36 protein-coding genes (1 of these 36 only partly in view) are annotated in these 47942 nt (G+C 72.4%); 18 read left to right on the top strand and 18 right to left on the bottom strand.

The features are described from left to right. Positions 1–460: 460 nt before the first annotated feature. A complete protein-coding gene (locus CU044_RS35395; protein WP_129772823.1) occupies positions 461–910 on the top strand; it encodes a PTS glucose transporter subunit IIA in 450 nt (149 codons plus the stop codon). 90 nt (positions 911–1000) lie between these two features. Then, positions 1001–2671: a phosphoenolpyruvate--protein phosphotransferase gene (gene ptsP / locus CU044_RS35390; RefSeq protein WP_129772822.1), complete on the top strand. Its 1671-nt coding sequence runs from the start codon at positions 1001–1003 to the stop codon at positions 2669–2671. A gap of 90 nt (positions 2672–2761) precedes the next feature. Here ptsP and CU044_RS35385 read toward each other — a convergent pair whose 3' ends face one another. Together CU044_RS35385 and CU044_RS35380 are read right to left on the bottom strand one after the other, a co-directional pair. Then, entirely contained in the window at positions 2762–3721 is a 960-nt protein-coding gene (locus CU044_RS35385; RefSeq protein ID WP_129772821.1) for a hypothetical protein, read from the bottom strand. Positions 3722–3784: 63 nt separating this feature from the next. After that, positions 3785–5776, bottom strand: a complete 1992-nt coding sequence (locus CU044_RS35380; RefSeq protein WP_129772820.1) for an acetoacetate--CoA ligase — start codon at positions 5774–5776, stop codon at positions 3785–3787. Between the two features lie 248 nt (positions 5777–6024). Here CU044_RS35380 and CU044_RS35375 point away from each other — a divergent pair, with 248 nt between their 5' ends. After that, positions 6025–8382, top strand: coding sequence for a TIM-barrel domain-containing protein (locus CU044_RS35375; RefSeq protein ID WP_129772819.1), 2358 nt, complete (start codon positions 6025–6027; stop codon positions 8380–8382). 159 nt (positions 8383–8541) lie between these two features. Here CU044_RS35375 and CU044_RS35370 read toward each other — a convergent pair whose 3' ends face one another. Beyond that, positions 8542–9093: an NUDIX domain-containing protein gene (locus CU044_RS35370; protein ID WP_240046015.1), complete on the bottom strand. Its 552-nt coding sequence runs from the start codon at positions 9091–9093 to the stop codon at positions 8542–8544. A gap of 61 nt (positions 9094–9154) precedes the next feature. Between CU044_RS35370 and CU044_RS35365 the strand changes: the two genes are divergently transcribed. Both CU044_RS35365 and CU044_RS35360 read left to right on the top strand, forming a co-directional pair. Next, positions 9155–9961: a M15 family metallopeptidase gene (locus tag CU044_RS35365; protein ID WP_129772817.1), complete on the top strand. Its 807-nt coding sequence runs from the start codon at positions 9155–9157 to the stop codon at positions 9959–9961. A gap of 125 nt (positions 9962–10086) precedes the next feature. Next, positions 10087–10482, top strand: coding sequence for a DUF962 domain-containing protein (locus CU044_RS35360; protein ID WP_129772816.1), 396 nt, complete (start codon positions 10087–10089; stop codon positions 10480–10482). 50 nt (positions 10483–10532) lie between these two features. Here CU044_RS35360 and CU044_RS35355 read toward each other — a convergent pair whose 3' ends face one another. From CU044_RS35355 to CU044_RS35340, 4 genes are read right to left on the bottom strand one after another with little or no spacing between them, the layout of a single operon-like run. Continuing rightward, a complete protein-coding gene (locus CU044_RS35355; protein ID WP_129772815.1) occupies positions 10533–11141 on the bottom strand; it encodes an ATP/GTP-binding protein in 609 nt (202 codons plus the stop codon). Then, positions 11122–11517, bottom strand: coding sequence for a DUF742 domain-containing protein (locus CU044_RS35350; RefSeq protein ID WP_129772814.1), 396 nt, complete (start codon positions 11515–11517; stop codon positions 11122–11124). Before CU044_RS35350 ends, CU044_RS35355 begins: the two co-directional genes overlap by 20 nt. 10 nt (positions 11518–11527) lie before the next feature. Beyond that, positions 11528–11968: a roadblock/LC7 domain-containing protein gene (locus CU044_RS35345; RefSeq protein ID WP_129772813.1), complete on the bottom strand. Its 441-nt coding sequence runs from the start codon at positions 11966–11968 to the stop codon at positions 11528–11530. Beyond that, positions 11965–14814, bottom strand: a complete 2850-nt coding sequence (locus CU044_RS35340) for a nitrate- and nitrite sensing domain-containing protein (RefSeq protein ID WP_129772812.1) — start codon at positions 14812–14814, stop codon at positions 11965–11967. The genes CU044_RS35345 and CU044_RS35340 overlap by 4 nt, the downstream gene beginning before the upstream one ends. 511 nt (positions 14815–15325) lie before the next feature. Here CU044_RS35340 and CU044_RS35335 point away from each other — a divergent pair. Then, entirely contained in the window at positions 15326–15781 is a 456-nt protein-coding gene (locus CU044_RS35335; protein WP_240046027.1) for a hypothetical protein, read from the top strand. Here CU044_RS35335 and CU044_RS35330 read toward each other — a convergent pair. The 4 genes from CU044_RS35330 to CU044_RS35310 form a co-directional block, all read right to left on the bottom strand. Further along, positions 15750–20450 carry a hypothetical protein gene (locus CU044_RS35330; RefSeq protein WP_129772811.1) on the bottom strand — a complete coding sequence of 1567 codons (4701 nt, stop codon included), beginning with the start codon at positions 20448–20450 and terminating at the stop codon, positions 15750–15752. The two genes, CU044_RS35335 and CU044_RS35330, sit on opposite strands and share 32 nt — an antisense overlap. Positions 20451–20481: 31 nt before the next feature. Further along, a complete protein-coding gene (locus CU044_RS35325) occupies positions 20482–21411 on the bottom strand; it encodes a hypothetical protein (RefSeq protein ID WP_129772810.1) in 930 nt (309 codons plus the stop codon). A gap of 775 nt (positions 21412–22186) precedes the next feature. Continuing rightward, a complete protein-coding gene (locus CU044_RS35315) occupies positions 22187–23716 on the bottom strand; it encodes a hypothetical protein (RefSeq protein ID WP_129772808.1) in 1530 nt (509 codons plus the stop codon). A gap of 61 nt (positions 23717–23777) precedes the next feature. Beyond that, positions 23778–24488: a GntR family transcriptional regulator gene (locus CU044_RS35310; RefSeq protein WP_129772807.1), complete on the bottom strand. Its 711-nt coding sequence runs from the start codon at positions 24486–24488 to the stop codon at positions 23778–23780. Positions 24489–24632: 144 nt separating this feature from the next. Here CU044_RS35310 and CU044_RS35305 point away from each other — a divergent pair, with 144 nt between their 5' ends. The 6 genes from CU044_RS35305 to CU044_RS35280 all read left to right on the top strand — a co-directional run bounded on the left by CU044_RS35305 (position 24633) and on the right by CU044_RS35280 (position 31884). After that, positions 24633–25931 carry an MFS transporter gene (locus CU044_RS35305; RefSeq protein WP_129772806.1) on the top strand — a complete coding sequence of 433 codons (1299 nt, stop codon included), beginning with the start codon at positions 24633–24635 and terminating at the stop codon, positions 25929–25931. A 4-nt stretch (positions 25932–25935) separates the two neighbouring features. Beyond that, a complete protein-coding gene (locus tag CU044_RS35300; RefSeq protein ID WP_129772805.1) occupies positions 25936–26700 on the top strand; it encodes a 5-oxoprolinase subunit PxpA in 765 nt (254 codons plus the stop codon). Beyond that, positions 26697–27320: an allophanate hydrolase subunit 1 gene (locus CU044_RS35295; protein ID WP_129772804.1), complete on the top strand. Its 624-nt coding sequence runs from the start codon at positions 26697–26699 to the stop codon at positions 27318–27320. The genes CU044_RS35300 and CU044_RS35295 overlap by 4 nt, the downstream gene beginning before the upstream one ends. Then, complete coding sequence (locus tag CU044_RS35290; RefSeq protein ID WP_129772803.1) at positions 27317–28195, top strand: biotin-dependent carboxyltransferase family protein; 879 nt, start codon at positions 27317–27319, stop codon at positions 28193–28195. The genes CU044_RS35295 and CU044_RS35290 overlap by 4 nt, the downstream gene beginning before the upstream one ends. Before the next feature lie 234 nt (positions 28196–28429). Continuing rightward, a complete protein-coding gene (locus tag CU044_RS35285; RefSeq protein WP_240046014.1) occupies positions 28430–30391 on the top strand; it encodes a hypothetical protein in 1962 nt (653 codons plus the stop codon). Between the two features lie 5 nt (positions 30392–30396). Next, entirely contained in the window at positions 30397–31884 is a 1488-nt protein-coding gene (locus tag CU044_RS35280) for a branched-chain amino acid ABC transporter substrate-binding protein (RefSeq protein WP_129772801.1), read from the top strand. 6 nt (positions 31885–31890) lie between these two features. Here the strand turns inward: CU044_RS35280 and CU044_RS35275 are convergent, their stop codons facing one another. The 6 genes from CU044_RS35275 to CU044_RS35250 all read right to left on the bottom strand — a co-directional run bounded on the left by CU044_RS35275 (position 31891) and on the right by CU044_RS35250 (position 41018). Beyond that, the gene (locus CU044_RS35275; RefSeq protein ID WP_129772800.1) at positions 31891–35496 is read right to left on the bottom strand and encodes a hydantoinase B/oxoprolinase family protein; all 3606 of its coding nucleotides are present in this window, start codon (positions 35494–35496) and stop codon (positions 31891–31893) included. Next, positions 35493–36488 (bottom strand): SGNH/GDSL hydrolase family protein, encoded by a 996-nt coding sequence (locus tag CU044_RS35270; RefSeq protein ID WP_129772799.1) that lies wholly within the window; start codon positions 36486–36488, stop codon positions 35493–35495. The genes CU044_RS35275 and CU044_RS35270 overlap by 4 nt, the downstream gene beginning before the upstream one ends. Next, a complete protein-coding gene (locus tag CU044_RS35265) occupies positions 36485–37678 on the bottom strand; it encodes a glycosyltransferase (protein WP_193564146.1) in 1194 nt (397 codons plus the stop codon). Before CU044_RS35265 ends, CU044_RS35270 begins: the two co-directional genes overlap by 4 nt. Next, on the bottom strand, positions 37675–38793 hold the full coding sequence (locus tag CU044_RS35260) for a glycosyltransferase family 1 protein (protein WP_129772797.1): 1119 nt from the start codon (positions 38791–38793) through the stop codon (positions 37675–37677). The genes CU044_RS35265 and CU044_RS35260 overlap by 4 nt, the downstream gene beginning before the upstream one ends. Positions 38794–38978: 185 nt before the next feature. After that, a complete protein-coding gene (locus CU044_RS35255; protein ID WP_129772796.1) occupies positions 38979–40397 on the bottom strand; it encodes a HEAT repeat domain-containing protein in 1419 nt (472 codons plus the stop codon). A gap of 228 nt (positions 40398–40625) precedes the next feature. Beyond that, positions 40626–41018, bottom strand: a complete 393-nt coding sequence (locus CU044_RS35250) for an ankyrin repeat domain-containing protein (RefSeq protein ID WP_129772795.1) — start codon at positions 41016–41018, stop codon at positions 40626–40628. 252 nt (positions 41019–41270) lie between these two features. Here CU044_RS35250 and CU044_RS35245 point away from each other — a divergent pair, with 252 nt between their 5' ends. Next, the gene (locus CU044_RS35245) at positions 41271–41465 is read left to right on the top strand and encodes a hypothetical protein (RefSeq protein ID WP_030355560.1); all 195 of its coding nucleotides are present in this window, start codon (positions 41271–41273) and stop codon (positions 41463–41465) included. A gap of 38 nt (positions 41466–41503) precedes the next feature. Then, complete coding sequence (locus CU044_RS35240) at positions 41504–43156, top strand: ATP-binding protein (protein WP_240046013.1); 1653 nt, start codon at positions 41504–41506, stop codon at positions 43154–43156. Positions 43157–43180: 24 nt separating this feature from the next. Here CU044_RS35240 and CU044_RS35235 read toward each other — a convergent pair whose 3' ends face one another. Further along, on the bottom strand, positions 43181–44680 hold the full coding sequence (locus CU044_RS35235) for a PLP-dependent aminotransferase family protein (RefSeq protein ID WP_129772794.1): 1500 nt from the start codon (positions 44678–44680) through the stop codon (positions 43181–43183). A 100-nt stretch (positions 44681–44780) separates the two neighbouring features. Here CU044_RS35235 and CU044_RS35230 point away from each other — a divergent pair, with 100 nt between their 5' ends. From CU044_RS35230 to CU044_RS35215, 4 genes are all read left to right on the top strand, one after another. After that, positions 44781–45449 carry a hypothetical protein gene (locus tag CU044_RS35230; RefSeq protein ID WP_129772793.1) on the top strand — a complete coding sequence of 223 codons (669 nt, stop codon included), beginning with the start codon at positions 44781–44783 and terminating at the stop codon, positions 45447–45449. Next, entirely contained in the window at positions 45446–46210 is a 765-nt protein-coding gene (locus CU044_RS35225) for a glycerophosphodiester phosphodiesterase (protein WP_129772792.1), read from the top strand. Before CU044_RS35230 ends, CU044_RS35225 begins: the two co-directional genes overlap by 4 nt. 61 nt (positions 46211–46271) lie before the next feature. Continuing rightward, positions 46272–47630 (top strand): MFS transporter, encoded by a 1359-nt coding sequence (locus tag CU044_RS35220; RefSeq protein ID WP_129772791.1) that lies wholly within the window; start codon positions 46272–46274, stop codon positions 47628–47630. A gap of 266 nt (positions 47631–47896) precedes the next feature. Next, positions 47897–47942: the start of an RNA polymerase-binding protein RbpA gene (locus tag CU044_RS35215; RefSeq protein ID WP_003959706.1), read on the top strand. Its footprint extends 329 nt past the window's final position; the window shows 46 of its 375 coding nt (coding positions 1–46); the start codon lies at positions 47897–47899; the stop codon falls past the right edge of the window.

Below are 47942 nucleotides of genomic sequence, written 5' to 3'. Positions count from 1 at the left end.
CTCAACCCACCAGATCATCTGGCAGGTCGGGGTATCAACATATCTGGCGTTGACTTTTGGCACGCTGTTGAGTTCTCAAGGAACGGACGCTTCCTTTGGTCCCGTTTCCGGTCCCTCCGGGCTTTTCCCTTCGGCATTTCGTGTTTCAAACTCTATCAGGCCTTTTCGCTCTTCCTGACCACCGTTTCGCGGGCATGCCGAAGCGAAGATCAGGAGGGGATCGAGACTTGATAGGTGCCGCCGACCCCCGACTCAAAGTCGCGTTGGGGTCAGGCAGGAGTACGACAGTACATGCGGTCGGTCGGCGCAGGCAAATCGGTTTCGGTGCCCTCATGGTCCGTCAACCCGCCGCACTCACGCGGAACCGTCACTTCCTATGACTTACCCTTCTGAACAGCACGTCGCCCCCTCACGGACGGTGACGACAGCCCCGTACTTCTCCGCCTCTGGAGGCTCCCCCATGACCATCGTGACGGCCCCGCTCGCCGGACGCGCCATTGGTTTGCCCGCTGTACCCGACCCGGTGTTCGCCGGGGCGATGGTGGGGCCCGGCACGGCCATCGATCCCGTGCGGGAGCCCGGTGAGGCGGTGTCCCCGGTGGACGGCGTGGTGGTCTCCCTCCATCCGCACGCCTTCGTCGTGGTCGACGCGGAGGGGCACGGAGTGCTGACGCATCTCGGTATCGACACCGTGCAACTCAATGGCGAGGGTTTCGAGTTGCTGGTCAACAAGGGGGACACCGTCACGCGCGGACAGGCCGTGGTGCGCTGGAACCCCGCCGCCGTCGAAGAGGCCGGCAAGTCGCCCATCTGCCCCGTCGTGGCACTTGAGGCCGCCGCCGACTCCCTCTCCGATCTCCGTGAGGACGGCGATGTGAAGACCGGCGAGACACTTTTCGGCTGGCAGTGACGCCGTCGACGTATGTCAGGGACGGGCGCGGTGCGCTCGTCGTACATCCCTCGCGGCGACCGGGTCGCCGCATAACCGGAGACGGGTGAAATGGAGACAACGCTGCGAGGCGTCGGGGTCAGCCACGGAGTGGCGATCGGCGAGGTCAGGCATATGGGGACCGCGATGCTGGAGCCCCCGGCCAAGTCGATCCCGGCGGAGGAGGCGGAGCGCGAACAGGGGCGTGCTCACCAGGCCGTCGAGGCGGTGTCGGCCGATCTGATCGCCCGCGGCAATCTGGCCGGCGGCGAGGCGCAGGCGGTGCTCGAGGCGCAGGCGCTGATGGCGCAGGACCCGGAGCTGATGGCCGATGTGGAGCGGCGGATCGCCGTCGGGAGCACGGCCGAGCGCGGGGTGTACGACGCGTTCGCCTCGTATCGCGCGCTGCTCGCCGGTGCCGGGGAGTATCTGGCCGGGCGGGTCGCGGATCTGGACGATGTGCGGAATCGCATCGTCGCCCGGCTGCTGGGCGTTCCGATGCCGGGTGTGCCGGACAGTGACGAGCCGTACGTACTGATCGCGCGTGATCTCGCGCCCGCCGATACGGCGCTGCTCGACCCCACGCTGGTGCTCGGCTTTGTGACCGAGGAGGGCGGGCCGACGAGTCACAGCGCGATTCTGGCGCGCGCGCTCGGGGTGCCGGCCGTTGTCGCGCTGCCGGGCGCCGGTGAACTGGCCGAGGGCACCGTGATCGCGGTGGACGGCAGCACCGGTGAGATCTTCGTCCAGCCGAGTGCCGAGAAGCGTGCCGAGTTGGAGGCGGCCGCCGCCGCGCGGAAGGCGGCGCTGTCCGCCTCCACCGGGCCGGGGGCGACGTCGGACGGTCACAAGGTGCCGCTGCTCGCGAATGTCGGCGGTCCCGCGGACGTCCCCGCGGCCGTCGAGGCGGGCGCGGAGGGCGTGGGGCTGTTCCGTACGGAGTTCCTGTTCCTGGACGACAGCAAGCAGGCGCCATCGGAGGAGAAGCAGATCGCCGCGTATCGCGCGGTGCTCGAGGCGTTTCCCGAGGGCCGGGTGGTCGTGCGGGTGCTGGACGCCGGCGCGGACAAGCCGCTCGACTTCCTGACGCCCGCCGACGAGCCGAATCCGGCGCTGGGTGTGCGTGGTCTGCGGAGTCTGCTGGACCACCCGGATGTGCTGCGGACGCAGCTGACCGCGCTGTCGAAGGCGGCCGAGGGTCTTCCGGTGTATCTGGAGGTCATGGCGCCGATGGTGGCCGACCGCACGGACGCCAAGGCGTTCGCGGACGCCTGTCGTGAGGCGGGGCTGCACGCGAAGTTCGGGGCCATGGTGGAGATTCCGTCGGCCGCTCTGCGGGCGCGGTCGATTCTCCAGGAGGTCGAGTTCCTTTCGCTGGGGACCAATGACCTGGCGCAGTACACCTTCGCCGCCGACCGGCAGGTGGGTGCGGTGTCGCGGCTCCAGGACCCGTGGCAGCCGGCGCTGCTGGACCTGGTGGCGCTGTCGGCCGAGGGCGCCAAGGCCGAGGGAAAGAGCTGTGGCGTGTGTGGTGAGGCCGCAGCCGATCCGCTGCTCGCTTGTGTGCTGACCGGGCTGGGTGTGACGTCGCTGTCCATGGGCGCTGCGTCGATTCCGTATGTGCGGTCGGCGCTGGCGAAGCACACGCTGGCGCAGTGTGAGCGTGCCGCCGCCGCCGCGCGTGCCGCGGACACCGCCGAGGGTGCGCGGAAGGCCGCGCAGGCGGTGCTGTCCGGCGAGTGAGCTGAGAGGGCCGGATTCCGGTCCGGGTTCTGGAGGGGCTTCCCGTCGCACAGGGCGGGAAGCCCCTCTGTCGTCTGTCGTCGGCTCCGTTCAGTGGTGGGTCCCGGTGTCGTCCGGGCCGAGGTCGAATCCGGCGCAGTACTCCACACCGGATTCGGGAGAGACCGGCTCTCCCGTGTCCGCATCGGTGCAGTAGGCGCTGAAGACCTCGCCGACGGTGAGCGGAACGAGGCTGCCGCGCTGGAGGCGCCAGCCGTGCAGCCGGTCGGGGTCGTCGGCCCGTGTCGTACGGAGCACCACTCCCCCGGCGCTCTCCCACGCGATACCGACGGCCAGCACACTCACGAATTCGGTGGCCTGTGACGCGTCGAAGCGTGCGGGCGTGCCACCACGGCCACCGGGTCCGGCGGGCCCGCCGGGGCCGGAAGAGCCTTCCTGTCCGTTGCCGGGGCCCTCGGTGCGCAGGACGGCGAGGAGTTGCTCGTCGGCGGCGGGGACGCTGCAGACCAGGTGGTGTGTGCCGGAGCCGGCTCCTTCGAGCAGCCGGAGCAGCAGATGGGAGGCGCGGTCGAAGGCCGCGCGCCCGATGTCCTGTCCGCAGTCGGCGCACTCTCCGACATCGGCGAGGAGCGTGGTCGCGTACTCCCAGGTGGCCCTGCGGACGGCGGTGCTGATGAGTTGTGGGACGAGGCTGTCGATGGGCTGGCCGGTATAGGCGATGGCGGCGCCGCTTCCGGGGATACGCGCCGTGAAGCGGCCGCGGCTCTCCGCGGTGTCGGGGTCGAGGCCGGACTCCGCGCAGTACTCGGCGTACTCCTCCGGGTCGAAGAGGGCGACGGTGGTGTGGACACCCTGGGATGCCAGGGATTTCAGCAGTCCCTCGATCTGCCGTAGATAGGCGGTGTGGTCGTTGAAGGTGAAGGTGCGGTAGCGCCGCATCGCGGTGAAGTCCCGCTCGTCGGCCAGCAGGCCGACGGTGCTGGGGACTTCGCGGCGCAGGCTGCGCCGCGACGTCCTGGTTTTCTGTGCGCTGTGGTCGGTGTGCGCCATGGCTCCCCCTGAGCACGGTCGATCATTGCTCACTCAGAGTAACCAGGGGGTCTGACAACGCGGTCAGCGGCGCTCGCGGGCGAGGTTCTCGTAGAAGCGGAGGAGTTCGAGGTTGTCCACGGACCCCGCGTTGACCGCCTTGTCCAGCGCCGCGCCCTGGAGGAGACGCTTGACCGGGACTTCGATGCGCTTGCCGGTCAGGGTGTGCGGAATTCCGGGGACTTCGATGATCTCGTCCGGCACATGGCGCGGCGAGAGCTGTTCGCGGATGGTCGCCTTGACGCGGTCGCGGAGTCTGTCGTCGAGGACGGCGCCCGGGGCGAGATGGACGAAGAGCGGCATCCAGTAGCCGCCGTCCGGTTCCTCCAGGCCGATGACGAGGGATTCGCGGATCTCGGGGAGCCGTTCGACGGCTTCGTAGATGTCGGCGGAGCCCATGCGGACGCCCTGCCGGTTCAGGGTGGAGTCGGAGCGGCCGTGGATGACGACCGAGCCCCGGTCGGTGAGGGTGATCCAGTCTCCGTGGCGCCAGACGCCGGGGAACAGCTCGAAGTAGCTGTCGCGGTAGCGGCTGCCGTCGGGGTCGTTCCAGAAGCGGATCGGCATGGACGGCATGGGGTTGGTGACGACCAGTTCGCCGACCTCCCCGATGACGGGTTCGCCGTGCGGGTCCCAGGCCTGGAGGTCCGTCCCCAGACAGGCAGCCTGGAGTTCGCCGATATGGACGGGGAGGGTGGGTACGGCGCCCGCGAAGCAGCTGCACACGTCGGTGCCGCCGCTGACGGAGGCGATCCACAGGTCGTCGGCCACCTCGTCGTGGAGCCAGCGGAATCCGTCGGGCGGCAGGGGTGAACCGGTGGTGGCGACGCACTTCACGCGGGAGAGGTCGTGGTCGCGGCCCGGGTGCGCCTCGGCCTTGCGGCATGCCATGACGTAGGCGGCCGAGGTGCCGAAGAAGGTGGCGCCGGTCCGTTCGGCGATGCCCCACTGGGCGTCCACGGCGGGGAAGCCGGGACTTCCGTCGTACAGCACGATCGTGGTGCCGGTGAGCAGGCCGGAGACGAGGAAGTTCCACATCATCCAGCCGGTGGAGGTGTACCAGAAGAACCGGTCCTCGGGACCGAGGTCGCAGTGCAGGCCGAGCTGTTTGAAGTGCTCCAGGAGGATGCCGCCCTGGGACTGGACGATCGCCTTGGGCAGGCCGGTGGTGCCGGAGGAGTAGAGGACCCACAGGGGGTGGTCGAAGGGGACCGGTTCGAAGACGGGCCGGGTGGTTTCGGCCGCGGCGGTGCCCGCGGTGAGGTCCGCCCATTCCAGGGCGCCTTCGGGAGCCGGGGTGCCGAGGAGCGGGACATGCACCACGGCCCGCAGGGTGGGCAGTTCGCGCCGCAGCTCGGCGACGGTCTCCCTGCGGTCGTGCTCCTTGCCGCCGTAGCGGTAGCCGTCGACGGCGAACAGGACGACGGGTTCGACCTGCTGGAAGCGGTCCAGCACACCGCGGGCGCCGAAGTCGGGGGCGCAGGAGGTCCAGACTCCGCCGACGGCCGCGGTGGCGAGCAGTGCGGTGACGGCCTGCGGGACGTTGGGGAGATAGCCGCTGACGCGGTCTCCGGGGCGTACGCCGAGGGCGCGCAGCTCGGCGGCGAGTGCTACCACCTGCCGGCGCAGCTCGGTCCAGCTGACCGGGGTCACGTCATATGTCTCGTCAACATGGAGGAGCGCCGGGTCATGGGCGCGCGCCGGATCCTCAGCGGTACGCAGTGCGTGTTCCGCGTAGTTCAGGGTGGCGCCGGGGAACCACTGGGCGCCGGGCATGGTGCGGTCGCCCAGGACTTGTTCGTAGGGGGTGGTGAACCGTACGTCGAACCAGTCGGCGACGGCGGCCCAGAAGGTGTCGAGCTCATCGACGGACCAGCGGTGCAGCGCCGCGTAGCCGCCCTCGGCCGGAGCTCCGTAGCGTTCGGCGGCCCAGTCCTGGAAGCGGGTGATCCGGGCGGCGGCGATTCGGTCGGGGCCCGGCTGCCAGAGAGGGGCGGGGCTTGCTGCTGCGGTCATGGGGCGGCTCCCGGGCTGACTCGGCGCTGAGATGATCGACGCTGGTGCACTCGACGCGGGTGTGCGCCGGCCGCGCGCACGTGCGGGGTGTGCGCGTGTACGCGACTGAGACGGACGATGCCACGTGATCGTCTTTCGCACCAGGGTGGCTTCTCCATGGTCGGCCAGGCAGATATGTGCCCCGACCACAGGTGAACGGGAGTTGAACGGAGCGTCCGACGCTCCGGACGAATGGCAGGCTGAGCAGCATGGACGGTCGTGAACTGGTGCGTTCGATGAAAGTGGTCGGTTCGGTGCAGGGGCTGCGCGCGGTGCGGTCCGCCTGGCGCCAACGGCGGACGGACGCCAGAGAGCTGGCGCCGCGCGGCCCCGAGCGGGCCCGGGTGCCGGGGCCGGTCACGGGCGCCGAGCCGCTGCCCGGCGGTGGCACCGTACGTTTCGCGCGCGCGGAGCTGCATGTGTGCGTCATGGTGGGCGGCGCCGTCTTCTGGGGATGGGACGGTGCGGAGCCGCTGCCCTCGTACGCGCTCGCCGACGTTCCGCCGGAGCCCGATCCGCGGGCCGGGCTCGAACCCGACAAGGACGGCGGCTGGCGGGTGGTGTCGGAGCGGGTGACGGTCGCGATCTCGCGCAACGGCGGGGTGGAGGTCCGTACGCCGGGGGGCGTCGTGCTGCGCCGGGAGCTGCCGCCGCGCTGGTGGGAGCCGGTCGCGGGCGGACCCGCGCGCTGGGTGCAGCGCACCGAGGTCCCCGCCGACGCGCGCTTCTTCGGCCTGGGCGGGCGCGGTTCCGGGCCCCGGCTGCGGGACGGTACGTACCGGCTGTGGAACACCGATCCGGGCGGTGGTTTCGGCCCAGGCGACGATCCGCTGTACGTGACGATGCCCGTGCAGCTGGTGGTGGCGGACGCCGGGACGCATCTGGCGTTCCACGACAACTCCTGGGACGGCCGGGTCACGCTCCGGGAGGGCGAGGAGGGCGCGGGCTCGGGGCACGACCGGCCGGGCACGAGCGAGCTGCGGATGGACGGCGGGCCGCTGCGCTGCTGGGTGGTGACCGGTACGCCCGCGCGGGTGCTGCACAGCTGGACGGCGCTGAGCGGAGCGCCCGTACCGCCGCCGTCCTGGGCGCTGGGTCCGCAGCACGCGCGCTGGGGGTTCGGCAGCGCGCGGGAGGTGCGGCGGATCGTCGCGGGGTACCGGGAGCGGGGGCTGCCGCTGTCCGCGCTCCATCTCGACATCGATCACTACGACGCGCATCAGGTCTTCACCGTGGACCGTGAGCGCTTCCCCGATCTGCCGGGGCTCGCCGAGGAGTTGCGCGCGGACGGGATCCGGCTGGTCTCGATCGTCGATCCGGCGGTGAAGGCGGAGCGGGGGAACGCGGTGTACGAGAGCGGGCGCGCGGTCGGTCCGGCCGGCGCGTTCGTACGGGACGGGCGGGGGCGTGAGGTGCTCGGTGTCGTCTGGCCCGGCGAGTGCGTGTATCCGGACTTCACGGATCCGGCGGTGCGCGCATGGTGGGGCGGGCTCTACGAGGAGCGGCTGGCGCAGGGGTTCGCCGGGGTGTGGCACGACATGAACGAGCCGGTGTCCTTCGCGCCGTTCGGGGACACGACCCTGCCGCGCTCGGCCAGGCATCAGCTGGAGGGCAGGGGCGGTGACCACCGCGAGGCCCACAATGTGTACGGGCTCACCATGGCGCGGGCCGGCTACGAGGGGCTGCGGCGACTGCGGCCGGCCGAGCGGCCCTTCCTCTTCTCGCGCTCCGGCTGGGCCGGGATGCAGCGGTACGGCGGCACCTGGTCCGGCGATGTGTCGACCGGCTGGCCGGGGCTGCGGGCGTCGCTCTCGCTGGTGCTGGGTCTCGGGCTGTGCGGTGTGCCGTACTCGGGCCCCGACGTGGGTGGTTTCGACGGGAATCCGACGCCCGAGCTGTATCTGCGCTGGTTCCAGCTGGGGGCGTATCTGCCGCTGTTCCGTACGCACGCGGCGATCGACGCGGGGCGCAGGGAGCCGTGGGAGTTCGGTCCCGAGGTGCTGGAACACGCACGGGCCGCGCTCAGCGGGCGGGAGCGGCTGCGGCCGTACTTCGTGACGCTGGCCCAACTGGCCCGGCTGACCGGGGCGCCGTATGTGCGTCCGGTGTGGTGGGGCGCGCCGGAGGACCGGGCGCTGCGCGACTGCGAGGACGAGTTCCTGCTCGGCGACGCGCTGCTGGTGGCGCCCGTGCTGGAGCGCGGTACGGACCGGCGGGCGGTGCGGCTGCCGCGCGGCCGGTGGTACGACACGGCCACGGAGAAGGCGTACGAGGGCCCCGGCCAGGTGCTGCTGGACGCGCCCCCGTCACGTATCCCGGTGCTGGCGCGGGCGGGTGCGGTGATTCCGATACGCGGCGAGGACGGCCGGCCCGAACTGGAGGTGTGGGCTCCGGCCGCGGGGCGCTCGGGGGGCGGCCTGGTGGTACGGGACCCGGGCGACACGTCGCCGGAGGCGGAGGTGGAGCGCTACACCTCGCGGCTGGTGAACGGCGAGGTCCGGGTGGAGCGGGTGACGGACGAGGGCGCGGTGGAGGCGGAGTGGCCGGTCCGGGTGCGGGGTCGCTGAGCAGGAACCGGTACGGGGCGCAGGGGCGTTGGGCGTTGGGCGTTGGCGCGCTGGGGCGCCGGGCCGGAGTGACCGGCCCGGGGCGTTGAGTCTTCGTGACCGGCCCCCGGGCGGGGTGAGTCCGGCGCGGGGGTGTGAGTCCGTCGTGGCGCTCCGCGCTCAGGGACGTCCCCTCGTGCCCTCCGTCCCGTAGCGGCCCGCGAACCAGGCCCGTACGGCCTCCGTGTGCAGCGGGAACGCCAGCTCGGCGGGGCCGCGCAGCAGTTGCCTGCCCGCGGTCTCCTCGGTCGGGACCGAGGGCGGCAGCAGGGCCGCCGGGCGCTCCGGGAGCAGCCCGAAGAGCAGCAGATGACCGTCAGGGGAGCTGAGCGCGTCGGCGAGCCGTACGTCGTGCGCCGGTGCCTCGATGCCGGTCTCCTCCCGCAGCTCCCTCACGACGGCGTGCCGCCAGTCCTCGGTGCGCTCGATGAAACCGCCGGGGAGGGCGAGACCGCCGTACGCGGGCTCGATGGTGCGGGTGATGACGACCAGCGCGGTGCCCTCGTCGTCGGTCACCGGTACCAGCGCGACGGCGACGGGCAGCGGGTTGAGGTAGGCGGTGGCACCGCAGGCCACGCACGTACGGGGCCAGCCGGCTCCTGGCGGGTACGGCGTTCCGCAGCTGCCGCAGTGCGAATGCGCCGCCGCGGGCTTCTTCTGGGACTCGGACACGCGCGGACTGTATCCGATCCCTCTTCCCCGGGGTCCCCGGAGCTGATAGACGAAGGTGCTCATGACACGTCTGATATCCGCACTGCGCGCGCTGGCCGCCTCCGCCGCCGCGCTGCTGACCGTCGCCGCCACCGCACCGACCGCGCGGGCCACGCCGGAACCGGTGGCGCCGAAGGAGTTCGTGGCCCTGCGCGCGGTCGCGCCGACGATCATCCAGGAGATGCGCTACCTCACCCCGCACAACTTCGTGGGCGAGCCCGTCGACGGCTACCGGCAGCCCGTCTGTCTCGTCACCCGCCCCACCGCCGAGGCGCTGCGCACCGCACAGCGGAAGCTGCTGCGGCAGGGGTACTCGCTGAAGGTGTACGACTGTTACCGGCCGCAGCGGGCCGTCGACCACTTCGTACGGTGGGCCGAGGATCTCCAGGACGAGCGCATGAAGCCGGAGTTCTATCCGCGCGTCGACAAGTCGCGGCTGTTCGCGGACGGTTACATCGCGGAGAAGTCCGGGCACAGCCGGGGCAGCACCGTCGATCTGACGCTCGTCAGGCTGCCTGCCCTGCCGACGCGGCCGTACCGGCCGGGTGAGAAGCTCGCGCCCTGCTACGGGCCGAAGGCCGAGCGGTTCCCCGACAACTCCGTCGACATGGGCACGGGCTTCGACTGTTTCGACACGCTCGCGCACACCGACGATCCACGCGTCCAGGGCGGGCAGCGCGCGAACCGGCAGCTCCTGAAGTCGACGCTGGCCGGTGTCGGGTTCACCAATCTGCCCGAGGAGTGGTGGCACTTCACGCACAAGCCGGAGACCTTCCCGGACAGCTACTTCGACTTCCCGGTGGCGTGGCGTTCGGTCCTGGGGAGCTGAGAGCGGCAGCGGGACGGAAGCACGACGGCCGGCCGGGGCCACCCCCGTGGACTCCGGCCGGCCGTCTTCCGGTGGGACGCGCGGAACCCGTTCCCGGTTCACCGAAAAGCAATTACGGTGCCCGTATGGCGCAAAGAACAGATGAGCGGCGGACGAGCGAGCGGCAGCCGGCCGGGCCGCGGACGTTCGACTCGTACGAGGAGTTCTGGCCCTACTACGTCGCCATGCACTCCAAGGCGGCGACGCGCTGGCTCCATCTCACCGGCACGCTCACCGGCCTCGCGATCAGCGCCTACGGGCTGGCGCGCGGACGGAAGCGGTACGTGGCGGCCCTGCCGCTGATCGGGTACGGGACGGCCTGGCCCGCCCACTTCCTCATCGAGAAGAACAATCCCGCCACGTTCGGCCATCCGGCCTGGTCGCTGCGCGGTGACGCGCAGATGATCCGGATGATGCTCGCGGGTCGCGACAGTGAGCTGGCGGAGACCGCCGCCAAGTGGCTCGCCGCGAACCGTCCCTGACCCGCTGGGATCAGGGGCGGCGCAGCGCACGGCGGGGCGGTCCGTACAGGTCAGGTCGTGGCGGCGTGCTCGCGCTGCCGCGCCGCCAACGTCATCGCGTGCTCGACGACCGCCACCAGCACTTCCTTGACGGACTCGCGTTCGCGCGCGTCACACATCACCAGGGGGACCTCGGGGTCGAGGTCGAGTGCCGACCGTACGGTCTCGCTCGGGAAGCGGTCCGCGCCCTCGAAGCAGTTGACGGCGACGGTGAACGGGATCCCGCGCCGTTCGAAGTAGTCGACGGCGGCGAAGGAGTCCGCGAGACGGCGTGTGTCGGCCAGCACGACCGCGCCGAGGGCGCCCTGGGCCAGTTCGTCCCAGAGGAACCAGAAGCGGTCCTGGCCCGGGGTGCCGAAGACGTACAGCACCAGGTCCTCGCGGAGCGTGATCCGGCCGAAGTCCATGGCGACCGTGGTGGTCGTCTTGCCCTCGACCCCGTCGACGTCGTCGACGGGCCGGCCGGCCTCGCTCAGCACCTCTTCGGTACGGAGCGGTCTGATCTCGCTGACCGCGCCCACGAGAGTGGTCTTGCCCACCCCGAAGCCCCCGGCGACCAGGATCTTCAGCGTCACCGGATCGGCCGGACGCTGCCTGCGGCTAGAGCGCCCGAAGACCATTGATCACCTCGCGGAGAATGTTCACGTCCGGCAGTTCGGCCGGCGGAACAGGACGGGTTACGTGCACGATTTCGTCCTCCACCAGATCGCCGACGAGGACCCTGACCACCCCGACGGGGAGGTCGAGGCCCGCGGCCAGCTCGGCGATCGACTGGGGGCTGGTGAAGCAGCGTTCGACGATCTCCACGTGCTCGGGGGAGAGCGTCTGGTCCCGGCCGGGGTCACCGGCCGCGGGTTCGCAGACGACGAGCGCGATCAGGTCGAGCCGGTGGCGCGTCGCGCTGCTGGTGCGGCCACGCGTCATCGCGTACGGACGTACTACCGGTCCGGCTTCGCCGTCGAACCAGTGCTGCTGATCCTGATCGCCTTCGCTCATCGCAGCCCGCTCACCCTCCGGCGGGCAGGCCGGTACGTGGGGCGGTACCCAGGTGGACGCCGACCCGCTTGACCATGAGCGTCATCTCGTAGGCGACCTGTCCGACGTCGGAGTCCGCGTCGGACAGGACGGCCAGACAGCTGCCGTCGCCCGCCGCGGTGACGAAGAGGAACGCGTCGTCCAGCTCCACGACGGTCTGGCGGACCTTGCCCGCCTCGAAGTGCCGTCCCACGCCCTTGGCGAGGCTGTGGAATCCGGAGGCGACGGCCGCGAGGTGCTCGCCGTCCTCACGCGTGAGGTCCTTGGACGTGCCGGTGGCGAGCCCGTCACCGGAGAGCACCACCGCTTTACGGATGCTGGCGACCCGGTCCACGAGCTCGTCGAGGAGCCAGTTGAGCTCTCCGACGACATTGGGGTCTATGGAGCGTGCTGCGGCGTTCGGTGCGGTCATCGACCGTCCCCCTCCGATGTGGTTCCTTGTATCTCGCCGGGGCCGGTGGGGTCCTCGGCATCGTTCTGCTGACGACCACGCTGCCAGCCCCGCTGGAGCGAAGCCATACGGCTGCGCACTTCGTCCGCGTCCCGCTCCGCTTCCTGGCCCGTGGCGGGCGTGGAGCCGGTGCCGGGGTCCTGAGCGGTGTCCCTCAGCTGGGGGGCCAGACTGGCCTGCCGGATCCGGCGGGGCAGTCCGTCGATCATGGGCGGGGCTCCGTCGGACGGCTGCCCGCCCGGTGCCGAGGAGCGTGAGGGCTGCGCCGGTACGCCGGACCAGGTGCGGCCCGTGCCGCCGGCCGCCGGATCCGGCGCCGCCTCGGGCAGGGCGCGGCCCGGCTCGTCCACCCGCCGGCCGCGGTCCACGACCAGGATCGGGGGCTTGCGGCGGGGCAGTCCGGCCGGGGGCTCGGACGCGGTGGCGTCCACGGGGCGCTGTGGCTGTCCGCGCCGGTCGCGCGGCGGCGGGACGGGCCGGCCGTCGCGCCGGTCGCGGAAGTCCCGGGCGTCGTCCCGTACGCCGCGCGAGTCGTCGCGGCCCAGCAGTCCGTCACGGGCGTCGCCGGTGTCCCGGCCGCCGTACGGGTCGCGTCCGTCGTCGCCGGTGTACGGGACCTCGATGCTGGAGTCGCGGAGATGTTCCCGCGCGCGGAACAGTCCGCCGCGTTCGCTCTCCGTGTCCTCGATATCTGTGATGCCGTCACCTCCGCCGAGCAGCGGCCCGCTCTCCCTGTCGAGAGCGCGGACCGGAGGTTCGAGTTCGACCGGGCCGTCGAGCACGGACGGGTCGCCGCCGAGTCCGGCGGGGACTTTCGCGAGCGCGGTGCGCCGGCCACCGCCACCGCCGTCGGCGCGATGGCGGCCGCGCTCCGTGGCGGTCTTGCGGTCGAGCCGGAAGCCGGTGCCCTCGGTCTCGGGCGCGTCGGTGAGCAGCGCGACCGGCAGGAACACGATCGCGGTGGTCCCGCCGTACGGCGAGGGCTGGAGCGAGACGCGTACGTTCTGCCGCTGGGCGAGCCGGCTGACCACGAACAGCCCGAGGCGGTCGGTGTCGGACAGCTCGAACTCGGGGGTCTCCGCGAGCCGCAGGTTCGCGTCGAGGAGCACCTCGGGCGCCATCCCGAGACCTCGGTCGTGGATCTCCAGGGTGAATCCGTTGGCGACCCGCTCGCCGTGCACCTGCACCGCGGTGTGCGGGGGCGAGAACACCGTGGCGTTCTCCAGGAGTTCGGCGATGAGGTGGGTGAGGTCGGCGACCGCGGGGCCGCCGACGCCGATGCGCGGCAGCCTGCGGACCTCGATGCGCTCGTAGTCCTCCACCTCGGCGACCGCCGCGCGCACCACGTCCATGAGCTGGACGGGCTTGCGCCACTGCCGGGAGGGAGCGGCTCCGGAGAGGATCACCAGACCCTCGGCGTGCCGTCGCATACGGGTGGTGAGGTGGTCGAGCCGGAAGAGGTCGGCCAGCTCCTCGGTGTCCTCCGTACGGCGCTCCATGGTGTCCAGGAGCGTGAGCTGACGGTGGAGCAGGACCTGGTTGCGGCGGGCGAGGTTGACGAACACCTCGGAGACGCCGCGCCGGAGGTCGGCCTGTTTCACGGCGGCCTCGACGGCGGCGCGCTGGAGCGTGTTGAGGGCCTGTCCCACCTGGCCGACCTCGTCCCGCTCGTAGTCGAGCCGCGGCGCCTCGGTCTCCACGTCGACCGGTTCGCCCGCCGCGAGCCGGCGCATGACGCTGGGCAGGCGTACGCCGGAGACCTCATGGGCCTCCTTGCGGAGCCGGGAGAGGTCGCGGATCAGATCACGGCCCACGCGTACGGACACGATGATGGAGACGAGGAGGGCGACGAGGCCGAGCGCGGCGGCGAAGCCGACCCGTACGAAGATGTCGGTGCGTACGGGCTCGATGTGGCCCCGGTACAGCTCGGTGGCCGCGTCGCTCTCGCGGGTCAGGTCCTCCAGGACCGAGGCGGTCATCTGCTGCCAGCCCACGGCGTCGACCGTCTTCGGACTCCCGGTGGCGCCCGCCGAGATGAGACGGTTCTCCGCCTCGCGCAGCGCGAGGGTGGCGGGGGTGCGCCAGTACTGTTCGAGCGTCGCGCGGTCCGAGAGCGGCAGGTCGGCCAGGTTGGTCTCGTAGAGCAGCGTGCGGTTGGCGACGAGGTCGGAGGTGGCGCGGACGTCCTCGGGGGTCATTCTGCGCGCGATCAGCGCGGAGGCGACGAGCGCGTCCTCGCGGGAGAGCATCTCCCGTGCGCGGTCGAATCCGATCAGCGCCCGGCCCCAGTTGTCGCCGTCGACGTCCTCGTGTCCGTACAGGGAGGCCAGGAAGTTGTGACTGGGGTCGACGAGTCCGTTGTAGAAGGCGAGCGCCTTCTCCCGGGTGACCGTGCTCTCGTCCACGGAGCGGCGCATCAGCCCGAGGCCTTCGAGGGAGCCGACGAGCCGGTCGAGCCGCTCGGCCGAGATGTCGTCCAGCTGGTCGCGTACCGCTGATTCGGCTTTTCTGACCGTGGCGAGGGTCCGGTCGGTGTCGCCGCGGCGGGCCCGGAGTTCGGTCAGCGAGTCCGAGGCCGTGGGGTCGGCCAGGAAGATGAGCGTCTGCCGTCGTTCGCTCTGGAGGACACCGACCGACTCCTCGACGGGGTTGCCGACGGTTTTGATGACATGTCTGACATCGATGAGCTGCTTGGCCTGGCTGCCTGCGAGCGTGGTGGCCAGTCCCCAGAGGACGGTCAGCGCGACGAGCGGCACGAGCAGCAGCGCCACGATCTTCCGGCGGATGGATTTCCCGCGAAAGCGCATGGCCTCCCCCAGCTCGATCTCCCGCCCGGCTGCGGGAGATTCTCCGTCAACAAACGGCGCGAGCCTACTACTGTCGCACCGGCAACTCGAAGACACATCCGGATGTTTTTCGGCCGCCCCTTGGCACCTTGATCATGAGTTGTCCTGGTATTCGGCGAGTTGGCTTCCTTGACGCGCATGGCTAAGAGCAGACGGGACGGTAGATATCCGGCCGGAACAGATGGCTGAAACTTACTGTTCGCCCATCGTTCCGGGAATCTTTCGGCACTCCCATTCGTCCTTGTGTGCGGGGATCAGGGGTTAGTTGGGAGCACTGCGGGCGGTTTCGCGTACACACTCGGTTCCATGGCCGGCGTGAAGCGGAGCGAGCCGGGCAGTCACCCTTGAGACGGACATGGGTGGGGAGTGACGGTCCATGGAGACGGACGGGCGGCGCGGTGCGGAGTCGGCGGAGGGGTTCAGGGAAGTGTCCCGTGGGCTCTGGGTCGAGGAGCCCGCGAAGCGGTATCGCATGCCGGACGAGGTCAGAACGGCCGCTGTACGCGCGGTGATCATCGCCGCGATCACACTGATTCAGGCCACGATCGCGTTTCTCAGTACGCTCGCCGGTTCCTGGCTGGCGTTCCCGATGGTGCTGAGCAGTGTGGCCTCCACGGTGGTGGCGACCTGGGGCGTGCTGGACGTATGGGTGACGCGCCAGATGTGGAACCAGCGGGGCGGCGTGGTGTCCGTACCGAGCAGCACCGCGCGCCAGTTGCGCCGGGAGCGGCGCAGGGCCAGGCGCGCGGCGCGGTCCGCCGCGCGGAGTGCGGACCGGGGAGGGGCCCGGATACGACGCGGGGCCCGGACCCGAGGAGGGGCCGGCGCTCCGGAAACCAGTGCTCCGGAGGCCGGCGCCCACGAGGCCGGCGGGCAGGAGGCCGGGACCGGCGCCGCTACTCCGCGACGGGCTCCGGCGTCCGTTTGAACATCCGCGTCGCGGTGATCTCCCCGTGCACCGTCTCGCCGTCCGGGTCCTGCTGCGGCAGGCCGGGGCGCAGATGCTCCTCCACGCTGATGTACTTCAGCCCGGCGCGCAGATCCGCGTCATTGCGCAACCGGATGACCAGCGGGAATTCCGCGAGCGCGGTCGTGTCGAAGAGGCCCGTGGTGTAGAGGAGCTGCACGCCCAGGGCATCGGAGACCGCGCGCTGGAGCTCCAGCAGATAGGTGGCGTTGGCGCGGCCGATCGGGTTGTCGAGGAAGAGCGTGCCCGCGTGCCGGTGCTTGTCACGGCCCCGGTCGTTGCTGCGCAGTGCCGCCATCGTGCAGTAGAGGGCGATCGCGGCGGTGAGCAGCTGGCCGCCGGAGAAGACATCGCCCATCTGTCCGACCGGGACCCGCTCGGCGCGCAGCACGGCGTCGGGCTTGAGGATCTCGACGGCGACGCCCCTGGGCTGGAGCGCCGCCTGAACTCCGCGCAGGAGCAGGGACATTCCGTCCCTGCGCAGATCGGAGTTCTTCTTGAGGGCGGCGCGGGTCGCCTCGTCGACGACCTCGCCGAGCCGCTCGGTGAACGTCGCACGGTCCGGCTCCTCGAAGCGGATCCGCAGGAACTCCTGGCCGGACCACTCTCCCAGGCCCTCGGGCAGCCGGGAGAGCCGCTGAGCCGAACGGAGCGTCGTCAGCGCGGATTCCACCAGCCCGCGCAGCCGGTCCACGATGGAGTCGCGGTTGCGCTCCAACTGCGCCAGCTCGTCCGTCAGTACGCGCAGCCGGGGCGCGAACGCCTGGGCCCACGCGGCGGCGTGCTCGGGCAGCGCGGACGCGGGCAGTTCGCGGATCTGCTGACGGGCCGGGGTGCGGACCTGCTCGTACCGGGTGGCGTTGGCATGCCGGACGAGCACGTCGCAGGCTTCCCGTACGCCGGCTTCCGCCGCGGAGAGGTCGGCCGCGCAGGCGCGCAGTGAACGGCGGGCCTCGGCCGTGGAGTGCCGCGCCTCCTCCAGCGTGCCGGGGTACGGCTCGGGCGCCTGGGACGCCTCCTCGTCACCGCGCTTCGGGTCGTGGTCGTCGGCCGCCGCGCCACGCAGCAGATCGCGCAGGAGGGCGGCCGTCTCGTCGAAGCCGCCCGCGCCGTCCTCGGCGGCGCGGTGCGCGTACAGCAGCTCGCCGTGCGCGGCCCGCGCGGTCTCCAGCGCGTCGGTCCGTGCGGCCAGTTCGGTGGTGGCGGTACGCAGCAGGGTCTGGGCCTGCTCGGCGTCGGCCGGGACCAGCTCCGCGGGCAGTTCGGTGTGCGCGTCGCCGTCCTCGGGGGCGAGCCGTTCGGCCTCGCCGCGGAACCGGCCCAGTTGCTCGCTCGCGGTGGAGGCGCGCGACTCCAGCATCTGGACGAGGGACTCGGCGCGGGCGGCGGCGGCCTGCCGGGAGGGGCCGTCGGCGCCGTCCGTGGATTCGAGGAGCTGGGCGGCGCGGGTGCGGACCTTGTTGGTGAGCCGGTCCAGCTCGGCGAGTGCCGCGCTCTCGTCGCTCTCCGCGCGCGCCTGCTCGGCCCGCAGATCGGCGCCGACGCCCACCTTCTCGTAGAGCTGGGAGGCGGCGCGATAGGCCTCGCGCAGGGCGGGCAACGCGGCGCGCGGGGCGTCCGCGTCCGGCTCGGGGATGCTCTCCGGGGCGCCGGCGATCTCGGCGCGTTCGGCGCGCAGGGCACGGGCGGTGCGGCGGGCGTCGTCGGCGGCGCGCTGGGCGGCCCTGCGGTCCTCGTCGGCGGCGCGCGCCCGCTCCAGGCACGCGGTCGCGCGCGCCTCGGACTCGGCGGCGTCGTCGGCCAGTTCACGGAGCTTCGCCTGCCATCCCGACCGCTCCCGGAGCCGGAACGCGAGACCGGCCAGAGCGTCGGCGGCGCGGCGGGCGCGCTGGGCGGCCTCCTGCCGTTCGTCGCGTACCCGCGCGGTGTCCGCGGCGGCCTCGTCCGCCTCGGCACGTGCGGTACGGGCCTCGGCGAGGGCCGCGGCGGCCGTCTCGGCCGATTCCCCGGCGGCCCCCGCGGCGGTCGCCAGCTCCAGGAGCATGCCGGGCGGACAGTCGGCCCGCCAGGAGCCGAGCCGGGCGGCGAGCGAACGGTCGCCGGTGAGCCGGGCCGCGAGCACCCGGATCTCCTCGTCGCGGTCCGCCGCGCGGCTGCGCAGCGCCTGGCGCTCCTCGTCGGCGGCGTGTTCGTCGTGCATGGCCGGGTTCGGCGGTACGAGGAACACCCCGCTGTCGGCCGGGCCTTCGGAACCGGGGCCCGGCACGGGGCCCAGCAGCGCGGCGGCGGTGCCCACGGCGACGGCCGAGCGCGGCAGCAGGGCGGCGCCCGCGAGGGCCTCGCGGGCGCGGGCGTGCGAGGCCGGGTCGGTGATCACGACGCCGTCGACCAGCTCCGGTCTGGCGGCCAGCACCGCGGCGTGGTCGCCCGGGTCCACGGCCTGGGCCAGATAGCGCCAGCCGGGGAGAGCCGGAATGCCGTGCTCACCGAGGTACTCGACGGTGGCGAGGACATCGGGCCCCGGCGGCAGCAGCCCCCCGTCCCCGAGCGCGCCGAGGATACGGGAGTCGTCGGCCGCGGCGGTGCGCAGGTCGAAGAGCTGCCGCTCGGCGGATGCGACGCCCTGGTCGAGCAGTTCGCGCAGTTCGTCGGCGTACCGGTCGAGGTCCTCGGGGCTCAGCGGCCCGTCGGCGGGGCGCCGGGAGGTGGACCGGGCCGGGGGATCCGTGTCCCGGTCGCCCGTGCCGTCCCGTGGCGCGGGGACCGCCGCCAGGGCGGCGGCCGTCGCGGGCAGGCTGAGCAGTTCGGCCAGGCGCTCGTCCTGGGCGATCGACTCCGCCGCGCGGCGCTCCGCGTCGTACGCGTGCTCCGCGGCCTGAGCGGCGTCGGCGGCGCGGGCGGCGGCCAGTTCGGCACGGGACTCCGCGGAGGCCGCCTCCCTGGCCAGGTCGGCGGCCGTGCGCGCGGCCTCGCGCGCGGTGTCCCAGCCGGCGACCGCGGACTTCTCCGCGTCGCTCGCGGCCAGCGCGGCGCGGGCCGGATCCGCGTCGGGCGCCGTGTCGTCGAGCCAGCCCGCGCGTACCGCCTCGGCCGTCTCCTGCCCGACCTCCGCGAGGCGCTGGCGCAGATGCCCGGCCTCACTGCGGGCCCGCTGTGCCTCGGTGGCCGCGGACGTCGCGTCGCGGTGGGCGGCCTCGCCCGTCTCCTGGAGCGTGGCGGAACGCTCCTCCTCCTCGTTCGCCAGGCGCTCGCCGTCCTCGGCGGCGGCGTGCAGCGCGCGTACGAGATCGGCCGCCGCGGTGGCCCGCGCGGCCAGCGCGGGCGCGGCGTCGCGCTCGGCCTCCCGGATCGCGACGGCCACGCGCGCGGAGCGGTCCGCGGCGGCGCGGTGGCGCAGCACGGCCTCCGCGGCCTGCCAGGCGGAGTGGAGCGTACGGGCGTCGGTCAGCTCGCGACGCTGGGCGGCGGCGCGCTTCTCGGCGACGGTGAGGGCCAGCGAGGCGTGCCGGTAGGCCAGTTCGGCGGCGATCAGCGCACTTCGGCCGCGCTCCCGCTCGGCCGAGGTCACCGTATGGGCGGCAGCGGTCACCTGCTGGGCGAGGCCGGCGGCCCGCTCCCGCTCCCCCGCCGCGCGGGCCGTGAGCCGCCGTACGAGCGTACGGGCCCGGCGCTCGGCGCCCGCGTGGATGTCACGGGCGCGGGCGCGGGTGTCGGCGGCCTCGACGATCCGGCCGAGCAGATCGACCGAGCCGGCCGTGAAGTCGCGCTCGGCGGTGAGCTCGGCACGACGGCCGAGCTTGTTGCCGAACCCCCCGACGAGATCCGCGAGTCCGTCCGTGTCCCGGGTGTCGGTGACGGCCCGCAGCAGCAGATCGGTGAAGTCGGAGTCCTTCTTGACCGCGAAGAGGCCCGCCGCCTCGCCCTCGTCGGCGTTCATCTCCCGCTGGTAGCGGAAGAGTTCGGGATCCAGGCCCAGATCGCCGAGATGCTCGTTCCAGCGGTCGTGGATCTCCTCCCAGTGGACATCGAGATGCGGATAGAACTTGCCCGCCTCGGTCAGGGAATCCCGGAAGCCCTTCATCGTGCGCCGCCTCCCCCGGGCACCCGAGGCACCCTCCACGGGCGGCCGGACGGCGGTGGACTCGGCGACGGGCAGCGAGTCGAGGCTGAGCCCGGGGCCCGGCCGGAAGGAGTACCAGCCCTCGGCGAACTTCCGCGGATCGCTGGACACCTGACGGCCGCGCCACTCACTGGCCTTGCCGACCACCACGAGTTCGCCGGTGAGCGTGTGCTGCCACTCCAGCGCGACATGTCCGCAGTCGTCCGCGAGGAGGAACTTCCGCAGCACGCCGGAGCTGGCGCCGCCGAGCGTGTTGCGGTGTCCCGGCAGCATCACCGAGAAGATCAGCTTCAGCAGCACGGACTTGCCGCCGCCGTTCTCCAGGAAGAGCACGCCCGCGGGGGCGGGCCGGCGCGGCGGGCCGACCGGCTCGTCCTCGAAGAACTCCGCCTGGGCGGGGGCGGGGTGGGGCACGGGAGCGCCCACTCCGCGCAGATCGAGCACGGTGTCGGCGTAGCGCGCACCGGCGGGGCCGATGGAGTAGAGGCGGACCCGGGACAGCTCGTACATGGCGGGGACTCTCGTCGTGGTGGGGGCGGGTTCAGGCGTGGAACGGCAGGCCGGCGTCGGCGGCCAGCTCCAGATCGTCACCCTCGGGCGGTGGCAGCAGGGTGGCGGAGCCGTCGGTGACGGGGACGACGCCCAGCTCCAGCAGCTCGGCCATGGCCGCGTGGCCCGCCATGTCGCGGACCTGGAGCTGGTAGCGGGCGGTGGTGCGGTACGCGCCGCCGGCGTCGTCGCCGGTGCGCTGGAGGAAACCGGAGTCGGTGAGGAACGCGACGGCCTTGCCGACGATGCCGGTCGTGGAACCGGCCAGCCTGCGGGCGTCCTTGGTGGCGCCCGTGGCACTGCGCCGTGCGTAGATCCGCCACGCGGCTTCCAGCCCCGGTTCGCCGGTCGACGGGTCGGTGTTCTCCCCCGCCTCCTCGGCGCGCTCCTCCAGCCGTCGGCACGCCTGCCGTACGAACGCGTCGACGCCGTTGACCGTGATCCGGCCGATGTATCCGTCGTCGGCGAGGTCGGCGGGGCGGGGGAACGCCATGGCCGCGACGGCGAGATGGGCGAGGCCGTGCAGGAAGCGGTCGGCGGAGTCGGTGGCGGCGCGGCGGGCGTAGTCGCCCATCCGGACCGCGAAGACCGAGTCCTCGCCCGCGGTCACGGCCATGCCGGCGCGGGGGGAGACCTCCAGGACGACGAGACCGAAGCCGGTGGCGATGGCGTCGGCGACGCGGGCGAAGGGTGGGTCTTCGCGGTAGCGGCGGAGCAGCTCGGTGTACTCGGCGTCGCGGGCGGGGAGCAGCTTGGGCTGGAGCCCGAAGGAGACGAGGCGGGCGGCGTCGGCGGCGTCTGCGGGCGTTACGCGGCCGGCGGAGCCGGCGGTTGTCGCGGGTGCGGTCGCGGTCTCGACCGTCGCGTCGGCGTCGCCGGGGTCGGTCCACGCGGCGGGGTGCTCGGCGTGGTGGTCGCTCACGGGGGGTCTCCTTGTGCGGTGCGGTGCGGTGCGGTGCGGTGCGGTGTGCGGTGCGGTGCGGTGTGCGGTGCGGTGCGGTGCGGTGTGCGGTGCGGTGCGGTGCGGTGTGCGGTGCGGTGCGGGTTGCGGTGTGCGGGGTTTGGGTTGCGGTTTCGTACGGCTGGTGCCGGGGGCCGGGGCCTCCGGAGGCACATGTCCGGACGGCATGCTGTGTTTTCCCGGGGGACACCCCCGGACCCCCGTACGGCGCGACTCCGCCCCGACGATGGTTCGGGCGTCCGCGCGCCACACATCACGCTTCAGTGTCCGAACACGCACCTCCTACGCCCCCGACCCCCTCCCCCGGTGGTCGCCCCCCACTGCCCGCCCGGCTGGGGGGCTTGGGGTCGGCTGCGGCCCGGTGGCCCCGGCCACCCGCCACGCAGCTGGGGTGTGGGGGCGCGTGCGGCCTGGTGGCCCCGGCCAATCGCCGTCTCGGCGGAGGGTGAGTGGGCTGCTGCGGTCCGCCAGTCGCTCCCTGCACGCGCCGGGTACGGGAGGGTGCCGCCGCCTCCCCCGCCCACCCTCGCGCACGGCCGCGTGGTCTGCGGCGGAAGGGGGTCGGGGTCGGAGGAGGTGCGTGTCCGGACGTAAAGCGTCGCAGCTCGCGCGAAGCGCGGTGACCACGCGACGGAGTCGCATATCGACCGCAGCGCAGTCCGGACACGCACCTCCGGAGGCCCCGGCACCCGGCACCACAACGCACCCGCAGACGAAAACCGGCCCCAGCCACAACTCACGCACCCTCGACCCGCACCGCGCCCAAGCGCATCGTGCCGACGATCAAGTCCGCCCCGCCGAACTCCTCGTCGTCCAGCTGCGTGCCGTCGTCCACCGCGAACAGCACGCTCTCCTCCCCCTGCCGGTACGCCGTCCCCACCGGCGGGCTCGCCGCGTGGATGGCCAGGAGCGCCACCAGATACGGCAGTTCGCGATCGCGGCGGCGCGCCTCCGCCAGCAGGCCCGAGAGGCGGCGCGGGGCGTCGTGTTCCAGGTCGAGCAGTTCCTTCGCGCTCGCCAGCTGTTCTTCGGTGAAGCGGCTGTCGTCCGGGGTCGCGATCAGGTCCGGTTCCGGCATCTCCGCGCCCAGGTGTTCCCGCTCGGCCGGTGGGGTCAGCAGTAGGTCGATCAGGTCGCCGACGCGTACCGAGACGGGTGTGCGCGGGCCGGTGCCGCGGGCGAAGAACGCGTCCGTGACGCGTGCCGCGCGCTCGACGGGGAGCGGCAGCAGCGGGGCGAGCAGCTGTCCGTACAGGTCGAGGCCCGTGTGGGCGGTGGGCCTGGCGAAGGCCTGCCGGTCCTGTTCCGCGCGGAAGAGCGGGCCCGCCTCCAGCAGCCGGGACTGGAGCTGGGTGTGCCGGCGGATGCAGTCCTTGACGATGTCGACCAGCTCCGCCGCGCGCCGCTTGTGCTCGGCCGTCTTGGGGTCCGCGCCGGTCTCGGCCTCGTCGCGGGCCTTGCGGATGTTGGTCAGGATCGCGTTCTCGTGGCGGTACCGGTCGGCGACGTGGTCGAGGGCTTCGTCGATCAGGTCCGGTACGGCGTTGAGCCAGTCGACCGCGCGTACGTTGCGGCGGGTCGCCTCCAGCGTCCTGCGGAGCGTCTCCGCGTACTGCACGGTGCGGTATCTGGCCTGTTCCGCGGCGAGTTGCGCGTCGGCCAGTCTGCCGCGGTTGATCAGCACCTCGAGCTTGACCTCGGCGGCGATCTGCGCGCTGGTGACGTCCGTGTCGAGCGCGCCGACCAGGACGTTGACCGCTTCGTCGGTGGTCCGGAGGAAGACGCTGCCGCCGTGCCCCGGGACCTCTTCGATGAGTTTGAAGTCGTAGTCCCTGCGGGTGTAGACGCCGTCGGTGCCGAACGTGCCGTACACCGCGCGGAATCCGCGGTCCACGCTGCCGACGTTGATGAGGTTCTCCAGCACCCAGCGGGCGACGCGTTCATGTTCCGCGACCGGGCGGCGGGGTGCCTGCGCGGCGACGCGTGGCAGCAGTCTGGACACGATCTGTTCGTGGTCGGCGCCGGTGTCGAAGTCCATGTTCAGCGTGACCAGATCGATGGCCGAGAGCGCGACCTCGGCCATCGCGTAGACGGAGTACTCACCCGCGAGATTGGCCTTGCGGGTGTCCAGGTCGTGCAGGGGCGCGGTGCAGGCGAGCGCGCGCAGCCGCCGCGCGAGCCCTTCGTCGGCGGCCGGGCCCTGCGCGGGCCGCGGCCCCGCGCTGAGCTGGGGCGGAACGAAGTCCGTCGGGGCAGGCGAAGTCACGCTGCACAGATTATGTCCTCGCACCGACAACGGGCGAAACGGTGCGGAAGCGGCTCCCGCCTCACTCCGTCCCGTCCGCGGCGACGAGCCTCGCGTACACCTCCACGAGCTGCTCGCGCGAGTCGTCCAGGTATGCGGCGAGCATCCGTTCCGTGCCGTCCCTGTCCCCGGCTCCGAGGGATTCCAGGAGCTGCCGGTTCCGTACGAGGTACGGCTCGTGCAGCAGGCGCGGGTCGTCCACCACGTGGAAGGCGAGCCGTAGTTCGGCCAGTACGGCGCTCATCAGTTCGTCGGTGCGTACGCTGCCGGCCAGCGCGACCAGTTCGCGGTGGAAGTGGATGTTCGCCGTCGAGACGCCCTTCCAGCGCCCCTCGCGGGCCGCCCGCCGGCCGTTGGCGACCGCCTTCTCCAGGCCGTCGAGCGTGAACGGGGGTTCGCCGAGGCCGCGTACGACGGCGCATTCGATCAGCCGTCGCGTGCGGTAGATGTCCTCGACGTCCTCGACCGCGAGCACCCGCACGAAGACCCCGCGGTTCAGCTCGTGGACGAGCAGCCGCTCGTGCGTGAGCAGCCGGAACGCCTCGCGCAGCGTGTTGCGGGAGACGGCCAGCGCCTTGCCGATGGACTCCTCCGAGAGCCGTTCGCCGGGCTGGAAGTAGCCCTCCGCGATACGGGTCCTGAGGATGTCCGCGACCCGTTCCGCCGTGCTCGTACGGCCCAGCAGGGGGCGGTCCTCCGCCAGCTCGCCGAGTTCGGTCCCGCTCGTCGCCACAGCGCCCTCTTCCGTCTCCGTCCGCGTACGGACTCATCGTAGAAGCAAGAACGAAACAACAAGTCTCTTGTCGGATCGTTCAACAATCCCCTACGGTCTTCTCAGCTCACGGTCCCAGCACACTCCCCTTCCTGCGAGGTGCAGATGAGCACGACACAAGCACGTCCGAGCAAGGACGGATCTCCCGAGGACACCGGCGCGTTCGCCTGGCTGCGGGCCCTGGGGCCGCAGGGGCGCCGGGCCTTCGCCGGCGCGTTCGGCGGCTACGGCCTGGACTCGTACGACTTCTTCACGCTGCCGCTGTCCATGGTGGCGATCGCCGCGTACTTCAGCCTCGACAACGGCCAGACGGGGCTGCTCACCACCGTCACCCTCGTCGTCTCGGCCATCGGCGGGGCGATCGCCGGGGTACTCGCCGACCGCATCGGCCGGGTCAGGGCCCTGATGATCACCGTCATCACCTACGCGGTCTTCACCGTGCTCTGCGGATTCGCGCCCAACTACGAGACGCTGCTCGTCTTCCGCGCCCTCCAGGGGCTCGGCTTCGGCGGCGAGTGGGCGGTCGGCGCGATCCTCGTCGCGGAGTACGCCTCCGGCAAGCACCGCGGCCGTACGCTCGGTGCCGTCCAGAGCGCCTGGGCGGCCGGCTGGGCGCTCGCGGTCGTCGTCTACACGCTGGTCTTCCAGTTCCTGGACGCGGACACCGCGTGGCGCGTGATGTTCTGGACGGGCGCGCTGCCCGCCCTGCTGATCGTCTACGTACGGCGGAACGTCCACGACGCGCCCGAGGCCGCCGCACAGCGCCGCGAGAGCGCGGAGAAGGGCTCGTTCGGCGCGATCTTCCGCGCGGATCTGCTCCGTACGACGTTCTTCGCGACGCTGATGTCCACCGGCGTGCAGGGCGGCTACTACACGCTCGCCACCTGGGTCCCGACCTATCTCAAGACGGAGCGCGGCCTCACGGTGGTCGGCACCGGCGGCTATCTCGCCTTCCTGATCAGCGGAGCCTTCACCGGCTATCTGACCGGCGGCTATCTCACCGACCGGCTGGGCAGGAAGAAGAACATCGCGATCTTCGCCGTCCTGTCCGCCGTCGCCATCCTGGCCTACATCAACATCCCGGCGGGGGCGGACGGTCTGCTGCTCGTCCTCGGGTTCCCGCTCGGCTTCTGCATGTCGGCCATCTTCAGCGGCTTCGGCTCGTTCCTCAGCGAGCTGTATCCGACGGCCGTACGCGGTACCGGCCAGGGCTTCACGTACAACACCGGGCGGGCCGTGGGCGCGCTGTTCCCCACCCTCGTCGGCTTCCTGGCGACCAGCTGGGGAGTGGGGGGCGCCCTGGTCTTCGGCGCGGTCGGTTACGGTCTCGCGGTACTCGCGCTGATCGGGCTGCCCGAGACCCGCGGCCGCGAACTGCTCGCACCCGAACCGATCGGAAGGTGACTCCATGACCTGGGCGTCCATCGATCTCAACGCCGACCTGGGCGAGGGCTTCGGCCACTGGCGGCTGACCGAGGACGAGGAGCTGCTCTCCGTCGTCACCAGCGCCAATGTGGCCTGCGGCTTCCACGCCGGGGACGCGGCCACCATGCGGCGGGTCTGCGGTTGGGCCGTCGAGCGCGGGGTCCGGATCGGCGCCCAGGTCTCGTACCGCGATCTGGCCGGCTTCGGCCGCCGCTCGATGGAGGTGCCCGCGGACGAGCTGGCGGCCGAGGTCGCCTACCAGATCGGCGCGCTGGAGGTGTTCGCGAAGGCGGCGGGCGCCCGCGTCGCCTATGTCAAACCGCACGGCGCCCTCTACAACAGGGTGGTCCATGACGCGGAGCAGGCCGAGGCCGTCGTGGAGGGTGTGCTGCTGACCGGCGAGCGGCTGCCGCTGCTCGGCCTGCCGGGCTCCCTGCTCCATGATGTGGCGGAGAAGGCCGGACTGCCCGTCGTCGCCGAGGCGTTCGCGGACCGCGCCTACACCTCGGAGGGCACGCTCGTGCCGCGCGGGCAGGAGGGCGCCGTGATCACGGACGCCTCGGCGGTGGTGGAACGGTCCGTGTCCATGGCCCGGTTCGGCGTCGTGACCTCCCTGTACGGGCGGTCCGTCGGCGTCCGCGCCCGCTCGCTGTGTCTGCACGGCGACACCCCCGGCGCGGTGGATCTCGCCCGGCGGGTGCGCCGCCAACTGGAGCTGTCCGGCGTCCGGGTGGAGTCCTTCGTATGAGGGCGCTGCCCGTCGGCGACCGGGCGCTCCTCGTCGAACTGGCCGACGGCGAGGAGACGGCGGCGTTCCACGCCGAGCTGCTGCGCCGCCGTGCCGCGGGTGTCCTGCCGCCGGTGCGGGAGATCGTCCCCGCGGCCCGGACCGTTCTGCTCGACGGCCTGGACGATCCGGCGGGCTTCGCCACGGGGCTCCACGGCTGGCGGGCCGAGGCGCCGGACACACGCGTGCCGGACACCGTGGAACTGCCGGTGCGTTACGACGGTCCGGATCTGGCGGAGGTCGCCGCACTGTGGGGTGTGCCGCCCGAGGAGGTGGCGCGGATCCACTCGGCGGCCGAATTCAGGGTCGCGTTCTGCGGGTTCGCGCCCGGCTTCGGCTATCTGACCGGGCTGCCCGCGCGGTACGCCGTACCCCGCAGGCCCACTCCCCGTACCGCCGTGCCCCCGGGTTCTGTCGCTCTCGCGGGCCCGTACACCGGGGTGTATCCGCGCTCCTCGCCCGGCGGCTGGCAGCTGATCGGGACGACGGACACCGTCCTGTGGGACCCGGCGCGGGTGCCTGCGGCGCTGCTCGCGCCGGGGACGCGGGTGCGGTTCGTGCCGACGGCGGCCGGCCGATGACGGACCGGGCTCTCTCCGTCGTACGCTCCGGGGCGCTGACCACCGTGCAGGACCTGGGCCGGTACGGGCACGCCCACCTGGGGGTGCCGCGCTCCGGGGCCCTCGATCCGCCGGCGCTGCGGCTCGTCAACCGGCTGGTGGGCAATCCGGAGGGCGCCGCGGCGCTGGAGACGACCCTCGACGGCTGTGCGGTACGGCCGCGCTGCGCGGTGACGGCGGCGGTCGCCGGAGCGCCGTGCCCGGTCCTGGTCGACGGGCGCCCGGCCCCCTGGGGTGCTCCCGTGCGGGTGCCCGCGGGCGCGTTGCTGGAGGTGGGGAGGGCCGTCTCCGGGGTCAGGAGTTATGTGGCGTTCGGCGGCGGGGTGGCGGTGGAGCCGGTTCTCGGCAGCCGGTCGACGGACCTGCTGTCGGGCCTCGGTCCCGCGCCGCTGCGCGTCGGTACGGTCCTGCCGCTGGGCCCGGCGACGGCGCGAGCGGTCCCGGCCGACGGGGTGCCCACACAGGCCCCGCCCGACGAACTGGTGCTGCGGATACGGCTCGGGCCGCGCGACGGCTGGTTCACGAGCACGGCCCTGCGCACGCTGGCCACGCGCCCCTACCGGGTCTCGGCCGCGAGCAACCGTATCGGGCTGCGCACGGAGGGCCCGCCGCTGGAGCGCGCCGTCTCCGCCGAGCTGCCCAGCGAGGGCATGGTGACGGGGGCCGTGCAGGTGCCGCCCGACGGCCGGCCGCTGGTGTTCCTCGCCGACCATCCGACGACCGGCGGCTACCCGGTCATCGCGGTCGTGGCCGAGCGCGACCTCGCGGCGGCGGCGCAGGCCGTGCCGGGGACGCCCGTGCGGTTCGTCGTGGTACGGCACCGGTCCTCCGGATGACACCGCCGCATGACACCGCCGCATGACACCGAGAGGGCAGTCGGCCGGTGTGAACGTGGCCGCGAGCCGCTGTGCGCGGCGGGCCGGTCCGGGCAGGTTCACGGTCCATCTCATCAACCTCCGCAAAATCAGCAGTAGTTGTAAGGCACTCCGGTAGACTTGACGGTGTCGCCCCACTTGTGCGGGGCGCGTGGCTCGGGGGGGCTGATGCGCGTGACGGAGTCCGGAGTGCGCATGGGCCTCAGGGGCCGCAACGGCATCATCTCCCTCGTCGACGAGTGTCTGAGGCAGCAGCCCACCGCGGAACGGCCGGTGACGATGCTGCTCGGCCCGCGCGGCAGTGGTGCCAGCGAGGCGCACAGCGCGCTGATGGAGCAGTTCGGCCCCGAGAACCCGTTCGCCTATGTCAATCTCGCCGCCGAGCACGGGCTGTTGCCGCGCTACGGTCTGGGGCTGCTCGCCCGGCAGCTCGAACGGAAGCTGCCACGGTACCGCCGCTCCCATTTCCCCCGGCTCACCCTCGGGCTGCTCGCCTCCGACCACGACCTGCGGATGACCAGCCTGGCCGAGGGGCGGCGCAATATCCGGCGGGAGCTGGACGCCTTCCAGGAACGGGCCGAGGCCCGGTACGGCGATTATCTGGCCGCCTTCTTCGAGGTGGCGGGCGGCGCCGTGGGAGCCCCTGACGGCGCGTCGACCGCCGCCCTCGCGCTGCTGCGGGACGCCCTGCGGCGCGGCCGTCGCCGGCTGCCCGGCCGTAAGTTCACCGGGAGCGCCGCGTGGTACGGCGGCCATCCGCTCATCCGGAGCCAGGACCCGTGGGAGGCGCTGGTCGAGCTGAACCTGTGGCGGCACGACGGCGACGCGGAGGACGAGGAGCGGCTCGACCGCGTGCTGTTCTCGGCGTTCCTGGCGGATCTGCGGGGCAACGCGGACCACTCGTTCACGCCCCGCTCGTATCTGCTGCTGCTCGACAACTCCCATTCGGAGTACGGCCGTCGCTTCCTCGATCTGCTGATCCGCGCCCGGCACGACGACACCGTGGTGGCGGGGCTCTCCTGCGATCCGCTGACCATCGTCGCCAGTTCCAACCGCTGGCTGCCGCGCTGGGGCCCGGCCACCGGCGACCAGTGGCCCTGGCAGCTGCGCGGTCCCGACCGGGCCTCTCTCGCGGACTGGAGCGAGCACCGGCCGACCCGCGACAGCGACGACACCTGGTGGTATCCGCTGCGGCTGCGGGATCTCAACCTCGACGAGGTCCGTATCCGTATCGAACTGGAGCTGCGCCGCCACCCGGATCTGGCGCCCTTCACCCGCCTCGCGCCCTTCGTGCACCGGCTGACCTGCGGGCTGCCGAGCGCCGTGCACCAGGTCCTGGAGGTGCTGCGGCACTCCGACGTACCGGCCGAGGACGGTCCCGGGCAGGACCGCTGGCTGCGCGGGCTGCCCGACCGGACGCTGCGCGACGGCGAGGAGACACTCACGCTCGCCGACGCGGCGCTCGACCATCTGCTCCAGGGCATCGACGAGCCGCGGCGCGCGACGCTCGCCGAGTGCGCCGCCGCGCGTGATCTGTCGATCGGTACGCGGGTGCTGAGCCCCGGGGACCCGCTCTTCGGCGAGATGCGCGCCCGCTGGCTGCTGCTCGGTCCCGGGAGCGTGACGCCGGCCCTCCACCCCTGGCCGCGGCGGCTGCTGCTGTGGCGGCTGGCCCGGCGCCCCGACGACTGGGACACCGTGCACGAACTCCTCGCCGAGCACTTCGGATCCGTGGGGCGCACGGTCCAGGAGATGTACCACCGGCTGGCCTGGGGCCGGATCGACGAGGTGACCGCCCATCTGGTCGGGCGTTTCCCCGAGGTGCCCGCGGCGCAGTGGATCAGTGAGTTCAACGCGATCACGGCGGCGCCCAACCGGCTCGTCTCCCTGGGCGGTCCACTGGATCTGCTGGCCGGCCTCGGTCCCGGCGAGCCCGGCGAGGCGGTCACCACCGGAGGGGTGATCCGGGAGCTGATCATCACCCGCTGGGTGTGGAGCGATCCGCTCGCCGATCCCGGGATGCGGCTGAACGATCTGATCGCCGACGGGTTCAACCAGCTGTCGCGGCTGCGCAGGAACGATGTCGTGGCGCTGTTCAACGAGGCGGAGCGTTATCGCCACTGGCGCCATCCGCTGACGTCCACGAGCGAGGGGTGAGCGGGATGCGCAGACTCGAATGGCCGCTGCACATCGTGCGCCGCGTGGTGATCGGGGTGGTCGTCGTCGCCGTACTCGCGGTGGCTGTCCCGCTGGGTGTCCGCTGGATCGGGGACGTACGGGCCCGGTGCGACGACGGTGTCGTCAAGCGCGGCGAGGACAAGGAGTGCGTGGGCGTCACCGACGGCTCGTTCCACTTCGCGGACCATCTGGCCACCGTGGTGAAGAAGATCAAGGAGGAGAACGACCTGGTCAGCAAGGAGGCCAAGAAGGAGCCGTATGTCAGCGTCGCGTACATGACCTCCTTCACGCTCACCAACGACGACAGCAATTCCGAGGATTCGGTGCGGCACGAGCTGGAGGGCGCCTATCTCGCGCAGTACCGGCACAACCGCGGTGATCTCGCCTCCTCGCCCAAGATCCGGCTGCTGATCGCGAACACCGGCAGCAGCTCGGCGCACTGGAACCACACCGTGGACGAGCTGATCGCCCGGAAGGACTCCGACGACAACCTGGTGGCCGTGACCGGTCTGGGCCCCAGCACCGGCCCGAATCTGGAGGCGCTCAGGAAGCTGTCCGAGAGCGGCCTCGCCACCGTCGCCAGCACCATGACCGCCACCAATATCCAGGGCATCCCCGGCTTCGTACGGGTCTCGCCCACCAATGTGGACGAGGCGTACGCGGCGGCGGCCTATCTGAAGCGGTCCACGAAGCTCCGTACGGCGGTGGTCGTCCAGGACGCCGCCAGGACCAATCTGTACGCGGACACGCTGGGCACCGCCTTCACCGAGGCGTTCCCCGACAAGAAGACCGGCCACCGGCTGGTGGCGGAGCGGATGACGTTCGACTCGTCGGTGCCCGGCGGCGCCTGGAAGAACGAACTGCGCTATTTCCCCGCGCAGCTCTGCGACACCCGGCCGCAGGTCATCTACTTCGCCGGCCGCGGCCGGCACCTCACCAACTTCCTCGATTCGCTGGCCAACCGCAGCTGTACGGACCATACGTTCACGGTCCTCGCCGGTGACGACACCTCGAACCTGGACCGGGAGCAGATCGCCCACGCCGTCGAGAACGACGTCACGGTGCTCTTCACGGGGCTGGCCCACCGCGACATGTGGCGGGCCGATCCCGGGCGGGTCTCCGAACGTTCCGCGCGGTACTTCCAGGAGAACGGCCAGCTGGACAAGTGGTTCCCGGGCGACGACCGCTACGACGGCCAGGACCTCATGGCCCACGACGCGGTGCTGACCGCGGCCGAGGGCGTCCGGATGGCGGCGGGCGGGCCCGGCGCAGTGACCGGGGGCGCGGTGGGCCGGATGTTCCAGCAGATGAACGGGCCGCAGCAGGTAGCGGGGGCGAGCGGCTTCATCTCCTTCCGGAACAACGGCAATCCGCGGAACAAGGCCGTCCCGATCCTGAGCCTCAACGCGCGGGGCCGCGCCGAACTCGTCGAGGTCTCCTCCGCCCAGGGCAAGCCCCCCGAAGGGCAGTGACCCGGCTCAGCGGGGCGGCGTTCCGTAGCCGCCACCGCCCGGCGTCCGCATGACCAGGACGTCGCCCGGCCCCACGTCCGCCGAGTCGACGCCCCGCAGCGGTGTGACCGTGCCGTCCGCGCGCTCCACCGCGTTGCTCCCGAGCGCGCCGGGTCCGCCGCCCGCCATGCCGTACGGCGGGACCCTGCGGTGCCCGGTCAGCAGCGTCACCGTCATCGGCTCCAGGAAGCGCAGCCGCCGTTCGACGCCGTCACCGCCGTGCCAGTGCCCGCTTCCGCCGCTGCCGTCCCGTACGGCGAACGCGTCGACCCGTACCGGATAGCGCCACTCCAGCACTTCCGGGTCGGTGAGCCGGGAGTTGGTCATATGGGTCTGTACGGCGTCCGCGCCGTCGAAGCCGTCGCCCGCGCCCGAGCCGCTGGCCACGGTCTCGTAGTACTGCACCCGGTCGTTGCCGAAGGTGAGGTTGTTCATGGTGCCCGAGCCCTCCGCCTGCACGCCGAGGGCCGCGTACAGAGCGCCGGTGACGGCCTGCGAGGTCTCGACATTGCCCGCGACGGTCGCCGCCGGCGGGGCGGGCGCGAGCATCGATCCTTCCGGTACCCGTACGTCCAGGGGCTCCAGACAGCCGCTGTTGAGCGGGATGTCGTCGGCCACGAGCGTGCGGAAGACATAGAGCACGGCGGCCATCACCACGGACTTGGGCGCGTTGAAGTTGCCGGGCAGCTGCGGCGAGCTGCCGGTGAAGTCGATGACCGCGGAACGCGCTTCCGGGTCGACCCGGACCGCGACCTCGATCACCGCGCCGCCGTCGGTCTCGTAGCGGTACGAGCCGTCGTGCAGCCCGGCGACGATCCGGCGTACGGACTCCTCGGCGTTGCGCCGTACGTGCCCCATGTACGCCTGGACGACGTCGGTGCCGAACTCGTCGGTCATGCGGCGCAGTTCGGCGATGCCCTTCTCGTTCGCCGCGATCTGGGCGCGCAGATCGGCGAGATTGGTGTCCGGGTCGCGGGAGGGGTGACGGGCGGTGGTGAGCAGTTCCCGGGTCTCGTCCTCGCGCAGCCGGCCGTCCCTGACGAGCGGCCAGTTGTCGAAGAGCACGCCCTCCTCGTCGATGGTGGTGCTGAAGGCGGGCATGGAGCCGGGGGTGATGCCGCCGATCTCGGCGTGGTGGCCGCGCGAGGCCACCAGGAACTCCAGCGTTCCGCCCTGTTCGTCGAAGACGGGCGTCACGACGGTCACATCGGGCAGATGGGTGCCGCCGTGGTACGGGTCGTTGATGGCGTACACCTCGCCGGGCCGCAGCGCGCCCTCGTTGCGCCGGAGGACTTCCTTGATGGATTCGCCCATCGATCCGAGATGGACGGGGATGTGGGGCGCGTTGGCGATCAGATTGCCGTCGGAGTCGAAGAGCGCGCAGGAGAAGTCGAGCCGCTCCTTGATGTTGACGGAGTGGGCGGTGTTCTCCAGGCGCACGCCCATCTGTTCGGCGATGGCCATGAAGAGGTTGTTGAAGACTTCCAGCAGGACGGGGTCCACGTCCGTGCCGACCGCGACCCGCGTGGGGCGTGGCCGTACGCGCGTGAGCAGCAGATGTCCCCGCTCGCCCGGGACCGCCTGCCAGCCCGGTTCGACGACGGTCGTGGCGTCGGCCTCCGCGATCACCGCGGGCCCGGTCACGGTGTCGGCGGCGCGCAGGTCCTCGCGGCGGTACAGCGGGGTGTCCCGGACACGTCCTCCGGTGAACATCCCGACGGTCGCGTACGGCTCGCGCCCGCCGGTCCCGGCGGGCGGCGTGGGCGGCGCGTACGGGAGGTGCGGGCCCGACGCGCCGACGGCCTCGACCGATACCGCCTCCACCACCAGCGGTTTGTCCATGGTGAAGGCGTAGCGCGCGCGGTGTTCGGCCACGAAGGCCGCGGTCATGGCCGCGACTCCGTCCAGGGGTACGGGCAGGCTCGCGTCCGTGCCCGCGTAGCGCAGCAGCACCCGCGCGCGCGTGGTGATCGCGTCGTCCGGGACGGAGTCGGCGCGCAGTTCGGCGCGGGTGTGCCCGGCGAGGGAGTCGCACAGCTCGCGCACCCGGCGCAGGGCCGGTTCGGTCAGCTCGGCCTCGACGGACTGCTCCCGCATGGCGGTGGCGTCGGCGAGCCCGATGCCGTACGCGGAGAGCACGCCCGCGAGCGGCGGGACGATCACGGTGTCGACGCCCAGCGCGTCGGCGACCGCGCAGGCGTGCTGGCCGCCGGCGCCTCCGAAGCTGGTGAGGGCGTAGCGGGTGATGTCGTGGCCGCGCTGTACGGAGATCTTCTTGACGGCGTTGGCCATGTTCAGGACGGCGATCTCCAGATAGCCGGCCGCGACCTCCTCGGGGGTGCGGCGGACGCCGGTGGCCTTCCGTACCTCCTCGGCCCGTCGCGCGAAGCCCTCCCGTACGGCCTCCACGTCCAGCGGCTGGTCGCCGTGGGGGCCGAACACGGCGGGGAAGTGGGCCGGCTGGACGCGGCCCAGCATCACCTGCGCGTCGGTGACGGTGAGCGGGCCGCCGCGCCGGTAGCAGGCGGGGCCGGGCACGGCGCCCGCCGAGTCGGGGCCCACGCGGTAGCGCTGGCCGTCGAAGTGCAGCACGGATCCGCCGCCCGCCGCGACGGTGTGGATGTTCATCATGGGCGCGCGCATCCGCACCCCGGCGACCTGGGTGCCGAGTTCGCGCTCGAACTCGCCCGCGTAGTGCGAGACATCGGTGGAGGTGCCGCCCATGTCGAAGCCGATGACCCGGCGGAAGCCCGCCTGTTCCGACGTACGGGCCATCCCGACGACCCCGCCGGCCGGTCCCGACAGCACGGCGTCCTTGCCGCGGAAGTGGGCGGCCTCCCGCAGGCCGCCGTTGGACTGCATGAACATCAGCCGGATTCCACGGAGTTCACGGGCGATCTCGTCGACGTAGCGGCGCAGGATCGGTGAGAGGTAGGCGTCGACGACGGTGGTGTCGCCGCGTGGCACGAGCTTGATCAGCGGGCTGACCTCATGGGAACAGCTGACCTGTGTGAAGCCCGCCGCCCGCGCGGCGCCGGCGACGGCGCTCTCGTGCGCGGGGTGGCGGTAGCCGTGCATCAGGACGACGGCGGCGCTGCGGAAGCCGTCCTCGTGGGCGGTGCGGAGGGCGGCGGCGACGGCGTCCGTGTCGAGCGGCCGAACGGTGGCGCCGTGCGCGTCGATACGTTCCGGGACCTCGATGACGCGTTCGTAGACGGCCTCGGGCAGCACGATATGGCGGTCGAACAGCCGGGGCCGGTTCTGGTACGCGATGCGCAGGGCGTCGCGGAAGCCCTCGGTGATGAGGAGGACGGTCGGCTCACCGCGCCGCTCCAGGAGCGCGTTGGTGGCGACGGTCGTCCCCATCTTGACGACGTCGATCCGGTCGGCGGGCACCGGATCGTCGGGACCGAGGCCCAGCAGCAGCCGGATGCCGGCCACCGCCGCGTCCTGGTACCGCTCGGGATGGTGCGAGAGCAGTTTCCGTGTGACCAGCTCTCCGTCGGGGCGCCTGCCCACCACATCGGTGAAGGTGCCGCCCCGGTCGATCCAGAATTCCCAGCGCCCGGTCATTCCCCCATTCTGGCAAGGGGAGCGCCGGGCGACAGTGCGGCGAGCGCGCGGGAAAGGGCGAGTTCGGCGTGCAGATCGAGCCGGGCGCCGGTGCCGCGCGCCCAGTGCGTCACCTCGTCGCCCGCCAGCCGCAGCAGCTCGGGCAGGAGATCCCGGCAGCGGCGCGCCACCCATCCGGTGCCCGAGGTGGCGAGCCAGCGCAGCGTGGCCGCGCGGCTCGGCGGGGGCTGGTCGGCCGCCAGGGAGGGTTCGGGGCCGAGGGCCAGTCCCCGTTCGGCGAGCAGTGCGTGGAAGCGCGCGGCGATCATCCGGTGCCCGCGCTCGGCGGGGTGCAGCCGGTCGGCGCTCCACAGGGACCGGTCGGCGACCCAGGACGCCTCCGCCATGTGCAGATGGACGGTGTCGTAGCGTGCCGCCAGGGCGTGGACGACGGCGTTGACGGCGCGCTGCCGCCGGGCGAGGGGCAGGGCGAGCGGCGCGGGCAGCCCGAGCATTCTGCCGGGGTCGGGCAGACAGGTGGTCAGCAGTACGGTGCCGTGCGCGGCGAGTGCGCCGCAGGCGCGGTCGAGGCGCACGGCGAGGTCCTGGATGTCGAAGGCGCGGCGCAGGGTGTCGTTGACGCCGACGACGACGGAGGCGAGGTCGGGGGCGAAGGCGAGGGCGGCGGGGGTCTGCTTCTCCTCCACGTCGCGGGTGAGCGCGCCGCTGACGGCGAAGTTGTGGAACCGTACGCCCGTCCCGGGGTCGCCCACGCCCGCGCCGAGCAGGGCGGCCCAGCCCCGCCATCCGCCGTCGACGGGGTCGCCGATCCCGGCGGTGAGCGAGTCTCCGAGGGCCGCGTAGCGCAGGGCCCGCGGCGGCGCGGCCACGTCCGGAACCCGGTCCTGCGCCAGGTCCCGTTCGTGGTCCCGTTTCTGGTGCCGTTCCTGGTGGCGTTCCCGATCCGGGGCCGCGTCCGCGGGCAGCGTGCCGCTCTCCGCCTCCGTCGTCATCTCGCCTCTCCCTCCGGCCGGTGGGCCTGCTGGACCTGCGACGGGACCTTGTTCAGCACCGGTACGCCGACCGGGAGATCGTGGGCCGCGAGGAAGGCGGCGACCGCGTTCTCCCAGCTGAAGAGCTCCGCGCGGGCGCGGGCCGCGGCACGGCGCGTCCCCTCGGGGCGGGCCTGGAGCTCCTGGATCGCGTCGGCGAAGGCCGAGGCGTTGTCCCGGGCGGCGATGCCCGCGTCCCCGATCACCTCGGGCAGCGCCGACGACGCGCTGGCGACGACCGGTGTGCCGCACGCCAGCGCCTCCAGGGCCGACAGCCCGAAGGTCTCGGCGGGGCCCGGCGCCAGACAGATGTCCGCGGAAGCCTGGAGATCGGCCATCGCCTCGCGGTCGCGCACATGGCCGAGGAAGAGTGCGGGCAGCCGTTCGGCACGGGCCCGGCGCACCAGTCCGGCCCGCAACGGACCGTCTCCGGCGACGACCAGCACCGCGGGTACACCCCGCTCGCGCAGCTCGGCGAGCGCGTCGAGCGCGGTGCCGGGACGCTTCTCCACCGACAGCCGGGAGCCGAGTACGAGCAGTACTTCACCCGTACGCACGTACCGGGAGCGCAGCTCGGCGTCGTACCGCTCCGGCGTGCACCGGCGCAGATCGACACCGAGTGGTGCGCGCACCACATTGCGGGCCCCGATCCGGAGGAACTCCCGCTCCGCCCACTCCGTGGTGCAGACGATCCGCGAATATGCCCAGGCCGTGCGCAGATTGAGCCGGTCGGCGGCCCGGCCCGCGGCGACCCCGGGCACACCCCAGGTGCGCAGCACCCCGTCCGCCGTCTCGTGGGAGACCATCACGGACGGGATGCGATGGCGGCGTGCCCACTCCCCCGTCCAGCGCAGGGTGGTGCGGTCGGAGACCTCGAGCCGGTCGGGCCCGATCTCTTCGAGCACCTCCCGCAGCCGCCGCCGCGCGCTCAGCACCCGGTATCCGCCGGTGCCGGGCAGTACGGGCCCCGGCAGGGTGATCACCCGCCCCTGCGAGGTGTCCACGTCGGACTCCCGCTCCCCCGGCACGATCAGCACCGGCTGGTGCCCGGCCGCGAGATAGCCGCTGCCCAGCTCCTGGAGCGCGGTGCGCAGGCCGCCCGAGGCGGGGGTGACGAAGTTGGCCAGCCGTACGATCTTCAGGGCGCTCACGCGACCACCGCCGTGCGGGCGCCGAGCACCTCGGTGTAGTGGTCGAGCAGCTGGTCCCCGACGACGGCCCAGGTCCTGCCCTCGACGGTGGCGCGGCCCGCCTGCCCGTAGGCCGCGCGGAGCGCGGGGGCGAAGGCGAGTTCCTCCACGGCGGTGGTGACGGCGTCGACGTCGTGCGGGGTGACCAGCAGTCCGGTACGTCCGTGGTCGACGAGGTCGAGCGGTCCGCCGGCGGCGGGCGCGATCACCGGCACCCCGCTGGCCATGGCCTCCTGCACGGTCTGGCAGAAGGTCTCGTAGGGGCCTGTGTGCGCGAACACGTCGAACGAGGCGAAGGTCCGCGCCAGTTCGTCACCGGTCGACCGGCCGAGGAAGACCGCGCCGGGCAGCGCCCCGCGCAGGGAGGTCTCGCTGGGCCCGTCCCCGACGATCACGACGCGGACGCCGGGCAGCCGGGAGACCCCGGCGAGGAGTTCGACATGCTTCTCGGGGGCCAGCCGGCCGACATAGCCGACGATCAGCTCCCCGTTGGGCGCGAGCCGCCTGCGCAGCTCCTCGTCGCGCAGTTCGGGCCGGAACCGTACGGTGTCCACGCCCCGCGGCCAGAGCCGCACCCGCGGGATGCCGTGCTCGGCGAGGTCGTTCGCGGCGGCGCTGGACGGCGCGAGGGTGAGGTCGGCGGCGGTGTGCACGGCACGGATCCGCCGCCAGGCCGCGGCCTCGCCCGCGCCCACATAGGTACGGGCGTAGCCCGCGAGGTCGGTCTGGTAGACGGCGACGGCGGGGACACCGAGCCGGGCGGCGGCCGTCATGCCGCGTACGCCGAGCACGAAGGGTCCGGCCAGGTGGACGAGTTCGGCGCGGTGCGCGGTGATGGCCGCCGCGATGCGCCGGCTGGGGAGTGCCACCCGCACCTGCGGATAGCCGGGCAGCGGGAGTGAGGGCACGCGTACCACGGGGCACGGTGCGTCGATCTCGGCATCCCCGGCGACGGCCGGGGCGATGACGAGCGGATCATGACCGCGGGCGGCGAGATGCCGGGCGGTCTGGAGGGCGCAGTGTGCCACCCCGTTGACATCGGGCGGGAAGGATTCGGTGACGATGACGACGCGCATATCCGTGTTGTCGTCGTGCCGAGCGTGTCCCTGCCAACGTGGATCTTTCCGCGTGGGGAACGTCCCGTGAGCATTGGACGCGGGACGTTCCCCGGACGCGACGAAGGCGCACAGACCGTACGGACCGGCTTACGGAGCGAAGGTTTCCGGCCGTACACGACGGGGTGCGGCGGTGGCCGCCGGTCTCACCGCGCGGCGGCGTCCGGGCCCATCCTGCTGCGCACGGCGGTCTGCACCTCGGCCTCCTCGGCCGGATCGGCGGCCAGCCGCCGCAGTCTTTCCGCCACGCGTACGTCTCCGGTCTCGGCGTGCAGCGCGGCGACCTCCCGGGTGGTCTCCTCGCAGTCCCACAGGCATTCGACGGCGAAGCCGGTGGCGTAGGACGGGTCGGTGGCGGCGAGCGCGCGCGCCGTCCGGCCGCGCAGATGCGAGGAGGCGGTCTCCCGGTAGACATGGCGCAGCACGGGCGCGGCGCAGACGATACCGAGGCGTCCCGCGCCGTCGACGAGGGTCCACAGCCGCTGGGTGTCGGGGCCCTCGGACCGTACGGCCTCCCGCAGCGCGCCGAGGACCAGCGCGGTGTCCTTCGTACCGCCGCGGCAGGCGAGCACGCCGGCGGCGGACGCGCCGAGCGCGTCGGGCCTGTGGACCCAGCCGCGGGCCCGGTCGACCGCCTCGTCGACGCACATCCGCTCGAAGGCGGCGACGGCCGCGTCGGCGACGGTGCGGTCCGGGCCGCCGGCCGCCGCCTCGATCAGATCGAGGACGACGGGGTCACGGACCTCGGCGAGATAGTGCAGCGCCGCGCAGCGGGCGCCGTCGGGGCCGTTGCGCGCGGCCTCGACGATCAGCGGGCGGTCGTCGGGCCCGGCGACGGCGGTGAGGCAGCGGGCCGCGGGCCCGTGCATCTCCGTGCCGCGCTCCAGGGCCTGCTGTGCCCAGTCGAAGACGGCGCGCACGCTCCAGCCGGGGCGCGGGCCGCTCGGCCGCAGCTGCCGTTGCCAGCGGTCGAAGGAGCCCTGTTCTCCGGCGGCCCTGATCCGCGCGCCGACCGCGGGCCGCGGATCGTCGGCCCAGAGCCGCCAGGGCCGGGGCTCGAAGGCGTCGCGGACGACCGACGCCAGTGCGGCGTCGCCCTCGGGTCCTGCCGGGAATCTGGCGAGGACCGGTACGGCCAGGGCGCGCAGCCCCGTGTCGTCGTCGCGCAGCGCCAGCTCGTCCAGGGCCCAGGCCCAGTTCGCGCCGGTCGCCGCGTACCGCCTGAGCAGGTCGAGGGCGTCGTGCCTGCCGTACGCGGCGAGATGGCCGAGCACGGCGAGCGCGAGGCCGGTCCTGGACTCCTCGGTGTCGAAGTGGTCCTCGGCCCGGAAGAGATGGTGGTCGATGGCGTCGAGACCACCGTGGAGATCCAGATACAGGCGTGCGTAGTACAGCGAACGGTTCTCGACCTGCCAGTCGTGGCGGGGGTCGTTCAGTACGCAGTGGTTGAGGGCGGCGAGCGCCTCGGCGCGGGGTGCCGCGAGCGCGTGCAGCGTTCCGTCGCCGCGGCCTCTCTGCAACAGCCCGAGCAAGGTGCCGCTCGGCGCTATGACTGGATCGAACATGGGGAAAGCCTCACATCAAGCTGTCGACGCAACCGGGGGTGCGACCGGGGGACGTGGCACCCTTCCCGCTCTAGACCGCGCGGCAACATGATCGGCCGACCGTCGTCTTCCGCTTAATGCAGACCATCTTCCCTGCCTCTCGTTGATGACCCGTTGTGGGCCCGACGTCATGATGACCCAGCCATTTCGCCACCGCGACCACATTTACGACGTCTCTCACCCGGGGCATCACAAGTCGCCGAACAGCTCCAGAAGGTCCGTCTTCCCAAACATCCGCGCGGTATCCACCGCGGAGGGGTTTCCTCCGCTTGGATCCGCGCCGCCGGCCAGCAGTGCCCGGATCACGGCGTCCTCGCCCTTGAAGACAGCCCCGGCGAGTGGGGTCTGCCCCCGGTCGTTGACCCGTCCGGCGTCGGCGCCGCGCGCGATCAGCGCCTCGACCGCCTCGGCGTGGCCGTGGTAGGCGGCGAGCATGACGAGCGAGTCGCCGCGGTCGTTGGTGAGGTTCGCGGGCACACCGGCGTCGACGTAGGCCGCGAGCGCCTCGGTCTCACCACGCCGGGCCAGATCGAAGACCTTCGTGGCCAGCTCGACCACGTCGGGATCCGGTGTCTCACTCATCGGTGGACCGCCTTTCAGTCCGGCTCGCACGCCGGTTCACACGCCGTTGACCTGCTCCGTACGGGCTTGGCGCCGTACGGATAAACCGACAGGGTACTGCGGACCGCGCCCCTCACGGGCGCCACCGTGCCCCGTGGGCCAGCACAGTGAAATACCTCGCATTTCACTCATTTGCACCTTTTATCGCATAGATACTTTCGGTGATCCTGGAAGAACTCATGGTGACTGTCCCCTCGAACCAGGAGAACTCTCATGATTCTGTCCATGTCAGGCGTGGTGCTGCTCGGAATCATCGTCTTCCTCTTCTTCCGCAAGGACGGACTCAAGGCGTCGCACGCCATGGTCTGCGCCCTCTTCGGCTTCTATCTCGCGGGCACGGCCATCGCGCCGAGCATCACGGCCGGCGGCGCGAGCCTCGCCGGGCTCATCGGCGGGATCAAGTTCTGACGCCCGCCCGCCCCCTTCCGCACCATCAGGAGACATCCGTGGCCCGGCGACCACTCCCCCGCATTCTGACCAGCGGCAGCGCCCAGATCGCCCGCAGTCGCGAACTGGCCCGCACGGCCGCCGACAGCGCCACCGACGTCCTCCATCCGCTGATCACGGTCTCCCGCGGGCTGCGCATGCTGGCCACCGCGGCACGCCAGAAGTGGGCCGGCACCCCGAAGGACCGGCGCGGTCCCGCGCTGTTCCTGGTGGCGGCCTGCGTTCTGGTGGTCGCGCTCATCCCGTACGGGCCGCTCCTCGGCCTGATCACACTGATGGGCGTGGCCGGGTGGAAGGGACGCGACACCACTCCCGTACCGACCGGACCCGACGACACGGAGGTCAAGCGGCTCCAGTCCCTCTACGAGGCGCTGGTGCCGTACTTCGCCGTGCCGGAGGACCCGAATCCGCTCTACGCCCACGGCGGCGCCTGGGGAGCGGCGTTCGACGACCACGCCTTCGACTCCGGCGGACGGCTCACCCGGCTCCAGCTGAGATACCCCCCGTACTTCCCCGACAGCGACCCCGATGTGCGCGCCCGGATCGAGCAGTTGCTCCAGGCCAAGTGCGGCCGCGGGCGCGAGTACCTCTTCGAGTGGGAGGAGGAGGCCAACCAGCTCACGGTCACCGTGCTTCCCGCGCTCTCCACCGCCATCGTCGCCCAGCCCTTCGTCACCGCCCCCGGCGAGACCGTGCTCGGCTTCACGGACCACAGCGCGGTACGGCGCACCGTCCCGGTCGTGGCTGACGGCGAGAACCGGGACGAGCCACCGGTGCTCTGGCGGACGGGACCGCGCTCCACCGCCCCGCATCTGCTGGTCACGGGTCTGCCGGGCAGCGGCGCCACCAGCCTGCTGCGCTCTCTCGCGCTCCAGGCCGCCCAGCACGGCGAGGTCCTGATCGTGGAGGGCGGCGGAACCGGCGATTTCGGCTGTCTGGCCGGGCGTACGGGCGTACTGGCCGTGGAGTGCGGACTGGCCGGGGCGCTGGCCGGTCTGGAGTGGGCAGCCAGCGAGACGGAGCGCCGGCTGATCGCCGCCAACCGGGCCGGGCAGTCGGGCCTTCCGGCACCCGAGGACACCAAGCGCCCCCTGTGGATCCTGCTGGACCGGCCCAGCGTCTTCGGCCATCTGGCCGCCGCCGAGGGACGGCCCGATCCGCAGGAGCTGCTCAAGGTGCCGCTGCGGCACGGCAGATCGGCCCATGTGACGGTGGTCGTGGCCGACCAGCTCGACAGCCTGGACACGCTCAGCGAGGCCGTACTGACCTACACCCGCGCGCGGGTGATCCTCGGGGCCGCCGCGCCCGCCCAGGTGGAAGCGGTGCTGGGCGCGCCGCCGCGCTCCACACCCCCGGCGGACACCCCGCCCGGCAGGGGGTACGCGCGGCTCGGCACAGGACCGGTGCTCAGGCTCCAGGTCCCGGCGACGCCCGACCCGTACGACGACACGACGAGCGAGGCGCACCGCCGCGCCGTCCTCGGTCTTCTTCCGCCGCCCCCCTCGGCGGTCGCGGCCCCCGCCGAGGATCCGGCCACCGCGGAACGGACCGCCGCGCCGTCGGTTCCCGACCAGGAGCGCGCGCCGGGCCACGGGCGCGCGCCGGCCGCCGCCTCGGGGCCGGCCGGCGGCGTCGTACCCGCCGAGGGCTGACGCGGCCCCGGACGCGTGGGGGCGTCAGGCCACGAAGGTGCGCGGCGCGTCCGTGCCGGTGCTCGCCCCGGTCTCCACGAGCCGCGCCGCCGCCGCCAGCCGCGCCGCCGCCTCGACGGCGACCGGGCCGCCCACGGTGAACGGCAGCCGTACGTACCCCTCGAACGCCCCGTCGACTCCGAAGCGGGGCCCCGAGGGCACCCGTACGCCGACCCGTTCGCCCACCTCGGCCAGGCGTGATCCGGACAGTCCGCCGGTACGCACCCACAGGGTCAGCCCGCCGCCCGGTACCTCGAACTCCCAGCCGGGCAGCTGGTCACGTACCGCCGCCACCAGCGCGTCGCGGTTCTCGCGCGCCTGGGCCCTGCGCAGGGCGACGGCCTCCTCCCAGCCGCCGGTCCGCATCAGCCAGTTGACGGCGAGCTGCTCCAGCACCGGGGTGCCCATGTCGGCGTACGCGCGCGCGGAGACCAGCGACCGGATCACATCCGGCGCGGCGCGTACCCAGCCGATCCGCATCCCCGCCCAGAACGCCTTGCTGGCCGAACCGACCGTGATGACCGTGCCGCCCGCGGGGTCGAACGCGCAGACCCGCCTCGGCATCCGCAGATCCGCGTCGAGCCGCAGTTCGGACATGGTCTCGTCGACGACCAGCACCGTGCCCGCCGACCGCGCGGCGTCGACCAGCTGCCGCCGCTGATCCTCGTCGGCCAGCGCGCCCGTCGGATTGTGGAAGTCGGCGACGACATAGGCGAGCCGGGGGGCCGCCTCCCTGAGCACCTGACGCCAGCGCCCGAGATCCCAGCCGGTCAGCCCCTCCGCCATGGCGACGGGCACCAGTCGCGCGCCCGCCTCCCGCATCAGCTGGAGGATATTGGCGTACGAGGGCGACTCCACCGCGATCCGTTCGCCCCGGCCCGCGAAGAGATGGCAGATCGCGTCGATCGCCCCCATCGCGCCGGTGGTGACCATGATCTGCTCCGGCATGGTCGGGATGCCGCGCTCGGTGTAGCGGTCGGCGAGCATCTGCCGCAGCGCGGGCAGCCCTGCCGGGTAGTCGCCATGGGTGTGCGCGTACGGCGCCAGCTCCTCCAGCGCGCCCTGGACACCCCGGGTGAGCCATGGCTCGGGGGCGGGCAGCGCGGCGGTACCGAGGTCGATCATCGAGCCCAGCGACTCGGGCGGCAGCGGTTCCAGACCGCGCGCGGGCAGCGGATTGCCCGCGGGTACGGCCGTCCAGCTGCCGGCGCCCCGACGGGACTCCAGGAACCCTTCCGCGCGCAGCGCCTCGTACGCGGCGGCCACGGTCGTACGGCTCACGGTCAGGGCGAGCGCCAGTTCGCGCTCGGCGGGGAGCCGGGCCGCGACGGGGACACGCCCTTCCAGGACGAGCAGCCGGATACCGTCGGCGAGCGCCCGGTAGGCGGGCGGCCTGCGGGTGCCGGGGCCCTTGGGCCCGCGCTGCTGGGTCTTGAGCTGACGGGCGAGCTGAGCCGCACCGACGGCGGAAGTCCACTGGGCCATGGAAATCAGTCCACCTTCCCCGAATTGGCCATGGCTGGCATCTGCCACCCCGCCACAGAGTGTCATGTATCAGTCCACCATCGCATCAGGGGGCGCCACCATGTCCATCACCTCCGGCCTCCGCGGTCCACATCTCACCCGGCGGCTCATCCAGCTGTACGTGGGACTCGCGCTGTACGGGGCCAGCTCGGCGCTGCTGGTGCGCGGCGGCCTCGGTCTGGAGCCGTGGGGTGTGCTGCACCAGGGACTCGCGGAGCTGACCGGGCTGACGATGGGGGTCGTCTCGATCATCGTCGGCGCGGTGGTGCTGCTGCTCTGGATACCGATCAGGCAGCGCCCCGGGCTCGGCACGGTCTCCAACGTCTTCGTGATCGGCGTCGCCATGGACGCCACGCTCGCCCTCGTCCCCGAAGGCCACCGCCTGGCCGTCCGTATCCCGCTGCTGATCGGGGGCATCGTGCTCAACGGAGTGGCCACCGGTCTCTATATCGCGGCCCGGTTCGGACCGGGCCCGCGGGACGGTCTGATGACCGGACTGCACCGGCTGACCGGCCGCTCGGTCCGGCTCGTCCGTACGGGGATCGAGGTGGCGGTGGTCGTCACCGGCTTCGTCCTCGGCGGGTCGGTGGGTATCGGGACGGTCGCCTACGCCCTGGCCATCGGGCCGCTCGCCCAGCTGTTCCTGCGCGTCTTCGCCATCCCGGCGGCGGACAACGGCAGCACGGTGGTCGCCACCGGGTCACCGGGACAGGCCATACTGCGGCGGTGACTCGCGTACCCCACCCCTATCTGGACCGGCCGGCCCCGATCCCGTTCGCCCATCGCGGCGGCACGGCGGACGGCCTGGAGAACACCGCCGCCGCGTTCCGCCGCGCCGCCGGGCTCGGATACCGCTACTTCGAGACCGATGTGCACGCCACCACGGACGGCCGGCTCGTCGCCTTCCACGACTCGACGCTGGACCGGGTGACCGATGCCCGCGGCCGGATCGCCGATCTGTCCTGGAAGGACGTGCGCCGGGCGAGAGTGGCGGGGACCGAGCCGCTGCCGCTCTTCGAGGAACTGCTCGAGGAGTTCCCCGACGCGCACTGGAACGTGGACATCAAGGCCGCCCCCGCCCAGCTCCCCCTGGTCGAGCTGATCCGCAGGACCGGCAGCTGGGACCGGGTGTGCGTGGGCTCCTTCTCCGAGGCCCGGGTGGCCGGCGCGGCCCGTCTCGCGGGCCCCCGGCTCGCCACCTCGTACGGGGTGCGGGGCGTGCTGGGCCTGCGGCTGCGCTCGTACGGCATCCCGGCCCCCGTCCGGCGGGGCGCCGTCTGCGCCCAGGTCCCCGAGACCCAGAACGGTGTCCGGGTGGTCGACGAGCGCTTCATACGGACGGCGCACGCGCGCGGCCTCCAGGTGCATGTCTGGACGGTCAACGATCCGGATCGGATGGAGGCGCTCCTCGATCTCGGTGTGGATGGCATCATGACTGATCAACTGGAGACGCTGCGCGCGGTGTTGACCGCGCGGGGAGCCTGGCACTGACCAGGTGGGGCGTGCGCCGGGAAAGGCTGGGAACAGCGACGGGGAGAGCGAGGGAGCACCGGTGACCGCTGACACCGTGGACCGTGCCGACGGGTCGGCCGACGGGGCGTCGGAGCGCAGACGCGAGCAGCGCGGCTGGTACTTCTACGACTTCGCGTGCTCCGTCTACTCGACGAGCGTGCTCACGGTCTTCCTCGGCCCCTATCTGACCTCGGTGGCGAAGGCGGCGGCGGACGCGGACGGCTTTGTCCGTCCGCTGGGAATACCCATCCGCGCGGGCTCGGTGTTCGCGTACACGGTCTCCCTCTCCATCGTGGTGGCGGTGGTGGTGATGCCGCTGGTCGGCGCCGCCGCCGACCGTTCGGGACGCAAGAAGCCGCTGCTCGCGCTCGCCGCGTATCTCGGCGCCGGCGCCACGGCGGGCATGTTCTTCCTGGACGGTGACCGCTATCTGCTGGGCGCGCTGCTGCTGATTGTGGCGAACGCCTCACTGGCGGTCTCGATGGTGCTCTACAACGCGTATCTGCCGCAGATCGCCGGGCCCGAGGAGCGCGACGCGGTCTCCTCGCGCGGCTGGGCGTTCGGCTACACCTCGGGCGCGCTGGTGCTCGTCCTCAACCTCGTGCTCTACACCGGCCATGACTCGTTCGGTGTCTCGGAGTCCACGGCCGTCCGGATCTGTCTGGCCTCGGCCGGTGTCTGGTGGGGCGCCTTCACGCTCATCCCGCTGCGCCGGCTGCGCGACCGCCGGGTGGTGCGGGACGGCGCGGGCACGGTCGGTACCGGCTGGGGGCAGCTGATCGCGACACTGCGGGACATGCGGCGCCATCCGCTGACGCTGTCCTTCCTGCTCGCCTATCTGCTCTACAACGACGGCATCCAGACGGTGATCTCGCAGGCCTCGGTCTATGGCTCCGAGGAGCTGGGCCTGGACCAGACGACTCTGATCACCGCCGTGCTGCTGGTGCAGATACTCGCCGTGGCGGGCGCACTGGGCATGGGCCGAATGGCCAGGTCCTACGGGGCCAAGCGGACGATTCTCGGCTCACTCGCCGTCTGGACGCTGATCCTCGGAGCGGGGTATTTCCTGCCGTCCGGGGCACCGGTCGCGTTCTACGCGCTGGCCGCGGCGATCGGCCTGGTCCTGGGCGGCAGCCAGGCACTGTCCCGCTCGCTCTTCTCGCATCTGGTGCCGAGCGGCAAGGAGGCGGAGTACTTCTCCGCGTACGAGATGAGCGACCGCGGCCTGAGCTGGCTGGGCCCGCTGGTGTTCGGGCTCGCGTTCCAGCTGACCGGCAGTTACCGGGATGCGATCATCTCGCTGGTGATCTTCTTCGTGCTCGGTTTCGTCCTGCTGGCGAGGGTGCCGGTGCGGCGGGCGATCGCCGCCGCGGGCAACCCCGTGCCGGAACGGATTTAGACGTTGAAGTCAAAGGGCGGTAGTGTACGCGTTTGGCCTGCCAGGCGGACCGTTACTGCGTAGTCGAGAAACGAAAACGCTGGGTGACATCTCCCGTTAGATGTGACAAACCGGGCGCTGGTGGGTACGCAATCCTGGAATGACCAGCGGCACAGACGGGCGACGCATGACCCGGAACGGGAATCTTTACCGCCGACCGGACGTTGACCGGATGACGACGACAGCGACACCTGTCCTGTGGGCGACAAGCCCGGGAGGCACGATTCATGAGTGAGCGAGCTCTCCGCGGCACGCGACTCGTGGTTACCAGCT

Source organism: Streptomyces sp. L-9-10, from assembly GCF_004151105.1.
GTDB lineage: Bacteria > Actinomycetota > Actinomycetes > Streptomycetales > Streptomycetaceae > Streptomyces.
This window is presented reverse-complemented; position numbering and strand designations above follow the sequence as displayed.

Coding starts and splice junctions, on each gene's coding strand:
- CU044_RS35395 (WP_129772823.1), top strand. CDS start 461: ATGACCATCGTGACGGCCCCGCTCGCCGGACGCGCCATTGGTTTGCCC.
- ptsP (WP_129772822.1), top strand. CDS start 1,001: ATGGAGACAACGCTGCGAGGCGTCGGGGTCAGCCACGGAGTGGCGATC.
- CU044_RS35385 (WP_129772821.1), bottom strand. CDS start 3,721: ATGGCGCACACCGACCACAGCGCACAGAAAACCAGGACGTCGCGGCGC.
- CU044_RS35380 (WP_129772820.1), bottom strand. CDS start 5,776: ATGACCGCAGCAGCAAGCCCCGCCCCTCTCTGGCAGCCGGGCCCCGAC.
- CU044_RS35375 (WP_129772819.1), top strand. CDS start 6,025: ATGGACGGTCGTGAACTGGTGCGTTCGATGAAAGTGGTCGGTTCGGTG.
- CU044_RS35365 (WP_129772817.1), top strand. CDS start 9,155: ATGACACGTCTGATATCCGCACTGCGCGCGCTGGCCGCCTCCGCCGCC.
- CU044_RS35360 (WP_129772816.1), top strand. CDS start 10,087: ATGGCGCAAAGAACAGATGAGCGGCGGACGAGCGAGCGGCAGCCGGCC.
- CU044_RS35355 (WP_129772815.1), bottom strand. CDS start 11,141: ATGGTCTTCGGGCGCTCTAGCCGCAGGCAGCGTCCGGCCGATCCGGTG.
- CU044_RS35350 (WP_129772814.1), bottom strand. CDS start 11,517: ATGAGCGAAGGCGATCAGGATCAGCAGCACTGGTTCGACGGCGAAGCC.
- CU044_RS35345 (WP_129772813.1), bottom strand. CDS start 11,968: ATGACCGCACCGAACGCCGCAGCACGCTCCATAGACCCCAATGTCGTC.
- CU044_RS35340 (WP_129772812.1), bottom strand. CDS start 14,814: ATGCGCTTTCGCGGGAAATCCATCCGCCGGAAGATCGTGGCGCTGCTG.
- CU044_RS35335 (WP_240046027.1), top strand. CDS start 15,326: ATGCCGGACGAGGTCAGAACGGCCGCTGTACGCGCGGTGATCATCGCC.
- CU044_RS35330 (WP_129772811.1), bottom strand. CDS start 20,450: ATGTACGAGCTGTCCCGGGTCCGCCTCTACTCCATCGGCCCCGCCGGT.
- CU044_RS35305 (WP_129772806.1), top strand. CDS start 24,633: ATGAGCACGACACAAGCACGTCCGAGCAAGGACGGATCTCCCGAGGAC.
- CU044_RS35300 (WP_129772805.1), top strand. CDS start 25,936: ATGACCTGGGCGTCCATCGATCTCAACGCCGACCTGGGCGAGGGCTTC.
- CU044_RS35295 (WP_129772804.1), top strand. CDS start 26,697: ATGAGGGCGCTGCCCGTCGGCGACCGGGCGCTCCTCGTCGAACTGGCC.
- CU044_RS35290 (WP_129772803.1), top strand. CDS start 27,317: ATGACGGACCGGGCTCTCTCCGTCGTACGCTCCGGGGCGCTGACCACC.
- CU044_RS35285 (WP_240046014.1), top strand. CDS start 28,430: ATGGGCCTCAGGGGCCGCAACGGCATCATCTCCCTCGTCGACGAGTGT.
- CU044_RS35280 (WP_129772801.1), top strand. CDS start 30,397: ATGCGCAGACTCGAATGGCCGCTGCACATCGTGCGCCGCGTGGTGATC.
- CU044_RS35275 (WP_129772800.1), bottom strand. CDS start 35,496: ATGACCGGGCGCTGGGAATTCTGGATCGACCGGGGCGGCACCTTCACC.
- CU044_RS35270 (WP_129772799.1), bottom strand. CDS start 36,488: ATGACGACGGAGGCGGAGAGCGGCACGCTGCCCGCGGACGCGGCCCCG.
- CU044_RS35260 (WP_129772797.1), bottom strand. CDS start 38,793: ATGCGCGTCGTCATCGTCACCGAATCCTTCCCGCCCGATGTCAACGGG.
- CU044_RS35255 (WP_129772796.1), bottom strand. CDS start 40,397: ATGTTCGATCCAGTCATAGCGCCGAGCGGCACCTTGCTCGGGCTGTTG.
- CU044_RS35250 (WP_129772795.1), bottom strand. CDS start 41,018: ATGAGTGAGACACCGGATCCCGACGTGGTCGAGCTGGCCACGAAGGTC.
- CU044_RS35245 (WP_030355560.1), top strand. CDS start 41,271: ATGATTCTGTCCATGTCAGGCGTGGTGCTGCTCGGAATCATCGTCTTC.
- CU044_RS35235 (WP_129772794.1), bottom strand. CDS start 44,680: ATGGCCCAGTGGACTTCCGCCGTCGGTGCGGCTCAGCTCGCCCGTCAG.
- CU044_RS35230 (WP_129772793.1), top strand. CDS start 44,781: ATGTCCATCACCTCCGGCCTCCGCGGTCCACATCTCACCCGGCGGCTC.